This is a genomic window from Nonomuraea cypriaca (assembly GCF_015645445.1).
In the GTDB taxonomy this organism is placed as follows: domain Bacteria; phylum Actinomycetota; class Actinomycetes; order Streptosporangiales; family Streptosporangiaceae; genus Nonomuraea; species Nonomuraea cypriaca.
Genome location: NZ_JADOGI010000074.1, coordinates 1 through 44,500 on the forward strand (window position 1 = coordinate 1; position 44,500 = coordinate 44,500).

41 protein-coding genes and 1 pseudogene are annotated in these 44,500 nt (G+C 70.9%); 13 read left to right on the top strand and 29 right to left on the bottom strand.

Annotated features, from left to right (window positions below; genetic code table 11):
- Positions 1–172: 172 nt before the first annotated feature.
- The 4 genes from ITP53_RS23965 to ITP53_RS23980 form a co-directional block, all read right to left on the bottom strand.
- The gene (locus tag ITP53_RS23965; protein ID WP_236051132.1) at positions 173–925 is read right to left on the bottom strand and encodes an alpha/beta hydrolase; all 753 of its coding nucleotides are present in this window, start codon (positions 923–925) and stop codon (positions 173–175) included.
- Between the two features lie 10 nt (positions 926–935).
- A complete protein-coding gene (locus ITP53_RS23970) occupies positions 936–1,385 on the bottom strand; it encodes an AMP-binding protein (protein ID WP_195897685.1) in 450 nt (149 codons plus the stop codon).
- 76 nt (positions 1,386–1,461) lie between these two features.
- On the bottom strand, positions 1,462–3,894 hold the full coding sequence (locus tag ITP53_RS23975) for a LuxR C-terminal-related transcriptional regulator (protein ID WP_195897686.1): 2,433 nt from the start codon (positions 3,892–3,894) through the stop codon (positions 1,462–1,464).
- Positions 3,895–3,946: 52 nt separating this feature from the next.
- Complete coding sequence (locus ITP53_RS23980; RefSeq protein ID WP_195897687.1) at positions 3,947–4,690, bottom strand: AMP-binding protein; 744 nt, start codon at positions 4,688–4,690, stop codon at positions 3,947–3,949.
- A gap of 223 nt (positions 4,691–4,913) precedes the next feature.
- On the opposite strand from ITP53_RS23980, the gene typA reads away from it, so the two are divergent.
- Positions 4,914–6,764: a translational GTPase TypA gene (typA, locus tag ITP53_RS23985; RefSeq protein WP_195897688.1), complete on the top strand. Its 1,851-nt coding sequence runs from the start codon at positions 4,914–4,916 to the stop codon at positions 6,762–6,764.
- A 290-nt stretch (positions 6,765–7,054) separates the two neighbouring features.
- The gene (locus ITP53_RS23990; RefSeq protein ID WP_195897689.1) at positions 7,055–9,568 is read left to right on the top strand and encodes a hypothetical protein; all 2,514 of its coding nucleotides are present in this window, start codon (positions 7,055–7,057) and stop codon (positions 9,566–9,568) included.
- 52 nt (positions 9,569–9,620) lie between these two features.
- Here ITP53_RS23990 and ITP53_RS23995 read toward each other — a convergent pair whose 3' ends face one another.
- From ITP53_RS23995 to ITP53_RS24010, 4 genes are all read right to left on the bottom strand, one after another.
- Positions 9,621–10,271 (bottom strand): DUF2461 domain-containing protein, encoded by a 651-nt coding sequence (locus tag ITP53_RS23995; protein ID WP_195897690.1) that lies wholly within the window; start codon positions 10,269–10,271, stop codon positions 9,621–9,623.
- Between the two features lie 31 nt (positions 10,272–10,302).
- Positions 10,303–11,094 (bottom strand): polysaccharide deacetylase family protein, encoded by a 792-nt coding sequence (locus ITP53_RS24000; protein ID WP_195897691.1) that lies wholly within the window; start codon positions 11,092–11,094, stop codon positions 10,303–10,305.
- Positions 11,095–11,124: 30 nt separating this feature from the next.
- On the bottom strand, positions 11,125–11,427 hold the full coding sequence (locus ITP53_RS24005; RefSeq protein ID WP_195897692.1) for a hypothetical protein: 303 nt from the start codon (positions 11,425–11,427) through the stop codon (positions 11,125–11,127).
- Positions 11,428–11,565: 138 nt separating this feature from the next.
- A complete protein-coding gene (locus ITP53_RS24010; RefSeq protein WP_195897693.1) occupies positions 11,566–12,141 on the bottom strand; it encodes a helix-turn-helix domain-containing protein in 576 nt (191 codons plus the stop codon).
- A gap of 91 nt (positions 12,142–12,232) precedes the next feature.
- On the opposite strand from ITP53_RS24010, the gene ITP53_RS24015 reads away from it, so the two are divergent.
- Complete coding sequence (locus ITP53_RS24015) at positions 12,233–13,066, top strand: DMT family transporter (RefSeq protein WP_195897694.1); 834 nt, start codon at positions 12,233–12,235, stop codon at positions 13,064–13,066.
- 60 nt (positions 13,067–13,126) lie between these two features.
- Positions 13,127–14,089, top strand: coding sequence for an anti-sigma factor RsbA family regulatory protein (locus tag ITP53_RS24020; protein WP_195897695.1), 963 nt, complete (start codon positions 13,127–13,129; stop codon positions 14,087–14,089).
- On the opposite strand, the gene ITP53_RS24025 is transcribed toward ITP53_RS24020, so the two are convergent.
- A complete protein-coding gene (locus ITP53_RS24025) occupies positions 14,086–14,670 on the bottom strand; it encodes a sigma-70 family RNA polymerase sigma factor (protein WP_195897696.1) in 585 nt (194 codons plus the stop codon). The genes ITP53_RS24020 and ITP53_RS24025 overlap by 4 nt on opposite strands.
- Positions 14,671–14,995: 325 nt before the next feature.
- Between ITP53_RS24025 and ITP53_RS61210 the strand changes: the two are divergent.
- A pseudogene (locus ITP53_RS61210) lies at positions 14,996–15,105 on the top strand (PLP-dependent cysteine synthase family protein); the annotation flags it as partial.
- A gap of 81 nt (positions 15,106–15,186) precedes the next feature.
- Here the strand turns inward: ITP53_RS61210 and ITP53_RS24030 are convergent.
- Positions 15,187–16,155: an ABC transporter substrate-binding protein gene (locus ITP53_RS24030; RefSeq protein WP_195897697.1), complete on the bottom strand. Its 969-nt coding sequence runs from the start codon at positions 16,153–16,155 to the stop codon at positions 15,187–15,189.
- A gap of 103 nt (positions 16,156–16,258) precedes the next feature.
- On the opposite strand from ITP53_RS24030, the gene ITP53_RS24035 reads away from it, so the two are divergent.
- The 3 genes from ITP53_RS24035 to ITP53_RS24045 are packed head-to-tail and all read left to right on the top strand — an operon-like array spanning position 16,259 to position 19,133.
- Positions 16,259–17,293: a FecCD family ABC transporter permease gene (locus ITP53_RS24035; protein WP_195897698.1), complete on the top strand. Its 1,035-nt coding sequence runs from the start codon at positions 16,259–16,261 to the stop codon at positions 17,291–17,293.
- Complete coding sequence (locus tag ITP53_RS24040) at positions 17,290–18,333, top strand: FecCD family ABC transporter permease (RefSeq protein ID WP_328815562.1); 1,044 nt, start codon at positions 17,290–17,292, stop codon at positions 18,331–18,333. The genes ITP53_RS24035 and ITP53_RS24040 overlap by 4 nt, the downstream gene beginning before the upstream one ends.
- Positions 18,330–19,133: an ABC transporter ATP-binding protein gene (locus tag ITP53_RS24045; protein ID WP_195897699.1), complete on the top strand. Its 804-nt coding sequence runs from the start codon at positions 18,330–18,332 to the stop codon at positions 19,131–19,133. The genes ITP53_RS24040 and ITP53_RS24045 overlap by 4 nt, the downstream gene beginning before the upstream one ends.
- Here ITP53_RS24045 and ITP53_RS24050 read toward each other — a convergent pair.
- The 6 genes from ITP53_RS24050 to ITP53_RS24075 form a co-directional block, all read right to left on the bottom strand.
- On the bottom strand, positions 19,054–20,307 hold the full coding sequence (locus ITP53_RS24050; protein WP_195897700.1) for an MFS transporter: 1,254 nt from the start codon (positions 20,305–20,307) through the stop codon (positions 19,054–19,056). The genes ITP53_RS24045 and ITP53_RS24050 overlap by 80 nt on opposite strands.
- A gap of 3 nt (positions 20,308–20,310) precedes the next feature.
- Positions 20,311–21,987 carry a tetratricopeptide repeat protein gene (locus tag ITP53_RS60420; protein WP_195897701.1) on the bottom strand — a complete coding sequence of 559 codons (1,677 nt, stop codon included), beginning with the start codon at positions 21,985–21,987 and terminating at the stop codon, positions 20,311–20,313.
- A 258-nt stretch (positions 21,988–22,245) separates the two neighbouring features.
- Positions 22,246–23,445: a signal recognition particle-docking protein FtsY gene (gene ftsY, locus ITP53_RS24060; RefSeq protein ID WP_195897721.1), complete on the bottom strand. Its 1,200-nt coding sequence runs from the start codon at positions 23,443–23,445 to the stop codon at positions 22,246–22,248.
- A gap of 23 nt (positions 23,446–23,468) precedes the next feature.
- Complete coding sequence (locus ITP53_RS24065) at positions 23,469–27,389, bottom strand: AAA family ATPase (protein WP_195897702.1); 3,921 nt, start codon at positions 27,387–27,389, stop codon at positions 23,469–23,471.
- Between the two features lie 188 nt (positions 27,390–27,577).
- Positions 27,578–27,772: a hypothetical protein gene (locus tag ITP53_RS24070; protein ID WP_090938435.1), complete on the bottom strand. Its 195-nt coding sequence runs from the start codon at positions 27,770–27,772 to the stop codon at positions 27,578–27,580.
- A gap of 191 nt (positions 27,773–27,963) precedes the next feature.
- On the bottom strand, positions 27,964–28,242 hold the full coding sequence (locus ITP53_RS24075) for an acylphosphatase (RefSeq protein ID WP_195897703.1): 279 nt from the start codon (positions 28,240–28,242) through the stop codon (positions 27,964–27,966).
- A gap of 245 nt (positions 28,243–28,487) precedes the next feature.
- Here ITP53_RS24075 and ITP53_RS24080 point away from each other — a divergent pair, with 245 nt between their 5' ends.
- A complete protein-coding gene (locus ITP53_RS24080) occupies positions 28,488–28,730 on the top strand; it encodes a hypothetical protein (RefSeq protein ID WP_195897704.1) in 243 nt (80 codons plus the stop codon).
- An 80-nt stretch (positions 28,731–28,810) separates the two neighbouring features.
- Here ITP53_RS24080 and mutM read toward each other — a convergent pair whose 3' ends face one another.
- From mutM to recG, 7 genes are all read right to left on the bottom strand, one after another.
- The gene (gene mutM, locus ITP53_RS24085) at positions 28,811–29,656 is read right to left on the bottom strand and encodes a bifunctional DNA-formamidopyrimidine glycosylase/DNA-(apurinic or apyrimidinic site) lyase (protein ID WP_195897722.1); all 846 of its coding nucleotides are present in this window, start codon (positions 29,654–29,656) and stop codon (positions 28,811–28,813) included.
- 47 nt (positions 29,657–29,703) lie between these two features.
- On the bottom strand, positions 29,704–30,423 hold the full coding sequence (rnc, locus tag ITP53_RS24090) for a ribonuclease III (protein ID WP_407941295.1): 720 nt from the start codon (positions 30,421–30,423) through the stop codon (positions 29,704–29,706).
- Between the two features lie 208 nt (positions 30,424–30,631).
- Positions 30,632–30,811, bottom strand: coding sequence for a 50S ribosomal protein L32 (rpmF, locus tag ITP53_RS24095; protein WP_033409409.1), 180 nt, complete (start codon positions 30,809–30,811; stop codon positions 30,632–30,634).
- A gap of 1 nt (position 30,812) precedes the next feature.
- Entirely contained in the window at positions 30,813–31,364 is a 552-nt protein-coding gene (locus tag ITP53_RS24100) for a YceD family protein (RefSeq protein ID WP_207756356.1), read from the bottom strand.
- Between the two features lie 151 nt (positions 31,365–31,515).
- Positions 31,516–31,992, bottom strand: coding sequence for a pantetheine-phosphate adenylyltransferase (coaD, locus tag ITP53_RS24105; protein WP_195897707.1), 477 nt, complete (start codon positions 31,990–31,992; stop codon positions 31,516–31,518).
- A gap of 13 nt (positions 31,993–32,005) precedes the next feature.
- A complete protein-coding gene (gene rsmD / locus ITP53_RS24110) occupies positions 32,006–32,572 on the bottom strand; it encodes a 16S rRNA (guanine(966)-N(2))-methyltransferase RsmD (protein ID WP_195897708.1) in 567 nt (188 codons plus the stop codon).
- 514 nt (positions 32,573–33,086) lie between these two features.
- Positions 33,087–35,261, bottom strand: a complete 2,175-nt coding sequence (gene recG / locus ITP53_RS24115; protein ID WP_195897709.1) for an ATP-dependent DNA helicase RecG — start codon at positions 35,259–35,261, stop codon at positions 33,087–33,089.
- 365 nt (positions 35,262–35,626) lie between these two features.
- On the opposite strand from recG, the gene rpmB reads away from it, so the two are divergent.
- A complete protein-coding gene (gene rpmB / locus ITP53_RS24120) occupies positions 35,627–35,812 on the top strand; it encodes a 50S ribosomal protein L28 (protein ID WP_049556934.1) in 186 nt (61 codons plus the stop codon).
- Between the two features lie 173 nt (positions 35,813–35,985).
- Here the strand turns inward: rpmB and ITP53_RS24125 are convergent, their stop codons facing one another.
- Entirely contained in the window at positions 35,986–37,896 is a 1,911-nt protein-coding gene (locus ITP53_RS24125; protein ID WP_195897710.1) for a hypothetical protein, read from the bottom strand.
- Positions 37,897–38,021: 125 nt separating this feature from the next.
- Entirely contained in the window at positions 38,022–38,990 is a 969-nt protein-coding gene (locus tag ITP53_RS24130; RefSeq protein WP_195897711.1) for a thiamine-phosphate kinase, read from the bottom strand.
- Positions 38,991–39,037: 47 nt separating this feature from the next.
- Between ITP53_RS24130 and ITP53_RS24135 the strand changes: the two genes are divergently transcribed.
- Positions 39,038–39,271 carry an Lrp/AsnC family transcriptional regulator gene (locus ITP53_RS24135; protein ID WP_195897712.1) on the top strand — a complete coding sequence of 78 codons (234 nt, stop codon included), beginning with the start codon at positions 39,038–39,040 and terminating at the stop codon, positions 39,269–39,271.
- A gap of 13 nt (positions 39,272–39,284) precedes the next feature.
- Positions 39,285–39,704 carry a DUF3515 family protein gene (locus ITP53_RS24140; protein ID WP_195897713.1) on the top strand — a complete coding sequence of 140 codons (420 nt, stop codon included), beginning with the start codon at positions 39,285–39,287 and terminating at the stop codon, positions 39,702–39,704.
- 157 nt (positions 39,705–39,861) lie between these two features.
- Here the strand turns inward: ITP53_RS24140 and ITP53_RS24145 are convergent, their stop codons facing one another.
- The 3 genes from ITP53_RS24145 to ITP53_RS24155 all read right to left on the bottom strand — a co-directional run bounded on the left by ITP53_RS24145 (position 39,862) and on the right by ITP53_RS24155 (position 42,746).
- Positions 39,862–40,956, bottom strand: coding sequence for a D-alanine--D-alanine ligase family protein (locus ITP53_RS24145; protein WP_195897714.1), 1,095 nt, complete (start codon positions 40,954–40,956; stop codon positions 39,862–39,864).
- Positions 40,957–41,020: 64 nt separating this feature from the next.
- Positions 41,021–42,031 carry an NAD(P)H-dependent glycerol-3-phosphate dehydrogenase gene (locus tag ITP53_RS24150; RefSeq protein ID WP_195897715.1) on the bottom strand — a complete coding sequence of 337 codons (1,011 nt, stop codon included), beginning with the start codon at positions 42,029–42,031 and terminating at the stop codon, positions 41,021–41,023.
- A 4-nt stretch (positions 42,032–42,035) separates the two neighbouring features.
- On the bottom strand, positions 42,036–42,746 hold the full coding sequence (locus ITP53_RS24155) for a lysophospholipid acyltransferase family protein (RefSeq protein WP_195897716.1): 711 nt from the start codon (positions 42,744–42,746) through the stop codon (positions 42,036–42,038).
- 318 nt (positions 42,747–43,064) lie between these two features.
- Here ITP53_RS24155 and cofC point away from each other — a divergent pair, with 318 nt between their 5' ends.
- Positions 43,065–43,700, top strand: coding sequence for a 2-phospho-L-lactate guanylyltransferase (gene cofC / locus ITP53_RS24160; protein WP_195897717.1), 636 nt, complete (start codon positions 43,065–43,067; stop codon positions 43,698–43,700).
- Positions 43,701–43,852: 152 nt separating this feature from the next.
- Here cofC and ITP53_RS24165 read toward each other — a convergent pair.
- Positions 43,853–44,500, bottom strand: a 648-nt coding sequence (locus tag ITP53_RS24165; protein ID WP_195897718.1) for an MFS transporter, incomplete at its 5' end; no start/stop codon positions are given.

Below are 44,500 nucleotides of genomic sequence, written 5' to 3' on the forward strand. Positions count from 1 at the left end.
GGCCCCGCGCGTGCGCGGGGCCCCTTGGATGTGCACCCAGCGCGCCCCCGCGACGCTGGGCGACCACCTGGTTACTGCAGTATGTCCCACGGCCACCGCCTCGGCGGTTTCCTTCCCCAGGGACTTTCTCCCGGCGGTTTCCTGCCATCCGCCCTAGGTAGACGTCTATTACTCAGGAAAAGTTCGAGACGACCCATTTGCCAATTTTGCGCACCAGGTCAGGGCTCGCCGCCGCCTCCGCGTGACCGTATCCGGGCTCCACCCAGAGCTCCTTGGGCTCGCGGGCGCCGACGTACAACTGGTGGGCGTGCTCCAGCGGGAAGAACGCGTCGGCGTCGCCGTGCACGATCAGCAGCGGGACCGGCGAGATGAGCGCCGCCGCCTCGTGCGGCGGCATCGGGATCGGGTCCCACTGACCGCGGGTGATCCTGGTGCGCTTGGTCACCCTGGCGGCCCACCGCCCGAACGGCTGCTCGATCGCCCAGTGCACCTGGCGCATCGGCCTGGTGCCCCGGTAGTACCAGCGGGCCGGGGCGCTCACCGCCGCCACCGCGTCCACGCCACCCCGCAGACCCGCATGACGTACGGCCACCGCCGCCCCCATCGAGAAGCCCACGACCGCGACCTTGCGGTAACCGACCACGCGGGCGTGCCGGACGGCGGCCTCCACGTCCAGGATCTCCAGGTCCCCGACGGTCGACTCGCCGCCGGAGCGCCCGTGGCCGCGGAAGTCGAACGCGACCACGCCGCCGAAGCCGCTCAGCACGTGCACGATGCGGCGCGCGGCACGTTCGCGCCAGGAGCCGGTGAAGCCGTGCGCCACGACGATCCCCACATCGGTGTGCATGGAGGAGGTGTGGGCGGCGTCGATGCGTACCCCGTCCTCGGTCCTGAGCATGACGGGAAAGTTGGGCGCGAAGGGCATGAACATCAGCTTATGGTCGCGGGAAGCCCCGCTCTCCGCGACGGAAGAACGCCTCTTCCACGGGTTTCGTCTTTTGCGGGGTTCGCGGGGGCCTCGCCCCATGCGTGGCGTTCAGGTCCGCGACGGTCATCACGACCCGTACGCGTGACTCCTCCGCCGCCTCGTGCGCCCGCGGGGCGTCGGAGATCATCACGCGGGCGCCGCTGGCTCTGATCCGGTCCCTGAGCGCGCACGGGTCGAGGTCCGCAGGCACCGGGCAGATGACGCCGCCGGCCGCCATCACCGCGCCGGTGGCCACCAGCAGGTCAGGCCCGACGGGCAGGCAGATGAGCACGGTGTCGCCCGCGCGTACTCCTCTGCGCCGCAACTGGACGGTCGCGACGGCGGACCTCTCGTCCAGTTGCGCCTCGGTGACCTTCAGGCCGGTGCCCAAGTCCACGATGACGATGCGCTCATCCATGGGGCCCACGCTAGGGAGGGCCCCACATGCGTACATGGGGCGGAATATGCAGATCCCTATGCAGAAGCGGCAACCCTCAGGCGGGCCGGTTCGAGCGCTCGGCCGCCCACACGGCGATCTGCGCCCGCGACGTGTAGCCCAGCTTCTCCATGATGTTGGCGATGTGCCGCGCCACCGTCGCGGGGCTGATCACCAGCTCGCCGGCGATCGCCCGGTTGGACAACCCGCGGGTGAGCAGCCCGGCGATCTCCCGCTCGCGGGCGGTCAGCAGCGAGTGTCTGACGGGCTCGGCGGCGACGGGGGCCGCCGGCGGCAGCCGCTCGCCGTCCAGCACGTGGCGGGCGGCGTCGTCGGCGCTCATCGCCCGGCCACGCGACCACAGCGCGGCGGTGCGTCCGTCGCCCAGCTTGGTGCGGGCCCGGCCGAGCAGCTCCTCGATCCGGGTCGTGGCCGAATGCTGCCCGATCGACTCGCGCAACGTGGCCGCGGCCGCCGCCGCCAGCACCGCGCCCTCGAGGTCGCCTTCGCACTCGGCGAGCACCGACAGCCCCACCAGGGAGCGGGCCACCCCCTGGCGCTGCCCGGTCGCCCTGGCCAGCGCGAGGCTGGCGGCCAGCCGCTCCCTGGCGGTGCCGAACTCGCCCAGCATCGCCGCCGCCCGGCCGATCCTGGCCAGGCAGCGCGCCAGGTCGGAGTAGTTGCCCAGCTCCTCCAGCCATGGGACGGCCATTTCGTACTGGGCCTTGGCCGTCACCAGGTCGCCGCGCGCCTCGGCCACCGCGCCGAGCTGCGTCGCGGTCCTGGCCATGATCCAGCGGTGCCCGTGCTCGCGCGCCCGCGCCAGCGCCTCCTCGCCGTGCCGCTGCGCCTCCCGCAACCGGCCCCTGGTCAGGGCCACCGCCGACAACCCGGCCAGTCCGGCCGCCTGGTTCCAGGTGTCTCCGGTGCGGGTGGCGAGCGCCAGACCCTCCTCCGCGTGGTGCAGTGCCTCCTCGGCCCGGCCCATCCGCAGCAGCACCACGACGATGAGGCTGTGCATGACGCAACACGGGAACAGGTCGTCCGGCGCGAGCCCCGCCACGCTCTCCCTGGCCGTCTCCAGCGAACGGCCGAGCTCCTCCCTGGCCTCCAGCCCGTAGGCGAGGTATGCCTTGGCCAGCGCGATCATCTCCGGGGGCAGGTGGGACAGGTCCAGCAAGAACAGCCGCTCGGTCCAGGCCACGATCTCGGTCAGGTTTCCGCCGATCGGCAGCAGTCCCGTGCTGGTGGCGCAGATCCGCAGGCCGAGAGCCACGTTGCCGGACTCGGCGGCCCAGTCGAGCGCGACCCGCTGGTCGTCGAGCAGCCGCTTGCTCATGGTCAGCGCCTCGAGCCGGCGCGGCCACGGCACGCCGGGCTCGACCATCTCCGTGATGAAGTGCCGCTCCTGCAGCTCGCAGAGCACGCGCAGGTGCCGCTCCCGCAGCACCTCCCGCTCGCCTGCCTGGTCGAGCCGCTCGACCGCGTAGCGCTTGATGGTCTCCAGCAGCCAGTAACGTGTCCGGCTCTCGTCGCACAGCACGAGGGACTTGTCGACCAGGCCGCCCAGCAGGTCGACGATCTCCGTGCCGGCGATGGGCGGCTCGGCGCAGACCTGCTCGGCGAGGTCGAGGTAGAAGTCGCCGGCGAACACCGACAGCCGGCGCAGCAGCACCTGCTCCTTGGCCGACAGCAGGTCGTAGCTCCACTCGACGGCCGCGAGCAGCGTGCGCTGCCGGGCGGGCGCGGTGCGGCCGCCCGTGGTGAGCAGCGAGAAGCGGTCGTCCAAGCGGTCGGCGATCTGCCCGGGGCTGAGCAGGCTCGTGCGGGCCGCGGCCAGCTCCAGCGCCAGCGGCAGCCCGTCGAGCGCCCGGCACAGCCGGACGACGTCGGGCAGGCTGCCGGGGCCCAGCCTGGTGCCGGCGGCCACCGCCCGCTCCATGAAGAGTTGCACGGACTCGGCGTCGGCCACGTCCGCCTCCGCCTCCTCCGCCGTGCCTGGCAGGTCGAGCGGCGGCACCCGCCAGATCAGCTCACTGGGGATGCGCAGCGGCTCCCTGCTGGTGGCCAGGATGCTCAGCCGCGGGCAGGCCGCGACCAGCGCGGCGCTCACCTCCGCGCACGTGTCGACCAGGTGCTCGCAGTTGTCGAACAACAGCAGGCAGCGCTGATCGCGCAGCCTGGCCGTCACGGTGTCCGGCAGCGGGCGGCCGGACTCCTCGCGTACGCCGAGCACCCGGGCGATCTCCTGGACGACCAGCTCGGAACGGCCGAGCCTGGCCAGCTCCACCAGCCAGACCCCGTCGGGGTAGCCGGACACCAGCCCGGCGGCGACGCGCAGGGCCAGCCTGGTCTTGCCGATGCCGCCGACCCCGCACAGGGTGACCACGCGGGTCTCGCCGAACAACGCGCGCAGATCGTCGAGATCGCGCTCGCGACCCACGAAGCGGTTGGGCTCGGCCGGAAGGTTGTGCCGTGGGGGCTGTGGCATGTGTTCACCCTGCGTCGCGGAAGGATCACACTCTCCCACAGTGTCGCACTTTTCACAGACCAAGCGAGCTCACGACCGCCCTTTCGTCGACGACACGCAGGATCGGATCACCGAGCAGCCGTCTGGCCAGGTCATATGGTGCGACGACCATGGTCGCCCGGCGTTCGGCCGCCAGCACGCGGCAGCCGATCAGGCTCGGCTCGTGGGCGATCACGACGTGGGCGCCGGACATCATGGCCAGATCGACCACCCGCAGGCCCCTGAACGCCTCGCTGACCGCGCTGATCACGACGTCGTCCTTGCCGATCACCAGCCGCGCGGCCAGCTTGCGCAGGTCGCCGGCCAGCTCGATGTGGTCGAACAGGCGCTCGCCGTCGAGCGTGAGCGCGGGCCCGGCCAGCGGGCCGAACTCGATGCCGCGCTCGCTCATCAGCCCCGCGAACGGCATGGCCCCCCGCACCGGCTCGAAGGAGTAGACCTGTTCCACCTTCACCGCGGCGGCGTCGTAATGGCGCTGAGTGATCATCATGCGGGCGGCGCCGGAGTTGTTGAGCACCGCGACCCCGCCCGCCCAGGCCACCGAGTGGATCGCGACGGGCAGCGTCGCGCCGAGCGGGACGTCGACGAGCACGTGGTCGCCGAACCGCAGACCCTGGCGGCGCAGACCCGCCGCGGCCCGGGTGACCCGCCGCACGAACGCCGAGTACGACAGCACCTCTCCGGTCCTGACGTCGCTCACCGCCGGCTGGTCGCCCTGCGTAGGTGCCGCGGCCATCACCAGCTCTGTCCAGGTCATGCCGACAATCTAGGGACCCGGGCCATGATTGCCATGCGCACAATTGTGCAACCGGCTATGTAGGAGAGCGCCGAGGCAGGCGATCCCGCCCGGTAACGCCGGGGACGCCCGCGCGTACGCTCCCCGTCACCTCGGCCCGCACCTGCCATCTTGGGGGATCAACTAGACTTAAGAGGTCGCGACTTCGCGCGGCCGCCCCCACGACACAGAGCGAGACGTCATCATGCCTTTGAACAGCCGCGACGACCTGCGGAACATCGCGATCATCGCGCACGTCGACCATGGCAAGACCACGCTGGTCGACGCCATGCTCTGGCAGTCCGGGGCCTTCCGCGCCAACCAGGACGTCGACGACCGCGTGATGGACTCCAACGACCTCGAGCGCGAGAAGGGCATCACCATTCTCGCGAAGAACACCGCGGTCAGGCACGGCGGCATGACCATCAACATCATCGACACCCCGGGCCACGCCGACTTCGGCGGCGAGGTCGAGCGCGGGCTGTCCATGGTCGACGGCGTCGTGCTGCTGGTCGACGCCTCGGAGGGGCCGCTGCCGCAGACCCGCTTCGTGCTGCGCAAGGCGCTGGGCGCCAAGATGCCGGTCATCCTGTGCATCAACAAGGTCGACCGCCCGGACTCCCGCATCAAGGAGGTCGTCGACGAGGTCTACGAGCTGTTCATGGACCTCGACGCCACCGAGGAGCAGATCGACTTCCCGATCGTCTACGCCTCCGCCAAGGCCGGCCGGGCCTCCATGGCGGCCCCCGAGGACGGCGGCATGCCCGACGCGCAGGACCTGGAGCCGCTGTTCGACATCATCAAGTCGACCATCCCGGCGCCGATCTACGACCCCAACGCGCCGCTGCAGGCCCACGTCACCAACCTCGACGCCTCCTCCTACCTCGGCCGCATCGCGCTGTGCCGGATCCACCAGGGTGTCATGCGCAAGGGCCAGCAGGTCGCCTGGTGCCGCACCGACGGCACGATCCAGCGCGTCAAGATCACCGAGCTGCTCATGACCGAGGCCCTGGAGCGCAAGGCGGCCGAGGAGGCGGGCCCCGGCGACATCATCGCCATCGCGGGCATCCCCGAGATCATGATCGGTGAGACGCTGGCCGACCCCGAGGACCCGCGCCCGCTGCCGCTGATCACCGTGGACGAGCCGGCCATCTCCATGACCATCGGCACCAACACCTCGCCTCTGGTCGGCAAGGTCAAGGGCTCCAAGGTCACCGCCCGCATGGTCAAGGACCGGCTCGAGAAGGAGCTGGTCGGCAACGTGTCGCTGCGCGTGCTGCCCACCGAGCGGCCCGACGCGTGGGAGGTGCAGGGCCGTGGCGAGCTGGCGCTGGCCATCCTGGTCGAGCAGATGCGCCGCGAGGGCTACGAGCTGACCGTCGGCAAGCCGCAGGTGGTCACCAAGACCATCGACGGCAAGGTGCACGAGCCGGTCGAGCGCCTCACGATCGACTGCCCGGAGGAATACCTCGGCGCCATCACCCAGCTCCTGGCGGTGCGCAAGGGCCGCATGGAGCACATGACCAACCACGGCACCGGCTGGATCCGGATGGAGTTCGCGGTCCCGGCGCGTGGCCTGATCGGCTTCCGTACGGAGTTCCTCACCGAGACCCGCGGCACCGGCCTGGTCCACCACGTGTTCGACTCCTACGAGCCGTGGTTCGGCGAGCTGCGCACCCGCAACAACGGCTCCCTGGTGGCCGACAGGTCCGGCCCCGTGACCGCGTTCGCCATGCTCAACCTGCAGGAGCGCGGCACGCTGTTCGTCTCGCCGACGACCGAGGTCTACGAGGGCATGATCGTCGGCGAGAACTCGCGGTCCGACGACATGGACGTGAACATCACCAAGGAGAAGAAGCTCACCAACATGCGCTCCTCCACCAGCGAGGAGACGGAGAAGGTCATCCCGCCGCGGACGCTGTCGCTGGAGCAGGCGCTGGAGTTCATCCGCGAGGACGAGTGCGTGGAGATCACTCCGGAGTCGGTACGCATCCGCAAGGTCGTGCTCGACGCCGCCATCCGCGGCCGCGCCGCCGCCCGCGCCAAGCGCGCCTGAACCCCTCCGCGGGGGCCAGCCCCCGCGACCCCCCCAAACCCAAACCCCAAACCCAGGGAAGAGACGCCCCGCAGGGAAGCGGGCTTCACTGGCATTTGCCAGCAAAATATGGTTTACGGGTAAGTATGGGCAGCAAGTAATCGTCTTCGGCCACCTAGGACAAATTCTCTGCAGGGTGTCGCGCCGTTAAGAAACTTTGTCAAGGCAGGCAGCTGTAATCACACCGTGACCCCACGAGATAGAACATTCGGGCAACCGCGTGAATCATCCACATTGTGGGAAAGCTCCGGATGGCAATCGCGTTCGGGCTGGCGCTGGTGTCGTTGGGGGCGATCGTTTGGTGCACCGTCGCGGCCAGACCTGTAGCGGGGCCCGCGCGGCCTGAGAGCAGCGCGGCCCCCAACCCGTGGGTGGCGGCCGCCGCCCGCGCCGACCCCCTCGCCGCGTGGGCCCGCAGGGCCACCACCGAGGTGCTGGTCACCAGCGCCGGCTCCGGCGACCTCGAACCCGTGCCTGAAGGGCGGATCGACCCCCGTCAGCGCCAGGTCAAGGTGACGGTCGTACACCGGCTCCGGATGGACACCGACGACACCCTCGTCGAGTCGCTGCGCCGGGGCAGCGGGTTCCCCGGCACCCTCCGGCAGGTCACGGACGCCGTGTTCGGGGCGGTCAGGGTGGGCGGCCCCGGCCTCGCGCCCACGACGCGCCTGGCGCCCGTGCTCACGTCGGACTCCTCGACGACCACGGCCAAGTTCACGGTGACGTTGCTGCGGCAGCTCGAGATGGAGTCGCTGCTGACGCTCGACTTCGCCAGGCCCAACGCGTTCCCGCTGATCGTCACCTCGCGGTCGATCGCGGTGCGGCCAGGCGAGTGGACGGTGCTGCGGATCGAGGGGATCACGCCGGACCGGGAGGAGGAGGACCGGCTGGAGTTCGGCGTCGGGGCGTACCCGGTGAGCATGGCGCTGGCGCCGGACTCGTTCGGGTTCCCCGACGTGGTGGTGGCCGACGACTTCTCGTGGGCCACCGCGCTCGGCGTGCTCACGGCGGTGGGGCTGGTCGTGTTCCTGCTGCGCTCACTCGGCCAGGGGTGGTGGCAGCGGCTGCCCAACAGGGAGCTCGTCGTCGGGCTGGCGCTGGCCGCGCCGGCGCTGCTGATCCCGCTGTTCGCGAAGGACTGGTCGCCGGTCGCGTACGTGATCCTCTTCGTCGCCGTGCCGTTGCTCGCGCTGCGGCACGCGGGGCGGATGCTGCCCACCAGCCCGCCGTGGGACACCCGTGACCTGCTGGTCGTGACCGGGCTCGGGGTGCTGGTCGGGCTCGGCATGCTGAGCTGGTCGTGGCTGCACGGGCAACTCCCCGGCCAGGCCCTGGTGGCAGGCGGAGTGGTGGCCGCCGTCGCGGCGGCCGGGTCCGCGGTCGCGTTCAGCGTGGACCTCGGGGTCAGGCCCGTGATCGTACGGCTCGCCGCGCTGTCCGCCGAGGCCGCTGTCGGGCTGCTGGCGCTGGCGCTGTGGCTGCGGGCGCTGCTGGACGGGGTGTACCCGCCGGACAGCATCCGCCTGGTCCTCGCGCTCGGCTGGGCCATGATCCCGGTCGCCGCCGTGGCCGTGGCGACCAAGCAGTGGCGGCGCGGCGCGGTCGCGGTAGCCGTACTCGCGAGCCTGCTGGTGCAGGGGTGGCCGACGGAGTGGCTGGACGCCGGGTCGTGGAGCCTGGACGTGCCGCAGCCGGACGTGCCCACGATCGGCAGCCTGGTCCTGGACCCGATCGTCCGCGGGGTGCTCGGCCTGCTCCTGCTCGGATTCGTGATGCTGGTGCTGCGGCTCCGGCGGCTCGGCGGCGGGCCGGCGGCGATCGACAACCCGGTGGCCGAGTCCACGATGATCGCCGTGCTGATGGTCCTCTACATCACGCCGGGCGGCAGCACGACGCTGGCCGACATCGACGTACCGCTGCCGCTGCTGGCCATCACGTCCCTCGTGGCCTGGGCGACCGCCCGCTGGCTGCTCACCGGCCCCCGCCTGGTGCTGACGGAGCCCGCCACGCAGGAGGAGCACCGGTTGCTGATCAGGGCCGCCCTGCACACTCGCCTGCTGCACGTCTCCGAACAGGAGCTCTACCGCATCGGGCGCGGCAGGCTCGGCGCGGGCGAGCTGTCGATGGCCGACTTCGACCGGCATCGGCACGCCCTGGAGACCGCGCTGCGCGAGCACGGGCGGCATCCGGAGACCGCGTTCGCCACGGCCGCGGGGTGCCCGCCGTGGCTCAACGGCGTCCACGCCTTCACCGTCAGCCTGCTGCTGAGCCTGCCGTTCGCCATCGTGTACGGCCTCCCGGAAGGCGTCGACCTGACCAGCTTCGTCTTCGACAGCCGCTACCTGGTCACGCTCCCCGCCTTCGGGTTCCTGTTCGGCTACTTCTATCCCCGTATCCGCGGCACCCAGCCGATGACCAAGGCCCTGCACCTGACGGCCGCGGCTCTGCTGACCGAGTTGTCCGGCTACCTCTCCACGCTCGTCGAGCCGGACATCGGGGCCGTGGACAAGGCACAGGTGGTGGGGATCGTGGTGGGCCAGGTGATGATGGTCTGCATCGGGCTCGGGTTGTTCTGGGAGTGGCGGATCATGCACCTGGCGGGCGAGCCGTGGGCGCGGGTACGCAACCTCCGCAGCATCCGCAGCCTGGCCGCCCCGACGCTCGCCCTCGTCCTGGCGGCGGGCACGACGGCGGCGACCTCGGCGGCCGGCCAGACGGTCGACCGCATACTCAAGGGCGACCAGGTGACCAGCGCCCCGAGGTGAGCCACCTCGGGGCCAACCGCCCCCGCGCGGTGAGCCGGTTCGGGGGTGAGTGTCAGCGGCGGGGGAGTTCGCTGCCACGCACGTGCGTACGGAGCCACTCGACCAGGGGGCCGTAGTCGCGCCACGCCCGCTCCACGCGCCCCCTGATCTCCGGCGTGTGCACCCAGGGCTCGGGCTCGAAGTGCAGGCCCGCGTGGAGCGACCGGTGCCGCAGCAGCTCGATCCGCGGGTGGTCCTCGTCGAACCCCCGTGGCCTGGTCTTGAGCCGCGCCCCCAGCAGCGAGTGGCCCTCGGCCGTCAGCGTGTCCGTGATGACCGTCAGCGGCTTGCCCGTGAGGTCCTCGTCCACGGCGGCCCGGTAGCGCGCGACCTGGTCGGACGCCTGCGTGTAGCAGCCCCCGGCGACGAACACCCCGGTCGCGCTGACCTCGACGTACAGCCCGATCCCCGGCGTCACGTCCACGAAGGCGCCCTGGTGCGTCTTGTACGGCGACTTGTCCTTGGCGAACCGGACGTCACGGTAGGGCCGGAACAGCTGCGCCTCACCGAACTCGGCGCCCAGCTCGTCGGTGAGCGCCAGCATCGGCGCCCGCACGGCGTCCTCGTAGAGCTGCTTGTGCCGGGTGAAGTACGTCTTGGAGTTGTCCGCCTCAAGGCCCTCGTAGAAGAGGAACGCCTCGTCGGGGAAGCCGGTGAAACCCATGTCGCAAGGGTGCCACGCCCCGGGCGCCCCTTCACCTTCGGGCGTACCTCCGTCCGGGCGCGGGCGCGTCGCCGTACAGCTCCGAGACCGTCACGAACGTGAAGCCCTTCTTCGCGAGCCTGTCCAGCAGGCGGGGCACGGCGGCCACGGTGGTGCGGTGGATGTCGTGCAGGAGGACGATGGAGCCGGGTCTGGCCCGGCCGGCGCGCCTGGCCACGATGGCGGGCGCGCGGTCGCGCCAGTCGAAGGTGTCGAGGCTCCAGAGGATCTGCGCGAGGCCCTCGCGGCGCGTCTCGGCGGCGACCCTCTTGTCCGTGGCCCCGTACGGCGGCCGCATCACCCGCATCCGCACCCCGGTGAGCCTCTCGACGAGGTTCTCCGTGTGCTCGATCTCACTCTTGAGCCGTTCGTACGGCAGATCGGTCAACAGCGGGTGGCTCCATGAGTGGTTGCCGAGCTCGTGACCGTCGCCCACGATGCGGCGAACCATGTGCCCGCCGGGATCGGCCGCCACCCGCTCGCCGAGGACGAAGAAGGTGGCCCTGACGTCACGCTCGCGCAGCAGGTCGAGCAGCCGGCCCGTGTGCTCGCCGGGGCCGTCGTCGAAGGTCAGGGCGACGCACTTGATGTGCCCGCAGTCGTACGAGCGGCTCCGCGGCCAGCCGGGCTGCATGGACTCGAGCCATGTGGCCAGAGCGCCTGGATCGGCGACGGACAGCCCGAACGGCATGACCGGCTTCCTGGTGTGCTGGCGGCTCGGCGCCGGGTCGGCGACACAGCTCACCAGGGCGAACAGGGCCAGCGGCAGGGCCCACACGCGCATGTTCTCCCCCGAAACACCGCATGCGGGGGCCTACGGGTAGTCCTGGGCCGGTCTCCCCCGCAGTTCCCTGGCCAGGTCGTCCCACCAGAGTGGGATATCGGCCTGCAATTCCTTGTAACGCCGCGCCACGCGCATGGCACATCCGACCGGATCCGTACCCAGATGCCGACGTTTCACCGGTCCTTCCTGCCAACGGTAAAAACCATCTCTATACCGCACTACCAGGCCGATCCACACGGAGATGGTCGCGTCGCCGACCTCGTACGCGCTGGTGACGCCCAGACCATGGAGCTCCGCCTGGAGCTTCTCCGTCGCCGCTCGGGCCTCACTCACACGCCACCCCCTGCCGACGTTCGGTCGTACAGAGAGGATGTACCCAACTACGGGCATCAGCCGTCCAAGCCATGGAGTAATCATGAAACTCCACGGGGTGATCCGACAGCCTTTCGCTGTTATTGGTCAGGAACCTCGTTAGTGGTCGGGAGCCTCACGCGGCTCCGCGACCACCATCACGAGCCTGAGCTGCTCCTCGCCCAGGTTCGCGTAGCGATGCGGCCGGTCGGCGGTGAAGAGCACCGCGTCGTCCTTGCCGATCACATGGCTCTTGCCGTAGACCGTGAGCGTCAGCTCGCCGTCCAGCACGGTCAGCATCTCGCGGGTGCCCGGCGGGTGCGCGTCGCCGTCGTGGTGCTCCCCCGGCGCGAGCCGCCAGTCCCACAGCTCCAGGATCATCGGCGTGTCCGCCCCGACGAGCAGCCGCGCCTGCACGTCCCCCTGCTGGAACGTGACCACGTCCGCCTTGTCCACGATGCGCACCGTGGGGACGTCGCCGACCTCGACCAGCCGGGCCACGGTGACGCCGAGGGCGGAGGCGATCCTGGTCAGGGTGGACACGCTCGGATTGGTCCGGCCCTGCTCGACCTGGACCAGCATCCCCCGGCTCACGCCCGACCTGGCGGCCAGCGCGTCCAGCGTCAGACCGCGGTGCGAGCGCTGCGCGCGGACGTTGCTCGCGATGGCCTGCGTGATCAGCTCCGCGTCTTCCATGGAGTGCATTGTAGTGAAATGAATTTGCACTGGAGTGCACTCAATGAGCTGTACTGTTGGTACAACACATTGAACTCCAAGGGAGATGACCATGACCGCGGTGATCCTGGCGACCGTCTGTGCGGTGGTCTACGGCACGGCCGACTTCTTCGGCGGCCTGGCCAGCCGGCGCAGCCAGGTGCTCTCGGTCGTGGCGCTCTCGCAGATCGCCGGTCTGGTGCTGATCCTGGCCCTGCTCCCGGTGCTGCCCGGCATGTTCGGCGGCCTCGCCCTGTCGTGGGGGATGCTCGCGGGCCTGGCGGGCGCGGCCGGGCTGGCGCTGTTCTACCGGGCGCTGGCCACGGGCGTCATGTCGGTGGTCGCGCCCACGACGGCGGTCACCTCGGCGGCGCTGCCGGTGCTGTACGGGCTGGCGACGGGCGAGCGGCCGGGGTTCTGGGCGCTCGCCGGCGTGGTGCTGGCGCTCGGCGCGGTGCTGCTGGTCAGCCAGGACAGGTCCGCGGACCGTACCGGCTCCGTCGGCTCGGCGCTGATCGCGCTGGCCGCGGGCGCCGGGTTCGGCGGGTTCTTCATCCTGCTCGCCATGGCGCCGGCGGATAGCGGGCTGTGGCCGCTGGTCGGCGCGCGCATGTCCTCGATCACCACGGTGGCCCTGCTGGCCCTGCTGACCCGGCGCGCGCTGCGGCCCGGCGCGGGCTCGCTGCACATCATCCTGGCCGCGGGCGCGCTCGACATGGCGGCGAACGTGCTCTACCTGCTGGCCGAGCGGCAGGGGCTGATCAGCCTGGTGGCCGTGCTGGTCTCGCTCTACCCCGCCAGCACCCTGCTGCTGGCCAGAAAGGTGCTGGGGGAGCGGCTGCGGGGCATCCAGGTGGCGGGTGTGGCGTGCGCGCTCGGGGCGGTGGCACTCATAGCCGTCGCGTAGCCTGCGCGGTGGCACTCATAGCCGTTGCGTTGCCCGGCCGGAGCTTGTTACGTTGCGCCCGTGCGCCCTGCCCGGGCACGTTCCGATGGAGAGTCGCTCCGGCACATCGCGGTGCCGTACGACTCCGATGAGTCCTTCCTGAGCCTTGCCGTGCCGCGCGTGCGGGCCGCGCTCGACGAGGACCGGCGGGTGCTGGTGATCACCTGCGCGACCAAGCTCGGCCTCCTGAACGAGGCCCTGGGCGGCGACGCGGAGCACATCGACAGCCGGGTCTCCACCACGTGGTTCGGCCACCCGTACCGCACGCTGGCCGCCTACCACGACTACGCGCGCGGGCAGCGCACCCTCGTGATCGGCGAGCCCGTCTGGGAGGGCAGGAGCGAGCGCGAGGTCAGGGAGCTCATCCGCTCCGAGTCCGTGCTCAACGCCGCGCTCGGCGCGACGTCGTCGATCATGTTATGCCTGTACGACCTCCGCGAGGTCCCCGAGACCGTGCTCGACTTCGGCCCGGTGAACCACCCGCTGCTGCTCGGGGCGGACGGCGAGGTGACGAGCCCGCGCTTCGTCCCGCCCCACGAGCTGGTGCTGAACGGCGACCGCACCCCGCTCCCCGAGCCGGCCCCCGGCGCGCGCACGATCAGCTTCACCGCCCGCGAGCTGCGGCGGCTGCGCCGGCGCGTCAGCGACTACGCCAGAGCGGCCGGCATGGACCACGAGCTGGTCACGTCTCTCGTCCTCAGCGTCTCCGAGATCGCCGCGAACAGCATCGAGCACGGCGCCGGACACGGCACGATCACGATGTGGGTGAACAGCGGGGAGCTCGTCTGCGAGGTCGCCGACCCAGGCGGCGCGCTCGACGACCCCTTACCAGGCTACATACCACCCGAGCCCGAATCCCCTCGGGGATACGGGCTCTGGATCAGCAGGCAGCTCTGCGACCTCGTGCAGCTGCGCTCGGAAGGCGGCGTGTTACGCGTCCGCCTTCATCTCGCTATGGGGATCGACGGGGGACGTCAAGCCTAGGCCGCGCGCGGGGCGGGGAGCCGGACGGCGCCTTCTTCGACCGCGTAGCCCTCCAGCATGCCCCGCAGCTGGCGGCGGCCACGGTGCAGCCGGGACATCACGGTGCCGATGGGCGTGCCCATGCGCTCGGCGATCTCCTTGTACGCGAACCCCTCCACGTCGGCCAGGTAGACGGCCACGCGGAAGTCCTCGGGAAGGGACCGCAGAGCGTTCATCACGACGTTGTCGGGCAGCCGGTCGAGCGCCTCGGTCTCGGCCGAACGGAGCCCGGTCGAGGTGTGCGACTCGGCCGCGTGCAGCTGCCAGTCCTCGACGTCCTCTGCGGCGGACAGCTTGGGCGAGCGCTGCTTCTTGCGGTAGTCGTTGATGAAGTTGTTGGTGAGGATCCGGTGCAGCCACGCCTTGAGGTTCGTTCCCTCACGGAACTGGTGGTACGACGTGTACGCCTTCGCCACGGTCTCCTGCACCAGGTCCTCTGCGTCGGCGGCGTTACGGGTCAGGCGCATGGCGGAAGCGAACAGCTGCGACGTCACGGGCACGACATCGCGCTCGAACCAGTTCTCACGCTGCTCATCGGTCATAGTGATCAAATCATTCCCCCTTGCGCTATCCCCCGTTTCGGCACAAGCCGCCTGAACGGCGGTTCCATCATCGCAAGCCCCAGGTAAGGGACGCGTTAGAGTCTCCGCCTTGATCAGAAGGGGTTTCCGTCCATCTGCTCGCGGCGTGCATGATCACGTCCGCGGCCGGACAAGTCTCATTACCATAACACTACCCACCCAATTTCGCGCAAATAGTGGTCAGAGTCACACTGGATAGCGTACGGGGCTGAGCTTCACTGAGCCGTCGGTACCTGGGGCACACCACTGCCCGGCGGAGGCCGTCTAACAGGCCGAGTCCGCCGTCAACCGGGGTCGCGACACACATCCGCACGTCTTTCCGCTGCCCTGCCACTGGGGAGTAAACCTCTACATGAAAGACGAGCCGGCGCCCCGACTGGTTCACTGAAACACCGATAGGGGCTCCCCTATTCCCGGCCGGCATGGCCGCGGTCGGCCCTTGGCGGGGTCCGCGCTCAGCTCTTGAGGGGTCCGCGCTCAGCTCTTCGCGGGGTCGACGTCGAAGAATCCGGCCACGTCGTCCAGGATGGCGTGCGCTCCCTGGATGCCCACCGCGCTCATCCAGGTCAGGTCGCCGACGTCGTGCTTCTCGCCCTTGAGCCGGCCCCAGAGCGGGTTGCCGACGAACTTCTCCTTGGGCCCGTCCGTCGCCGGGTCCGGGTAGGACGCGACGAAGATGTGGTCGGCGTCCAGGTCGGCGATGCGTTCCTGACTGACGTCCACCGCGATGGCGTCCTGGACGGTGGGCTGGCCCTCGGGACGGGGGAAGCCGATGTCCTTCATCACCAGGCCCGAGTAGGAGTTCTCCACGTACAGGCGCGTCGTGGGCTCGCCGGCGAAGCGGACGATCGAGATCGTCGGCAGCTCGCCCTCCTTCTCCTTGATCGCGGCGCCGATCTCGCCGGCCCGATCCTCGAACGACTTGATCGTCGTGTCCGCGAGCTCCTCCTTGCCCAGGGCCTGGCCCATGAGGCGGAGGTTCTCCTTCCAGATGGCGCCCGTCGTCTCGCTGAACACGGTCGGGGCGATCTTCGTGAGCTCGTTGTACAGGGCCTCGTGCCTGACCTTCGCCGAGACGATCAGGTCGGGCTTGAGCGCGATGATCTTCTCCAGGCTCGGCTGCTCCAGCGTGCCGACCGGGGTCGCCTCCTTGCCGTACCGCTCCGCGACCGCGCCGAGGTAGCCGGGCAGCTCCGTCTCGATCGACCGGTACGTCGTGTACCCCACCACCGGGGTCTCCAGGGTGAGCACGGCGTCCACGAAGCTCTGGTCGAGCGCCACCACCCGCTTCGGCTGGGCGGGGATCACGGTCTCGCCCATCGCGTGCTCGACGGTCCTGAAAGGGGCACCGCCAGAGGGAGCGATGGTGGTGGCGGGTTCCGCGGAACCGCAGGCGGCGAGCCCCATCACCAGGACAGCTCCGGCCAGCGCACGTAACGGCCTCATAAGGAATCCCTTTCCCGTAAAAGTAAGGCAAACCTAAATTAGGTTAGCCCTGCCTAAGCTGGCATACTGCACCAGGATCGGGCAAACGCTGAGGAGGAACGGGTTGAGCGCCACCGCTGTCGCGCCGCGCCTCCAAGGCATCCGTGACCGCCGGCTCACCGTTCTCATCGGCCTCCTGGCCGCCGTCGGGATCGCGGTACTCGTGAGCGTCACCATCGGCTCCAAGTCCGTGCCGCTCGCCGACGCCTGGCACGCGCTCACCGCCCCCACCGGCACCGAGAACGACCTCGTCATCCGCTCACTCCGCGTCCCCAGGACGATCCTGGGCATCCTGGCCGGTGTGGCGCTCGGCGTCTCCGGCGCGCTCATGCAGGGGCACACCCGCAACCCGCTCGCCGACCCCGGACTGCTCGGGGTCACGCAGGGGGCGGCGTTCGCGATGGTGTCCTCGATCATCCTGCTCGAAGCCTCCAGCCTGCTCGCCTACATCTGGTTCGGCCTGGCGGGGGCGCTCCTCGCCAGCGTCGCGGTGTTCGCGCTGGGCATGGCGGGCGGCAGGGGCGGGCCGACGCCGGTCACGCTGGCGCTGGCCGGCACCGCTGTGAGCGCCATGCTGGCCGCGCTGACCTCTGCCGTCGTGCTGCTGGACGAGCAGGCGATGGACGTGTTCAGGTTCTGGCAGGCGGGCTCGATCGCCGCCAGGGGCGGGGACGTGGTGTGGCAGGTGCTGCCGTTCATCGTCGTGGGTCTCGTCCTGGCGATGATCAACGCGCCCGGCCTCAACGCGCTCTCCCTCGGCGAGGACGTGGCCAGGAGCCTCGGCCAGAACATCGCCCTGACCAGGGCCGTCGGCGTGGCCGCCGTCACTCTGCTGTCGGGCGCCGCCGTCGCGGCCTGCGGGTCGCTGGCGTTCATCGGGCTGATCGTGCCGCATCTGGCCCGTCCGCTGTCGGGGACCGACCACCGGTGGTTGCTGCCGTACTCAGGGTTGATCGGCGCGGCGCTGCTGCTGGTGGCCGACGTGGTCGGCCGGGTGGTGGCGCCGCCGGGTGAGCTGGAGGTGGGCGTGGTGCTGGCGCTGATGGGCGCCCCGTTCTTCGTCGCCCTGGTCCGCCGCAGGAAGCCGGTACGCCTGTGAGCACGCTCCCCCTGCGCGTCGGCGGCATGTCCTGGCAGGTACGCCTGCGCGGCCTCACCGTCACCCTGACGGCCCTTCTGATCCTCGCCGTGCTCATGGCCATGAGCATGCGCATCGGCGACCTCCAGATGACGCTGGGCGAGGTCGTCGAGGGCACGTTCGACGTCAACAGCGCCGCCCACTTCATCGTCATGGAGTTGCGCCTGCCCCGCGCGCTGACCGGGGCCCTGGTCGGCGCCGCGCTCGCGCTGTCCGGCGCCATCATCCAGTCCATCGCCCGCAACCCGCTGGCCAGTCCCGAGATCCTCGGCGTCACGACCGGCGCCTCCGTCACGGTGGTGGCCGGCGTCGTGGCCAGCGGCAGCGTGACCGGCGGCGTCAGCGGCCTGCTGTCCACCCTCGGCATCCCCGCGCTCGCCCTGCTCGGCGGCCTGATCGGCGCGGCCGTCGTGTACGGCCTGGCCTGGCGGCGCGGCCTGGACGGCTACCGCCTGGTGCTGGTCGGCATCGGCGTGGCCGCCGTGTTCACGAACGTCAAGTTCTGGCTCCTGACCGTCGGCGACGTCAACGACACCAGCCGCGCCATGGTCTGGATCAGCGGCTCGCTCAACGCCCGCGGCTGGGAGCACGTGACGCCCACCGCCCTGGCCTTGGTCGTACTCGTGCCGCTCACCCTGCTCGGCACCCGCTCGCTCGACGCCCTGAGGTTCGGCGACGACACGGTCACCGCCCTCGGCGTACGCATGAACCTGGCCCGCGCCCTGATGATCCTCGCCGCCGTGCTGCTGGCCGCCGTGGCCACCGCCTCGGCGGGCCCGATCGCGTTCGTGGCGCTCGCCGCGCCGCAGATCGCGCTCAGGCTGGCCCGCTCCGCCCAGCCGCCCCTGCTGTGCTCTGCGGTCATCGGCGCCGTGCTCACCACGGGCTCCGACCTGATCGCCAGGACCGTGTTCTCCCCCATCGAACTGCCCGTCGGCATCGTGACCGCCGTGCTGGGCGCCCCGTACCTGATCCACCTGATCTGGAGGGCAAGAAAATGAGACTCCAGGCCGCTCAAGTGAAGCTCGGGTACGGCGACCGCCTCATCGTCGACGGCCTCGACCTCGGCGTCGAGGCGGGCACCGTGACCACGATCATCGGCCCGAACGGCTGCGGCAAGTCCACCCTGCTGCGCGCCCTCGGCCGGCTGCTCAAGCCGCAGGGCGGCGAGGTGCTGCTGGACGGCAAGCGGATCGACAGGATCCCCACCCGCGAGGTGGCCAAGATCCTCGGCGTGCTCCCCCAGGCGCCCACCGCTCCCGAGGGGCTGACCGTGGCCGACCTGGTGGCGCGGGGCAGGCATCCGCACCAGACGTGGTACCGGCAGTGGTCCTCCGACGACGCGGGCGCGGTGGCGGCCGCGCTGGACATGACGGGACTGGCCGACCTGGCAGAACGTCCGCTGGACGAGCTGTCGGGCGGGCAGCGGCAGCGGGCGTGGATCTCCATGGCGCTGGCGCAGGGCACGGATCTGCTGCTGCTCGACGAGCCGACGACGTTCCTGGACCTGGCGCACCAGGTGGAGGTGCTGGAGCTCGTACGGCATCTGCACCAGGAGGCGGGCCGTACGGTCGTCATGGTCCTGCACGACCTGAACCTGGCCGCCCGCTACGCCGACCGGCTGGTGGCCATGCGCGCCGGGCAGGTCGTCGCCTCGGGCACGCCGCACGAGGTGCTGACCGAGGAGCTCCTGCGCGAGGTGTTCGAGCTGGACGCCAAGGTCATCGAGGATCCGGTGGCGGGGACTCCCCTGGTGGTGCCGATCCGCCCGATTTCGCATCCTGGAGGGCCGCGAGCCTGACCTGCCGCAGCGGCGACCACAGCAGGACCGCGGCGATGACGAGCCAGGTCACCCCGGCGAAGCCCATCAGCGCGTACGCGTTGCGCGTCACCGACTCGAACACCCCCGTGGCCAGCGAGGCGAGCGGGATGGACATGAACGCGATCATCCTGGCCGTGCCGAGCACGCGCCCGAGCAGGTGGTCGGGGACGAGCAGTTGACGGACGGTCGCCGAGGCCACGATCGACACTCCCGCGGCGGCGAACTGCGCCATCCAGGCCAGCCCGATCAGCACCGGACCGCGCGCCGCGATCATCGCCAGCATCGACAGGCCGCCGGCCGCGATCGCCCCGCAGATCGTCGGCCCGGCCGGATACCTGCGGATCAGCCTGCCGCCGAGCAGCGCCCCGAGCACCGCGCCCAGCCCCTGGAAGGCGTACACCACGCCGATCGCGCCCGGTGTGAACCCGTGGTACGAGCTGAGGTAGTAGACCAGTCCCGCCAGCAGCAGCCAGACGCCGAAGTTGCAGGCCAGGGCGCTGAGCGCGGTCGTGAGCACGACCTTGTCGCCGCGGAAGAGGAAGCGCAGCCCCTCGCGCATGTCCGCGAGCACGGACCGCCCCCTGGCCGCCACGGCCGGCGTCGTCCTGATGAGCCAGATCAGCAGCGCCGAGCCCAGGAACGTGGCGGCGTCGACGTAGATCGCGACCTGGTAACCGAGGCCCACGACGAGCGCGCCGCCGACCACCGGGCCGATCATGTTCACCGCGTGCTCGCCCATGTGGATCCGCGCGTTCGCCTGCGGCAGCCGGTCCACGGGGACCAGCGACGGCAGGATCGAGCGGAACGCGGGCTGGTAGAGCGGATCCACGCAGGCCAGCAGGAACGCCACCAGGTAGATCGGGCCCGGCCCCGCCACGCCGGCCGTGACGATGACTGCGAGCAGGGTCGTGATCCCCGCGGCGACGAGGTCGCCGAGCACGAGCACGCGCCGCCGGTCCAGCCGGTCGGCCAGCACCCCGCCGAACATCCCCAGCGCCAGGTAAGGCAGGTACTCCATGACGTAGACCAAGCCCGTGCCGAGCGCCGACCCGGTCAGGTCGTACACCAGCAGCGGGAGCGCCAGACGGTAGATCCAGGTGCCGAGCGAGGAGGCGAGGAACGCTGCCAACAGGAGCCAGTACCGCCTGCCCATGGGTCACACCTCGGTGAGCGCCCGCCCGATGTCGTCGTCGCCCGGGGCCAGCTCGGCGGCTCTCAGCAGGTCGTGCCTGGCCTTCTCCGGCCGTCCCGCGGCCTGGTAGACCACGGACCTGTTGAACAGCAGCTCGGCCGTCTCCCCCAGTTTCAGCGCGCGCGTCAGGTCGGCCAAAGCCGCGTCGTGGTCGCCGCGCTCGAAGGCCAGCTCGGCCCGGCTCGCCCAGGCCGCCACCAGGTCGGGGTCGCGCTCCAGCGCCGCGTCGAAGGCCCGCCGCGCCTGCGGGTGCCTGCCCTCGGCCAGCTCCACCTGTCCGAGCACGCACAGCAGGTGGGGCTCGCGCGGCGTCAGGCCCAGCCCGCGCTCGACGTCCCGCCTGGCCTGCGCGTAGTCCCCGGCGGCCACCTCGAGACCGCTGCGGTTGACGTACGCGGGGGCGAACTCGGGGTCCAGCTCCAGCGTGTGGTCCAGGTCGGCGCGGGCGCCGTCGAGATCGCCGGCGGCGAACCTGAGCTCGGCCCGGTTGTAGTACGCCTCGGGGAACGGCGGGCTGAGCCGCATGACCGTCTCGTAGTCGGCCAGGGCCTCCTCCGGCCTGCCCAGTTTGTCCAGCAGGTTGCCCCGCTCCAGGTAGTAGTCGGGGTAGCCGGGGTCGGCCTCGATCGCCCGCGTGTAGTCGGCCAGCGCCTCCTCCCCGCGACCTGCCATGGCCAGCAGGAGCGCCCGGTTGGCGTGCAGCACCAGCCGGTGGATCGGGTGCTCGTCCGGCAAGTGCGTCTCGGCCAGGTCGATGGCCTGCTGGACCAGCTCCATCGCGGCGTCGTAGCGGCCTCTGCGCACCTGGACCAGGGCCTTGCCGTTGAGGTCGAACCCGAGGTGGAAGGCCCGCTGCCGGGGGTCGGGCAGCAGCGACGTGATCGTGACCGCCTCGTTGATCCAGGCCAGGGCCTGCTCGGGGTCGCGCTTGGCCGGGTCGTGGTGGCGTACGAGGGTCATGGCGGTGGCGTAGGCGATGGTGGCGCGGTGCTTGGGGTCGGTGCTCTCGCGCCTGGCCCGGTCGTAGAGGTCGCGGGCCTCGTCCTCGCGTTCGATGGCCTCCAGGGCGGCGGCGACCCGCTGCACGAGCAGCTCCCAGCCCCTCGGATCGTCGTCGTACGCCATGCCGCGCAGCGTCTCCAGGCCGGACTCGGCCATCGCGTGGTGGAAACCCTCGTCGCGCCAGCGGTCGAAGTCGGCGGGCAGCGGACCCACCGCGGGAGCCGACGGGCCCTCGTAGATCGTGAGGAGGGCCGGGTCGATCCTGCGCCGCAGCACGGTGACGAGCTCCGTGTCGGTGTGGTCGGCCGCGCCGAAATTGGTCACGGTCAGCCGCAACGGCCCCGCCCTGTGCAGGTGGTCGCGGACGAACTCGGCCAGCCCGTTGGCGATCCTGAGGCTGCGGCGGACGGCGGGAACGAGGACCCGCTGCCCCCTGGGCAGGTCGTCGACCAGCGAGCGCCTGCGGGCGGGAACGACCGTGCGCAGGTACGGGGCCGCCGCGCGGATCTCGATGTCGTGCTCGGCGACCAGGCCTGGCCAGCGCTCCAGCGCCGTGGGGACGAGACGGCCGAGCAGCGCGGCGCCGAACGTGTAGGGGCCGCCGATCCGGCGATCGGCGTCGAGCGCGATCGTGTCCACGCGACCTCTCTCCCGCCGGCCTGGGCCGACGTCCCTTGCTGAGACGCCGGCCACGGGTGGTTCAGCCGTTGTGCCTGGGCGCGGCCGCGGCCGCGGGCTTCACGGTTCCTGGCCGGTGAACGACGATCTTCTTCATGTGCGCCCCCTTGACCGAGCGATCATTGATGACCGGTATATGGCAGCACACGGTAAACGCGCCAATCAATACTTATCTGGTAAGGGCTATTTCGACGGTAATTACAGCCCGGCCGGAATCGGTCAGTCGCCCAGGATCGCGTCCACGAACACCTCGGGGTCGAACGGCGCCAGGTCGTCCGGCCCCTCGCCCAGCCCCACGAGCTTGACCGGCACGCCCAGCTCCCGCTGCACCGAGATCACGATGCCGCCCTTGGCGGTGCCGTCGAGCTTGGTCAGCGCGATGCCCGTGATGTTGACGACCTCGGCGAACACCTGGGCCTGGCGCATGCCGTTCTGGCCCGTCGTGGCGTCGAGGACGAGCAGCACCTCGTCGACCGTGGCCTTCTTCTCGATGACCCGCTTGACCTTGCCCAGCTCGTCCATGAGCCCGGTCTTGGTGTGCAGGCGGCCCGCGGTGTCGACGATGACGACGTCGGCCTTCTCCTCGATGCCCTTGGCGGTGGCGTCGAACGCCACGGAGGCCGGGTCGCCGCCCTCCGGACCGCGCACCGTGTCGGCGCCGACCCGCTCGCCCCAGGTCTGGAGCTGGTCTGCGGCGGCCGCGCGGAAGGTGTCCGCCGCGCCGAGCACGACCTTCTTGCCGTCGCCGACGAGCGAGCGGGCGAGCTTGCCCGTGGTGGTGGTCTTGCCGGTGCCGTTGACGCCCACGATGAGGACCACCGCGGGCCGCTCACCGTGCTTCTGGACGCGGAGCGTACGGTCGAGGTCGGGGTTGACCTGGGCGAGCAACTGCTCGCGCAGCAGGCCGCGGACCTCCTGCGACGTGCGGCTGCCGAGGACCTTGACCTTCGTGCGCAGCTCCTCCACCATGATGCGGGTCGGCGAGACGCCCACGTCGGCGGTGATCAGGCTCTCCTCGATCTCGTCCCACACCTCGTCGTCGAGCCGGTCGCGGGACAGCAGGTCAAGCAGCCCGCGCCCGAGCGAGCTCTGCGAGCGGGCCAGCCTCGAGCGCAGCCGCACCATCCGGCCCGCCGACGGCGGCGGCACCTCGATCTCGGGCACGACGACGGCCGGCTCGGCCGGCTTGACCGGCGGCGGCAGCGTGGTGGTCGCGCCCTCCCCCTCCTCCGCCGCGGGCCGCCGCTCCTCCTCGGGGAGAATGGGCGCCTCGGGCGGCTTGACCGGCGGGGGCGCCTTGCGCCGCGGCCTGAAGAGCAGGAAGAGGCCGCCGGCCGCCAGCAGGGCGACGACGGCCACGATCACGATGACGGCGAGGTAACCTTCCACAACATGCCAGTTTTCCAGATCGTCCGGCATGGTCACGCACACGACCACGCCGATCAGGCGGACTCGCGCTCCCTGAGCCGCTGGCTGACCACCTGTGTCACACCGTCGCCGCGCATCGACACGCCGTAGAGCGCGTCCGCGATCTCCATCGTGCGCTTGTTGTGGGTGATGACGATCAGCTGCGAGCTCTGCCGCAGCTCCTCGAACAACCGCAGCAGCCGCTGCGTGTTGGTGTCGTCGAGCGCGGCCTCGACCTCGTCCATCACGTAGAACGGCGACGGCCGCGCCTTGAAGATCGAGATCAGGAAGGCCACGGCGGTCAGCGACCGCTCGCCGCCCGACAGCAGCGACAGCCGCTTGACCTTCTTGCCCGGCGGCCTGGCCTCGACCTCGATGCCGGTGGTCAGCATGTCGGCCGGCTCGGTGAGCACCAGCCGGCCCTCACCGCCAGGGAAGACCCTGGTGAAGATCTGCTCGAACTCGCGGGCCACGTCCTCGTACGCCGAGGCGAACATCTGCTCGACCCGGTCGTCGACCTCCTTGACCACGGTCATCAGGTCGCGCCTGGTCTTCTTGAGGTCCTCGAGCTGGGAGTTGAGGAACGCGTGCCGTTCCTCAAGCGCCGCGAACTCCTCCAGGGCCAGCGGGTTGACCTTGCCGAGCTGGTTCATCTGCCGCTCGGCCGCCCTGGCCCGCTTCTCCTGCTCCTCGCGTACGTACGGCACGGGCGGGTCGCCGGGGACCGGGGCCTCGGGGCCGTACTCGGAGGTCAGGGCCTCCACCTCGACCCCGAACTCCTCCAGCGCCCGCTGCTCCAGCTGTTCCAGCCGCAGCCGCTGCTCGGTGCGGGCCACCTCACTCCCGTGTACGCGGTTGACCAGCTTGTCGAGCTCCTGACCGAGCTCACGCACGCGTACCCGGACCTGCTTGAGCTCGGCGTCCACGGCGACCCTCGTGAGGTCGGCCTCGTCGCGCTCCCTGGAGGCGAGCTGGACCGAGGCCTCCAGCGCCTTGAGCACCCCCTTGGCACCCTTGCTGACGGCCTCGGCCACACCGGCCTGCCGCCTGCGCGTGGCGCGCTGAGCGGCCGCCTGAGCGCGTTCCTGACGCTCGCGCTGCGCCGCCCTCACGAGGCTGTCCGCGCGGCCCTCGATGCCCTTGACGCGCTCCTCGGCGGTGCGGACCTGCAGGCGGATGTCCATCTCGCGCTGCCTGGCGACCTCACAGGCGCCGGCCAGGTCGTCGCGGAGGTCGGTGGTGGGCTCGGTCTCCAGCTCCTGGGCGTATTCGGCCTCGGCCAGGCGGACCTCGAGCTCGGCGAGCTCCTCCAGCCCCTCGGCGCGGGCCTCCTCCGCCTTGGTGACGCCGGCGGCCAGCCGCTCGGCCTCGTCATGGGCGGCGCCGGCGGCCGCTTCGAGCTGGGCCAGGCGTCTCGCGGCGGCGGCGCCGCGCTGGTCGGCCTCCCGCTGGCGGGCCCTGACCTGGTCGAGCGTGCCCTGGGCGGCGCTCACCCCGGCCTGGGCGGTGGTGACGGCGGTCTGGGCCTCGCTGACGTGGGCCTGGGCGGCTTCGAGCGCCGCCTGTGCGGCCTGCTCCCGATCGATCGCCTCGTCCATGGCCGTGGCGGTCTCCCCGACCTTGGCCTGCGCCTCCTCCAGGTCCGCGACGGCCTCGTCGAGCGCCGCCCTGACCTGGAGCACGGAGGTGCCGCCCGCAGAGCCGCCGCCGGCCAGGTGCGCACCCACCAGGTCGCCGTCCGTGGTGACGGCCCTCAGGCCAGGATGCCGCTCGACGAGTTCGCGCGCGGCGTCGAGATCGTCCACGACCACGACGTCCTTCAGCACGTGGTCGAGCGCGGGCCGCAGATGCTCGGGCACGGTGACCAGCTCAGCCACCCACCGACCACCACCGGGAGCCACCGCACGAGCACCACCGGGAGCCACCGCACGAGCACCACTAGGAGCCACCGTGCGAGCGGCACCACCACCGGAACCAGAAGCCGCCGGGCGAGCACCTCCGCCACCGGAAGGTGCCGGGTGAACGCCTCCGTCACCGGCAGCCGCCGGGTGAGCGCCGTCGCTGACGGAAGATGCCGGACAAGCCCCACCGTCACCGGCAGCCGACGCGTGAGCGCCACCGTCACCGGGAGCCGACGGGTGAGCGTCCGCGGGGCCCTCGTCGCCGGCCGCGAGCGCGACCAGGAGCGTCGCCTGGCCCAGGCTCCGGGCGCGCAGCAGGTCGAGTGCCTCGACGGCGGTGTCCAGGGTCTTGACCGTGATCGCCTCAGCGACCGGGCCGAGGACGGCCGCGACCGCCGGCTCGGCGCCCGGCGCGACCTGCATCGTGGCCGCCAGCGGTCCGAGCACCCCGGCCAGGTCGGCGTCGAGCAGCGCCGCCCCGCCGTCGCCCTTGGCCAGCCCCAGCTCCAGGGCGTCGCGACGAGCGGCCAGCGCCGCCACCGAGCGCTGCGCCTCCTGGTCGGCGGCCCGAGCCGTCCCGACCTCCGAGGTGGCGGCCCGCAGGGCGGCGCGCGGCGCGTCGAGGCCCGACTTGGCCTCCTCCGCCGCCGCCCGCGCCTCGTCGGCGACCGCCTTCGCCTCCTCGACCACGGCCTGCGCCGTGGCCAGCTCCTCGGCGAGCGCCGGATCGACCGCGGGCTCCTCGAGCCGCTGCGTCTCCAGATCTTCCCTGGCCTGCCGCTCACGCTCGGTGGCGCCGGCCACGGCCTGCCGCAGCCGCCCGATCTCCTCCTCCGCCGCGCGGGACCTGCTGCGTACGGAGTCCACCTGGCCGCGCAGCTTGGCCAGGCCCTCGCGGCGGTCGGCGGCGGCCCTGGCGGCCATCGCGAGCCGCCGCTCCTCAGCGCTCAGCTCGGCCTCGGACTCCGCCCTGCGCTGGACGGCGTCCTCCAGCAGCTCGTGCGCCTGTTCGAGCTCGGCCTTGAGAATCAGCTCGCGTTCGCGCACCTCGGCCGCCTCGCGTTCGAGGTCCTCGGGGTCGCGGCCGCGGCGCTCGATGGCCGCGGCGTCGACCGCGTGCCGGTGGCGCTCGGCGGCCAGTTGCGCCAGACCGGTGACCCGCTCACGCAGGGACGACAGCCGGAAGTACGTCTCCTGCGCGGCGGCCAGCCGCGGCTGGGCCTCGGCCTCGGCAGTCTCCAGCGCCGCCTCCCGCTGCTGGCCCTCGGCGAGCTCCCTCTCCACCTGGTTGCGCCTGGCCGTGATCGCGGCCTCGTCGGCGGCCTCACGCTCCAGCGTCGTGCGGAGGATGCACACGTCGTCGGCCAGCAGCCGGAGCCGGGCGTCGCGCAGGTCGGCCTGGATGACGGCGGCCTTGCGGGCGATCTCCGCCTGCCGGCCCAGCGGCTTGAGCTGGCGGCGCAGCTCGGTGGCGAGGTCCTGGACCCGGGTCAGGTTGGCCTGCATGGCGTCGAGCTTGCGCAGCGCCTTCTCTTTGCGCTTGCGGTGCTTCAGCACGCCTGCGGCCTCTTCGATGAAGGCCCGCCGGTCCTCGGGACCCGCGTGCAGGACGGCGTCGAGCTGGCCCTGGCCGACGATCACGTGCATCTCGCGGCCGATGCCGGAGTCGGACAGCAATTCCTGGATGTCGAGCAGCCGGCAGGTGTCGCCGTTGATCGCGTACTCGCTCTGGCCCGACCTGAACATCAGCCGGCTGATCGTGACCTCGGTGTAGTCGATCGGCAGCGCGCCGTCGGAGTTGTCGATGGTCAGCGTCACCTCGGCGCGGCCGAGCGGCGGCCTGGAGGAGGTGCCGGCGAAGATGACGTCCTCCATCTTGCCGCCGCGCAGTGACTTGGCGCTGTGCTCGCCCATGACCCAGGCCAGGGCGTCGACGACGTTTGATTTGCCGGAGCCGTTGGGGCCGACGACGCAGGTGATGCCCGGCTCGAAACGCAGGGCGGTCGCGGAGGCGAAGGACTTGAAGCCGCGCAGGGTGAGGGTCTTCAAATACAACCGCGACCCCCTTCTCCCTGAGCTGCTCGCCGGATGCGGCTTCGGAAAAGACTACTGGTCCTCACTGCCCCACGTGGGGACGTACAGTCGGGGACCGCGTCTACCAGGGGATTCAGGCGATGGGGTGCGGCGAAAATAACAAGGGACGCCTCTCCGAGACGTCCCTGGGTCTTGCGCTCCGATCACTCTCAGGTGAGTGCCGGCTCGCGCTCTTGCATGCGACTTAGCGCCTCGTCGCGGGTTTGCGCCGCAAGAGCGTCATTCGTGGCCTGAAGTCGGATGAGTTCTGCCTCCAGATCCCGGATACGCTGCTGCAGGCGGCGCATCTCCGAAACCATTCGAGGGTCAGGACCTCCGACGTGGCCGAGTAGAGCCTTCGCCATGGTAAAGGGTCCTCCACGCTGAGTGACCAGACTGGTTCGCGCACTTCTTATTCCGCGGGAGGGGTGCGCGTGGTACCTAACAAGAGTCGCACCGGCAGTGTGGGCGGTCAAGTCGAACCAACCACTGCGCCCTACTGGTGGGCACTCCCAACATACAACTATACCCTATTTGGGCTGTTTAAGGGAAGGCACTACCGTTCCACAAAACCTCCCAAACTACCTCGTGGTTCACTCCAGCGTTCCACTACTCCATCCACCCTGCCCGGCGTGTCGCAACCTCTGAGCTGGGCCAGCAGCTTGACGCACGCCTCGCGGGACCCCTCGGCCACGACCTCCACCCGGCCGTCCTCCATGTTGCGCGCCCAGCCGGCGAGACCGAGCTCCAACGCGCGCGCACGGGTCCACCAGCGGAAGCCGACACCCTGGACGCGCCCCCGTACCCAGGCCGTTAGCCGAGCGTTTTCCGACATTTTTCCTCCATTACTCTCCGCATGCGATCAAGCCACCAAATCCGGCACGTCCGGGCTCGCCGTGCTCTCGGTCGTGGTCGGCACCTTCACCATTGTGGCCAGCGAAGCCTGACCTCGATCGCCGCGACCCTCGGCGTGTCCGACGGCACCGCCGGGCCGATGATGTCGTTCCCCCGGCCTGGTAGCGGCGATCTGCCTGGGGCCGCGGCTGGTCCCCGAGCGGTCCGGGGGCGACCTCGATCATCTTGTCCGGGTCTCGGTGGCGTCGGTGCTGGGCCGCCGGCATCGTGGGCGACTTCGCCGCGGGCGCGCGGGCCGCGCGGAGCCCCAGGGCGGTCCTGGTCACCCTGACCGTGCTCATGGCCCTGGCCCTGGTGGCGCTGCCGCTCCCTGCGATGCTGGTGTGGGTCCTCGGCTACGGCGGCGTCGGAGTGACCCTGCAGTTGTGGATCATGCCGTCGGGCGGCGGCGAGCAGGACACGGCGTGAGCGCGTTCAACATCTCCCTCTCGCTCGGCTCGCCGGCCGGGTCGGGGACGGGGTGTCGATCTCCGCGGTGCTCGCCGTCCTCACCGCGGCTGTCGCTGACATCTGGGGCAGGAGTAGGACGACCGGTTCATGAACGCCTCGCGCCTGATCGGCGTGCCGCAGCGGGAGCAGGGCAGGTCACGGCGCCCGTACGCCTCCAGGGAGCGGTCGAAGTAGCCGCTGTCCCCGTTGACGTCGACGTAGAGGCTGTCGAACGAGGTGCCGCCCTGCTCCAGCGCGGCGCTCATGACCGTGCGCACGCCCTCCAGCAGTTCGGCGATCTTGGGGCGGGTGAGGGTGTGCGTGGGGCGAGCCCAGTGCAGCCGGGCGATCCACAGCGCCTCGTCGGCGTAGATGTTGCCGACGCCGCTGATCAGCGACTGGTCGAGCAGCGCCCGCTTGATCTCGGTGCGCCTGGCCCTCAGCCTGCGGGCGAACTCCGCGTCGTCGAACGCCGCCTCGAACGGGTCGGGGGCGATGTGCGAGATCGGCTCGGGCACGCCCTCGGCCAGCGCGGTGAGCATGACGTGTCCGAACGTACGCTGGTCGACGAAGCGCAGGTCGGGCCCGCCGTCCTCGAATCGGACACGGACGCGGAGATGCTTCTCCAGCGGGGAGTCCGGCTTGACGACCAGGAGCTGGCCGCTCATCCCTAGATGGGCCAGGAGCGCCTCACCGGCGCCCGACAGCGGCAGCCACAGGTATTTGCCGCGGCGCTCGGTGGACAACACCGTGCGGCCCTTCAGCCGCGCGGTGAACTCGTCGGCCCCCGGCAGGTGCCGCCTGATGGCGCGCGGGTGCAGCACCTCCGCGGCGGCGATCTCGCGGCCCGCGACCCACTGCGCGAGGCCGCGCCTGACGACCTCGACTTCCGGCAACTCGGGCAACCCAATCCTCACCCTCTGGACAGTGAGAGCTCACCCTGGAGCGTTCGTCAGCCCGCAGGCTGGCTCTCACGTTGCTCGCGGCGGGCCCTGATCCTGGTCCACGCCGCCTCGGCCGCCTGCTGCTCGGCCTCCTTCTTGCTGCGCCCGGTGCCCAAGCCGTAGGACTCGCCACCGACCCGCACCATGGCCGTGAACGACTTGGCGTGGTCGGGGCCGCTCTCCTCGACGTGGTATTCCGGCACGCCGAGCGACTCGGAGGCGGTGAGCTCCTGCAGCGAGGTCTTCCAGTCGAGCCCCGCGCCCAGCGAGGCGGAGCGCACGATCAGCGGGTCGAACAGCAGATGCACGACCCGGAACGCCTCGTCCAGGCCCTTGTCCACGTAGACCGCGCCGATCAGGGCCTCCAGGGTGTCGGCCAGGATCGAGGACTTGTCGCGCCCGCCGGTGCCCTCCTCGCCCCTGCCGAGCCGCAGGAACCGGCCCAGGCCGAGCTCCCGCGCCACGTCGGCCAGCGCGCGCATGTTGACCACCGCGGCCCGCAACTTGGCCAGCTGGCCCTCGGGCAGGTCGGGGTGGTTGCGGTAGAGGGTGTCGGTGACCACCAGGCCCAGCACCGAGTCGCCAAGGAACTCCAGGCGCTCGTTGGTGGGCAGGCCGCCGTTCTCGTACGCGTAGGAGCGGTGCGTCAGCGCCCGCTCGAGGATGTCGGAGTCGAGGCCGACCGCCAGGACCCGCTCCAGCTCGTCTTTGGCGACCTCCACGGCCACCGGCTTAGGACCTGCGCCCACGTGTTTTCCTCCTCGGACACCTTCACATGGCGCGTCGGCTGCGAATGATGCCCGAAAACGTGGTGGGCGTCGGGGTAACGCGTAGCCCCGGCGTCCACCACGGCCGCGGGCGAACCGCGCGCCGCACGCATCTGAGACGATAACGCCGACCGAGCACAATGGCACCCGGTCGGCATCACGTCAAGGATCAGGCGGACGGCTCGATGACCTGACGACGGTTGTAGGTGCCGCAGGTGGGGCACGCGATGTGCGGCTGCTTGGGCGAACGGCACTGCGGGCAGCTCACCAGGGCGACAGCAGTCGTCTTCCACTGGGAGCGACGGGCGCGGGTGTTGCTCCGCGACATCTTTCGCTTCGGGACGGCCACGTCACTTCTCCTGATCGTTATCGTTCTCGGTAATCAGACCTTGCAACGACGCCCAGCGGGCGTCGATCTTCTCGTGCCGGTGATCCGCGCCGGCCTCGGCCAGCTTGATCCCGCACTCCGTGCAGAGCCCCGGGCAGTCCTCTCGGCAGACCGGGCTCAGCGGCAGCGCGAGCACCACCGCGTCACGGAACGTCGGCTCGAGATCGAGCAGCTCCCCGTCGAGCAGTGAGTCCTCGTCCGAGGCGTCCTCATCGGAGTAGAAGAACAGCTCCTGCAGGTCGACCTCGATGTCCGAGGTGACGGGGTCGAGGCACCGCGCGCACTCCCCGGCGAGCGGGGCCTGCGCCGTGCCGGAGACGAGCACGCCTTCCATCACTGCTTCGAGCCGGAGGTCCAGCTCGACATCGGCGTCTTTGGGGACACCGATCATGTCGACGCCGAGATTCGCCGGTGCCGGGAGAGTCAGGGTCGTCTGCCGCATCGTGCCCGGCCGCTTTCCCAGGTCGTGGGTGGAGATCACCCAAGGGGAGCGGGGGTCGAGGTGCTGAGTCATCCTGCTCTCGCTAGGCATGGCGAAAATTCACCGTCGTACAAGGCCGAAACAGAAGCCTACCAGCCCCTGTGGGGGGCTGCGCCCCCCGCATGCCCCCCCGACAGGCATTGTGCTTCGCTCGTCTTCTGCGCCGAAGCCGGCGCTTCGACGGTCATCCCCTGAGGCGCTCGATGAGCAGCTTGTGGACGAGCTCGGGGACGAGGCCGGACACGTCTCCGCCGTAGCGGGCGATCTCCTTCACTCGGGAGGAGGACAGGAACGAGTATTCGGGGTTCGTGGGCATGAAGAGCGTCTCCACTCCCGACAGGCGGTAGTTGAGCTGCGCCATCTGCAACTCGTAGTCGAAGTCGCTGACCACCCTGATGCCCTTGACGATGGCGGGGATGTCGTTCTTCTGGCAGAAGTCGACCAGCAGACCGTGGAACTTCCGCACCTTGACGTTGGGGAACTCCCTGGTCACGGTCTGCAGGATCTCGATCCGTTCGTCGACCGTGAACAGGCTGCTTTTCTCTACGTTGATGAGGACTGCCACGGTCACCTCGTCGTACAGGCGCGCGGACCGGCCGATGATGTCGAGGTGACCATTGGTGATGGGGTCGAACGACCCCGGGCAGACTACGCGGCGCAAGACGCCTCCCATGTCACGGGTTCCGGGCGGCGCGACCGTACCAAACGGACGCTTCGCCATAACGACGGACCCTCTCGTCAACGAACCCTTCCGGCCATATCAGGGCTTTTCCCCTGCTTTCCCGTTCGAACGCCACCAAAGCCTCGTCAGCCAACCATCCGTTGTCGCGCAGCAACTCCAGAGTGCGCTGGACCTCGGCGTCCGGCACGGCGTAGGGCGGGTCGGCGAAGACGATGTCGTACGGCGCATCGGGCGTCTTTCCGAGCACCCGCTCCACCTTGTCGGCCACGACCCGCGCCCCTTCGAGGCCGAGCGCCCGCACGTTCGCCTTGATCGTCCGGACGGCCCTGGGATCCGACTCGACCAGCACGGCCTCGGCCGCGCCCCTCGACAGCGCCTCCAGCCCGATCGCCCCCGAGCCGGCGTACAGGTCCAGCACCCGGGCGTCGTGGAGGCCGTACAGGGAGTCGAGGGTCAAGAAGATGCCTTCTCGGGCTCTGTCGCTGGTCGGTCTCGTTCCGCGCCCCGGCGGCACGGCCAACTGCCGCCCACCCGCCGTGCCTGCGATGATCCGGGTCATGTGACCCATTGTTCCGCATGTCCATGCAGGTCAAGAGTGGACAAGTGTCTGCCTCAAGTACGCAAGGGTGATTCACATCCGGCGGACCGGGCCGCATGATGAGTTCTGCGGCCTTCAAGGTGACCCACGTGAAGGCCGACCGGCGTGATCGTGAGCCCTTCCGCACGCCGGTTCCCTCGGCACCTGACCCGAGGGTGGGCCCAGCCGGGGACGGCATTCGGGGGGAGGCCGTCCCCGCGGCTGGGTTCTTTTTCTTTCTCGTACGGCTTGTACGGCGGGGTCTTTTTATTTTCTTCCTGTACGGCGGAGCCGGCTCGGCGCCAACCTCCACACACGGCGGGTCGCCTCCAGGGAGACGGCCTCTGACCCGCACGTGGCTGGGCGCCGTAACGGCGAAACCTGCACCCGCTCCGTGGTTCCCATCCGGGCCACCGCACCCATCCCAACCCGCCGCACCACCACCCATGACGCCCTGGGACCCCCTACGCGTGGCTCAGAGGGCTCTGGCGGGGGTTTAGGTCTTTTCTAGGTATTCGGCTCGTTCATCGGCCAGGAGGCGCGTTATCTCGGCGCGTAGGCCTTCGTGGGCTGTGAGGTCCGGGTCTGTGGAGAGGAGGGTGGCGGCCTCTTCCCTGGCCGTGGCGATCACGTCCTCGTCGCGTAGGAGCTGGAGGAGCTTCAGCGATGAGCGTTTGCCGGACTGGGCCGCGCCGAGGACGTCGCCTTCGCGGCGTTGCTCCAGGTCGACGCGGGAGAGCTCGAATCCGTCCAGCGTGGTGGCCACCGCGTCAAGGCGGGCTCTGGCCGGGGTGCCCTCGGGGAAGTCCGAGACAAGGAGGCACAGGCCGGGCAGGCCGCCGCGGCCCACGCGGCCACGGAGCTGGTGGAGCTGGGAGACGCCGAAGCGGTCGGCGTCCATGATGATCATTACGGAGGCGTTGGGCACGTCGACCCCGACCTCGATGACCGTGGTGGCGACCAGGACGTCGAGCTCGCCCCGCGTGAAGGAGCGCATGATCGTGTCCTTCTCCTCCGGCGGCAGCTTGCCGTGCAGCGTACCGACGCGGAGATCGTGGAAGGGGCCGTCGGTGAGGAGCTCGGCCACGTCGAGCACCGCGAGCGGCGGGCGGCGCTCCTCGTCCGCCGTGGCCGCCAGGTCGCCCTCGTCGCCCTCCAGGTCGCCGATGCGCGGGCACACGATGTAGGCCTGCCGCCCCAGCGCCACCTCCTCCCGCACCCGCTCCCAGGTCCGCTGGAGGTAGTGGGGCTTCTCGGCGGCCGGGACCACGTGGGTGGTGATGGGCGCGCGGCCCGACGGGAGCTGGGACAACGTCGAGATCTCCAGATCGCCGAAAACCGTCATGGCGACCGTGCGCGGGATCGGGGTGGCCGTCATGACGAGGACGTGCGGGCGAGCGTCGCCCGCCTTCTCGCGCAACGCGTCGCGCTGCTCCACCCCGAACCGGTGTTGCTCGTCCACCACGACCAGCCCCAGGTCGGCGAACTGGACGTGCTCCTGCAGCAGCGCGTGCGTGCCGACCACGATCCCCGCCGTGCCCGACGCGGCGTCAAGCAGCGCGGCGCGGCGGCCGGCCGCCCCCATGGAGCCGGTCAGCAGCGTGACCGCCGTGCCCCCGAACATCCCGCCCTGCGCCAGCTCCCCGAGCATGCTCGTGATCGAGCGGTGGTGCTGCTGGGCGAGCACCTCCGTGGGCGCCAGCAGCGCCGCCTGACCGCCCGCGTCGACCACCTGGAGCATCGCGCGCAGGGCCACCACCGTCTTGCCCGCGCCGACCTCGCCCTGCAGCAGCCGGTGCATCGGATGCTCGCGCTCAAGGTCGGCGGCGATCTCCTCGCCGACCTGTGCCTGCCCCTCCGTCAGCGCGAACGGCAGCCGCCCGTCGAAGTCGGCCAGCATCCCGTCACCGAGCCTGGGCCTGGCCTTGGCGGGCCAGGCGGTCGCCGCCCGCCGGCGCTGGAGCAGCACGGCCTGCAGCACGAACGCCTCGTCGAACTTCAGCCGCTTGCGCGCCCGCGCCATCTCCGCGAAGTCCTTGGGCCGGTGGATGGACACCAGCGCCTCCCCGAGGTCCTGCAGGCCGTGGCGGGCCCGCAGGGCGGCCGGGAGCGGGTCGTCGAGCGGGCCGAGCGTGTCGAGCACGACGCCGATCGCCCGCCTGATCGCCCACGGCGTCAGGTCCTTGCCCGCCGGATAGATCGGCACCGGCGCCGCCGCGAACTCCTCCGCGCTCGCCTCACCCTCCTCGAACAGCTCGAACTCCGGATGCGCGAGCTGCCAGCGCGGATGGGCACGGGCCCCGAACAGCCCCACCTTGCCGGCGAACATCCCCCGCCGCCCCGGCTTCAGCCGCGACTCGGCCACGTGGGAGCCCTTGCCGAAGAACGACAGGTAGATCTTGTTGCGGTCGCCGTCGACGACCTCGACCTCCAGCCAGGTGCCGCCGCGGTTGCGCATGGGTTTGCGCATGAGCCTGGTCACCTCGCCGACCACGGTGACGTGCTCGTCGACCGCGAGCGCGTCCAGCGAGGTCAGCTCGCCGCGCTCGGCGTAGCGTCGCGGATAGTGGCGCAGCAGGTCGCCGACCGTCTCCAGGCCGAGCACGCTGTGCAGCAGCTTGGCGGTCTTCGGGTCGAGCGCCTTCTTCAGAGGCTCGTCGAAACGACTCACGGCATTAAGTTCTACCGCGTGTGGCCGACAGGAATCGTGTCCGCGACACGGCGGGCCTCGTTCCACGCCGATCAGCAGGGGGCAGCCGCCCTGCTGACCCGCGTACACGACGAGGTCCACGTCCGGTCTCGCCCGTCTCAGATGGTCCTCGACGTCGGCGGGGATGTGCGCTCTTCCGACCTCCCGAGTGCGCTAACGTTGACCAGGAGAATATCTCCGTGCCGGGCCCGGTCCAGTGGCCCGGTTCGCGCCTGGTGGCGTGGATCGGATATTCTTGTGTGGCTGGCCGGTTGTCCCGGCATGCCCTTCGCCCGGAAAGCATCAGCGGACAGGGCTACATCGACTGTTTTTAAAGGAGCGATACCGTGGCTTCCGTCTGCGATGTCTGCCGCAAGGGGCCGACCTTCGGCAACAACGTGTCCCACTCGCACCGCCGTACGCGCCGTCGTTGGAACCCCAACATCCAGACGGTTCGCGCGGTCATCGGCGGCACGCCGAAGAAGCTGAACGTGTGCACCTCGTGCATCAAGGCGGGCAAGGTCACCCGCTAGTTCCCCGTCTTTTCCGCTTTTCCGCGACAGCCCGCCGCTCCTCGGAGTGGCGGGCTGTCGCCTTTCCACGACTCTTTTCGCCTCTTTTCTCCGGGGCATCAGCACGCGAAAAGCCGTCGCCGCCTCCTGGGGCGGAGGCGGCGACGGTGAGGGGCTCATCCCCGTCCGGCCGTTCAGATGACGGCGCACTCCCCGCTGATGAGGCCGCAGTTCCCCGGCTCCGAGCCCCTGCCCGTGGCCGTGAACGAGACGTCCACCGAGTCGCCCGCCGGCAGCGACTCCGGGAGATCCAGGATCAGCAGGTCGCCGTCCTGCGACCAGTCGGCGCCGGTCACGTTCATGACCCGGCCCGACACGGGCAGGGAGATCGTCGGGCGCTTCAGCGGCGCCTGGGCGGCGTTGGAGAGCTTCAGTTGGGCCGAGTAGTTGGTCAGCCGCTGCCTGACCGTCTGCTCCACCTTCACCGAGTCGCCGATGCCGGGCGCGGAGTCCAGCGTCTCGTTGCTGGCGGTGGGTACCGGGGTCGAGTCGACGGTCGGGGCGACGGCGGTGTCGGAGTCGTCCAGGGTCGAGACCTCTTCCGGCGGGGTCTCCGACGCGCTCTCCTCGACGGGTGGTTCCTCCACCGGTTCCTCGTCGGCCGCCTTCGGCACCTTCACCTTGGTCTTGGTGGGGGTCGGCCTGGGAGCCGCGGTACGCCGCGGCAGGGGAGCGCTGTACGTGGCCGTCGGCGTCGGGGCCTCGGAAGACGTGCTCTCCTCCGCGGACGGCTCCTCCTCGACGGGTTCCGACTCCTCCTCGACGGGCGGCTCGGCGACGTCGGAACTCGGCGGGGCGGACGGGGCCTGCACGGCAGCGCACGTGGCGCCCGCGCACTTGGGGTCGCTCCCGCTCATGAAGTTGACGCCCGCAACGGTGCCGCCGAGCACGACGGCCACGGCGGCCACCGACAGCAGCGCCACCCGGCCTCTGCCCCCACCTCCGGACGGCGCGGCCAGCAGGTCCTCGTCGCGTCCCGCCTTGCGGCGGCCACGGCGGCCCCTGGGCTCGTCCGCGTCGTCGATGCCGGAGTCCTGCGACCAGCCGGCGCCGAGGAACCCGGTCTCCGCCTCGGCCCACGCCGGCGTCAGCGCGGCCGTCGGCTCGCCGGCCACCTTGACGTCCCCGGGCTCCGGCGGCCCCCCGTAGACGGGGCGGGGGCCCGAGGGCGCGTCGAACCTGGCCGTACGGTCGTCCGGCCCGTCGAACGGACCGGTCCCATCCGGCGCCTGGCCGAACGGACCCGTCCCGTCCGAGGGATGGTCGAAGGGACCTGCCCCGTCCGAGGGGTGATCGAACGGTCCGGTGCCGCCCGCGGGGCGGTTCACGACACCCGCGCCGTCCCAGGGCTCCTCAAAGCCGCCAGGACCGCCGTAGGGGCCCGGATGGCCACCTGGGCGGTCGAAGGGGCCTGCGCCGCCGCCTGGGCCGTCGTAAGGGCCGGGACGGTCGAAGGGTCCCGGGACACCTGGGGTGCCTTGGCCGTCGTACGGCGCCGGACGGTCGAAGGGGCCGTCGTGGGGCCCGGGAGGGCCGCCGAAGACGCCCGGATGCCCGGCGTCCTGCCCATCGAAGGCGGGCCGGTCGGGTGCGTTGAAGCCGGACCGGCCGGGCGCGGTGAAGAAACCCGTGCGCTCGGCGGGGCCGTCGGCGCCTGGACCGTCGAGGGGGCCGGCGGCGGGCCGGTCGGCGGACTGGTCCCAGTCCGGTGGGCGGGCGAAGGCGCCCGTCGTCTCGAAGGGACCGGCCTCGTCCGCGTACGGCGGCGGGAAGGAGCCCGCGGGGTCGTTCGCGGGTGGGAAGCCGCCGGCGGGATCGTTGGGCAGCGCGAAAGCCCCGGTGGTCTCGAACGGCTCCGGCTCGGGCCCGCGCGGTGGCGGCCCGTGCTCGCGCCGTGGCATGGGAGCCCACTGGCCCGTCACCTCGGGCTGGTCCGGCAGCGAGGGCCAGCCGGGTGGCTCAGCCTGCTCGTCGGGACCCCAGAATGCGCTGCTGCTCCCCCGTTCGTCCCCGTCGTCGGATCCACCTGTGCCGTGGCGGCCCATGGGTGCCCTTTCTGCCGGTTACAGTGGCCGCCAATCTTCATAACACCTTTACTAAGCCGCTGTCACAGCAATCCCGCTAGTCATACCCCAAATCATGAAAATTTCACGTAAATCGGGACAAGTCATCACCGAAAGTGATCCCAGCCGCGCCGACTGATCTCGCGGCCCCGCACCAGCACGCCCTCGCCGGCCACCACCCGGCCGACGACCTGCCACGACGGCGGCAGACGTACCTCTGGAGGGAACACCGCGGCGAGCGCGTGATCCTCGCCGCCGGTGAGCACCCACTCCAGGGGATCGGCCCCGAGCTCCTTGGCCGCCACCGCCACCGGCTCCCCCACGGCGAACGAGCGGGGGTCGAGCTCGACGCGTACGCCGCTGGCCGCGGCGACGTGGCCGAGATCCTGCAGGAGCCCGTCGCTGACGTCCAGCATCGCGCTCGCGCCCAGCTCGGCCGCCTCGGGCCCCATCGCGTACGGGGGGCAGGGCCGCCGATGCGCGGCCACGACCTCCTGGAGCACGGCGGAGTCCACCGGCGCACCCGCCTCCAGCAGCGCCCATCCGGCGGCGGCGTACCCGAGCCGGCCGGCCACCGCCACCACGTGCCCCGGCCTGGCCCCAGAACGCAGCACGGGAGGCCGGCCGCCCAGATCGCCCAGCGCCGTCACGCCGATGACCACCAGGTCGCACCGGGTGATGTCGCCGCCGGCCACGCCGGCCCCGACCACGGCGCACTCGTCGCGGAACCCGTCGGTCAGCGCGTCGAGCCAGGTCAGCGGGAGGTCCGCGGGCATGCCCAGCCCGACCACGATGGACGTCGGCACGGCGCCCATGGCCGCCACGTCGGCCAGGTTCTGCGCGGCGGCCTTGCGGCCCACGTCGTAGCCGCCGGACCAGTCGCGGCGGAAGTGCCTGCCTTCGAGCAGCAGATCCGTCGACACGACCACGCGCCCGTCCGGCGCGCTGATCATCGCGGCATCGTCACCCGGCCCGAGCATCACCGCCGCCACCTGGGGCAGACGTTCGGTAATACGATTTATCACACCGAATTCGCCGAGATCTCCGACTGTGATGACACACCTCCTGACGCACACAGGGTACGGTGGCCCTTCGGCGTGATCCAATCGCCCGGGAGGACGTAATGGTGCAGGCCTACATCCTTATTCAGACCGAGGTCGGCAAGGCCGCAGCCGTGGCGCGCGAGATCTCCGGGATTCCCGGCGTCACTCTGGCGGAAGACGTGACAGGTCCCTACGACGTGATCGTCCGGACGGAGGCCAACAACGTGGACGAACTGGGCAAGCTCGTGGTCGCGCAGATTCAGGCGGTGGACGGCATCACGCGTACTCTTACGTGTCCGATCGTCCATATCTGAAGGTAGTCGTCGCATGCGTGCCGCCGCCATTCTGCTCGTTCTCCTGGCTCTCGCCGGCTGCGGCGGCACCGTGCAGGTCGATCCGCCCACGCCGCAGGGGCCGGCGGTGGCGGCCTGCGACAAGCTGGCCACACTGTTGCCCCAGAACCTCGACGGCGCCGAGCGCGGCACGTCCACGCCTGAGTCGCCATATGTCGCCGTCTGGGGCGAGGGGGTCATCGCCCTGCGCTGCGGCGTGCCGCGGCCGGCCAGGATGGCGCCCACCGACCGGCTGCAGGAGATCGACGGGGTGGGCTGGTTCGCCGATCCCGACAAGCCCGCGTTGTTCACCGCCGTGACCGACGCGGCCTACGTGGAGGTCACGGTCGGCGGCGAGCACGTCGCCGGCGAGGTGCTCGCGGACCTGTCCAAGCCGATCGCCCAGATCAGCTGAGGATGACCTGCCGGACCTGCGTGCGGCCGTCCGGCGAACCTGCCGAAGCCGATCGAGCGGTCCGGCCGGCGACCGGTCCGGCGAAGCCGCCGGAGCCGATCGAGCGGCCCGGCAGACGACCGGTCCGGCGCAACCGCCGGAGCCGGTCGGCCGACGGTCAACGCAGGCCCGGCGAGCGGGACAGCGCGAGCTGGATGAGCCGGTCGACCAGCGCCGGGTAGGACAGCCCCGAGGCGGCCCAGAGCTGCGGCGCCACCGACAGCGACGTGAACCCCGGCATGGTGTTGATCTCGTTGAAGACCAGCCTGCCGTCGGGCGTGTAGAAGAAGTCGACCCGCGAGAGCCCCTCGCACTCGAGCGCCTCGAACGCGCGAACGGCCATCCCGCGCAGCTCCTCGGCCGTCTCCTGGGGGATGTCTGCGGGCACGGTCAGCGACATCTGGTCGGGGTAGTACTTCGCCTCGAAGTCGAAGAACTCCTGCCCGCCCTCCACCCGCACCTCGCCGGGCATCGACGCGGCGGCCGGCTCGTCGCCCAGCGACTCCAGCACCGCGCACTCGATCTCGCGGCCCGGGATCGCGGCCTCGATGAGCACCTTGGGGTCGTGCTGCCTGGCGAACTCCACGGCCGCCTCCAGCTGCGACCGGTCCGCCGCCTTGGAGATGCCCTGCGAGGAGCCCGCCCTGGCCGGCTTGACGAACACCGGGTAGCCGAGGTCCTCCGCCTCCTTGACCACGAGGTCGCGGTTGAGCCGCCAGTCGCGGTCGCGTACGACGACGTAGCGGCCCGTCGGCAGCCCCGCGGCCGCCATGACGGTCTTCATGTGGGCCTTGTCCATGCCGACGGCGCTGGCCAGCACACCCGAGCCGACGTAACGCACGCCGGCCATCTCCAGCAGGCCCTGGATCGTGCCGTCCTCGGCGAACGGCCCGTGCATCACGGGGAACACCACGTCGACCGAGCCGAGCTCCACGGGGATGCTGCCGGGGTCGTACGCCACCAGCGAACTGCCGCCGGACGGCAGCGCCAGGGCCGCACCCGAGGTGTCGACGACCGGCAGCTCGCCCGACTCGATGGCGTACCGCTGGTCGGAAGCGGCCAGCACCCATCTGCCGTCCTGGGCGATCCCGATCGGGATCACCTCGTACTTGCTCCTGTCGATCGCATCCAGCACACTGCCCGCGCCCATGAGGGACACGGCGTGTTCTGAATTGCGACCTCCGAAAACGACGGCGACGCGTGGCTTGCTCATGGTGTCCGAATCTACCGGGGTGTCCGTGTCACAGCGAGTCGAGCACGCCGTAATCAGGTCTTTCTCAGACGCCGTAGCGTTCCGGCTTCGGCGAGCGCGACATGAGGAGCGTGCCCGCCTCCGACGGAGACATGCCGTCGTGCACCACTCCGACGACGACCTCGGTGATCGGCATCTCCACGTCGTGCTTCCCTGCCAGCTCCAGAACGGACTCGCACGACTTGACGCCTTCCGCGGTCTGCTTGGTGGCGGCGACGACCTCGGCCAGAGTCATGCCGCGGCCGAGGTTCTCGCCGAACGTGCGGTTGCGTGACAGCGGTGACGTACAGGTGGCGACCAGGTCTCCCATGCCCGCCAGCCCCGCGAACGTGTGCGGGTCGGCCCCCAGCGCGGCACCCAGGCGGGAGATCTCCGCCAGGCCCCTGGTGATGAGCATGGCGCTGACGTTGTCGCCCATGCCCATGCCCGCGGAGACGCCGACGGCCAGCGCGATCACGTTTTTCACGGCGCCGCCGAGCTCGACGCCGACCACGTCGGGGTTGGTGTAGGGGCGAAACCACGGCGGCAGGTGGCAGGCGGCCTGGAGGCGCTCGGCGACCGACTCGTCGGTGCAGGCGACGACCGTGGCGGCGGGCTGGCGGTGGGCGATCTCCTTGGCCAGATTGGGCCCGGAGACCACCGCGACACGCTCCTCCGGCACCTCGGCGACCTCGCGGATCACCTCGCTCATCCGCTTGGTCGTGCCCAGCTCGATGCCCTTCATGAGGCTGACCAGGACGGCCTTGTGCGGGATGTGCTCGCGCCAGGCGATCAGGTTGGGCCGCAGCATCTGCGACGGCACGGCCAGCACCACGAAATCCGCCCCGTCGAGGGCCCGCGCCGGGTCGGTCGTGGCCCGCAGCGCGGGCGGCAGGGGCACGCCGGGCAGGTAGTCGGGGTTGACGTGGTCGCGGTCGATCGCCTCGACCAGCCCGCGTCTGCGCCCCCACAACGTGACCTCGTTGCCCGCCTCTGCCAGAAGCATGGCGAACGTGGTCCCCCACGAGCCCGTGCCGAAAACGGCCACCTTGGTCATGCCATCACCGCCCACCTGGATCGTAGGGGATCTCGGGGGCCTTCTCGCCACGCAGCTCGGCGAGCTGCTCGGTGATCGCCGCCATGATGTCGGCCGTCGCCTCGCGCAGCACGTCGCCCTGCGGCGGCTTGCCCGCGTACTTCGACAGGTCCACCGGCGGCCCCACCGACACGTGGAACGTCTTGCGGGGGAACAACCTGGGCTTCTTCGCTCCGTACGGCAGCAGCTCCTGCGCTCCCCAGTGGGCCACCGGGATGACCTGCGCGCCGCTCTCCAGCGCCAGCCGGGCCGCGCCCGTCTTGCCCACCATGGGCCACAGGCCAGGATCGCGGGTGCAGGTGCCCTCGGGGTAGAACAGGATCGCGGCGCCGTCGCGCAGCCGCTGGGCCGACGCGCTCAGCGACCTGCCCGCCTCCCTGCTGCCGCGGTCGACCGGGATGGCCAGCAGCGCGGTGACGGCCCGGCCTAGGAACGGGATTCTGAACAGGGCAGACTTGGCGAGAATCACCGGCCAGCGGCCGTGGTTGAACAGGAAGTGCGAGAGCAGGACCGGATCCGTCCAGGAGAGATGGTTGGCCGCGATGATCACCCCGCCCGTGCGCGGGATGCGCTCCCCCCGGCGCCAGTCCTTCTTGACGAGGAGCCAGGACAGCGGCTTCACGATGACTACTGCCAGCGTTTCCCAGAAACGCGATGGTCGCGTGGGGCGGCTCATGGTCTCCTCCAACACTCACGGTACGCGCGCCAAGTCTCCCGGCCGGCCGCTCGGGATGTCGAGGCGACGGGGCGCTTCGGAGCACTGCGATCGCGGTCGTGGTGCAGGGGCCGCTCACCGATCCGCCGGCGCCCTGTCCGCCATCCCGGCGAACGTCTACGATCTCCCCCGGCTCCTTCCCCGCCCCACGGCGGCGGGCCGCCGCTTCGCTCACATCGTATTCCACCGTCAGACAACACTCGCGCAAACATTCGATACCGCGGAGGTGTCGCGCGTGTTCCCGTGCGCGGCCGCGGTTTTCAGGCTCAAGGAGACTGGATGAGCATCGGCTGGTCACTGGTCATTCCGGTGAAGACGCTGGTAGCGGCCAAGAGCCGGCTGGCCGCAGCGACAGGACGGCACCGCACGGCGTTCGCCGTCGCCGTGGCCGGCGACACCGTGGCGGCGGCGCTCGCCTGCCCGCCGGTCGCCCGCGTGATCGTGGTGACCTCTGATCCCGCCGCCGCCGGGCCGCTCGCCGCCCTGGGCGCCGACGTGGTGCACGACCCGGACCGCGGACTGAACACGGCATTGCGTACGGGGGCCGCGGAGGCCGTACGCGTCGCGCCCGGTGACGCGGTGGGTGCGCTCCAGGCGGACCTCCCCGCCCTGCGGCCCGCCGAGCTGGCGGTGGCGCTGGAGGCGGCCGGCGAGTTCGACCAGGCGTTCGTGCCGGACGCGCTGGACATCGGGACCACCTTCTACGGGGTACGCGCCGGGATGCCGTTCAAGCCGAGGTTCGGTGGCGAGTCACGGGCCAAGCACCTGGCCGGCGGCGCCAAGGAGCTGTGCCTGCCCGGTATCGAGTCGGTACGCCGCGACGTCGACACACCCGACGACCTCCGCGCGGCCATCGAACTGGGCCTGGGACGGCACACGGCGGCAGTGGTCGCCGAACTGTGGCCGCCCTCCTGAGACCGCGTCCCAGACACCGCGGTCCCTGAAACGCGTCCTTGAGACGCGCGTCCCTGAGACGGCGTGCCTGGGACCGCGTGCCTGGGACCGCGTGCCTGGGACCGCGTGCCTGGGACCGCGTGCGGCTGGAGACCGTCGCGGGCAGGGCGGGTTCATGATGGCTGCTCAGCGGTCGTCGCGGGCGTCTTCATGATGGCCGGCGCGGTGACCACCGCCAGGTACGACAGGCCCAGTCCGGCGATGCCGGCCGCGAAGACCGCGTAGCCGCCGAGCCACTCACCCAGGGCGCCGCCGGCCAGCCCGCCCAGCGGCATCGCGCCCCACATGAGGAACCGCATGCTGGCGTTGACCCGGCCGAGCAGGCGTTCGGGGGTGATCCGCTGACGGTAGCTGAGCTGGGCGATGTTGAAGACCACGGCGGCGGCGCCGGCCAGGGCCGAGAAGACGGGGAAGGCCAGCAGCCGCCAGCCGGGTCCCGTGGCCATGATGGGCAGTTGGAGCGCCATGGTGAGGGTGGCGGAGACGTACAGGGTCGGGCCGACTCCGTGACGGGCGGACAGCCGGGCCGCGAGCGCCGCCCCGGCCAGGGCGCCGACGGCGGATGACGACAGCAGCAGCCCGTACATGGTGGCCTCGACGCCCAGGTCCGCCACCAGGTAGAGGGGGTACCCGACCGCACAGGCACCGAGCGCCACCCTAGTGAGCGCGCCGCCGATCGCGACCCGGCGCAACACCCGGTCCCGCACGACGAACGCGACCCCCTCCGCCACCTCCGCCCGCAACCCCCCACTCCGCCTCCC

Coding starts and splice junctions, on each gene's coding strand:
- ITP53_RS24150 (WP_195897715.1), bottom strand. CDS start 42,031: ATGACCAAGGTGGCCGTTTTCGGCACGGGCTCGTGGGGGACCACGTTC.
- ITP53_RS24045 (WP_195897699.1), top strand. CDS start 18,330: ATGAGACTCCAGGCCGCTCAAGTGAAGCTCGGGTACGGCGACCGCCTC.
- ITP53_RS24075 (WP_195897703.1), bottom strand. CDS start 28,242: ATGTCGGAAAACGCTCGGCTAACGGCCTGGGTACGGGGGCGCGTCCAG.
- ITP53_RS23990 (WP_195897689.1), top strand. CDS start 7,055: ATGGCAATCGCGTTCGGGCTGGCGCTGGTGTCGTTGGGGGCGATCGTT.
- ITP53_RS23980 (WP_195897687.1), bottom strand. CDS start 4,690: ATGACCTGGACAGAGCTGGTGATGGCCGCGGCACCTACGCAGGGCGAC.
- ITP53_RS24000 (WP_195897691.1), bottom strand. CDS start 11,094: ATGCGCGTGTGGGCCCTGCCGCTGGCCCTGTTCGCCCTGGTGAGCTGT.
- ITP53_RS24010 (WP_195897693.1), bottom strand. CDS start 12,141: ATGGAAGACGCGGAGCTGATCACGCAGGCCATCGCGAGCAACGTCCGC.
- ITP53_RS24135 (WP_195897712.1), top strand. CDS start 39,038: ATGGTGCAGGCCTACATCCTTATTCAGACCGAGGTCGGCAAGGCCGCA.
- cofC (WP_195897717.1), top strand. CDS start 43,065: ATGAGCATCGGCTGGTCACTGGTCATTCCGGTGAAGACGCTGGTAGCG.
- ftsY (WP_195897721.1), bottom strand. CDS start 23,445: ATGCCGGACGATCTGGAAAACTGGCATGTTGTGGAAGGTTACCTCGCC.
- ITP53_RS24140 (WP_195897713.1), top strand. CDS start 39,285: ATGCGTGCCGCCGCCATTCTGCTCGTTCTCCTGGCTCTCGCCGGCTGC.
- ITP53_RS24100 (WP_207756356.1), bottom strand. CDS start 31,364: ATGACTCAGCACCTCGACCCCCGCTCCCCTTGGGTGATCTCCACCCAC.
- ITP53_RS23970 (WP_195897685.1), bottom strand. CDS start 1,385: ATGGATGAGCGCATCGTCATCGTGGACTTGGGCACCGGCCTGAAGGTC.
- ITP53_RS23965 (WP_236051132.1), bottom strand. CDS start 925: ATGCCCTTCGCGCCCAACTTTCCCGTCATGCTCAGGACCGAGGACGGG.
- ITP53_RS24015 (WP_195897694.1), top strand. CDS start 12,233: ATGACCGCGGTGATCCTGGCGACCGTCTGTGCGGTGGTCTACGGCACG.
- rsmD (WP_195897708.1), bottom strand. CDS start 32,572: ATGACCCGGATCATCGCAGGCACGGCGGGTGGGCGGCAGTTGGCCGTG.
- ITP53_RS23995 (WP_195897690.1), bottom strand. CDS start 10,271: ATGGGTTTCACCGGCTTCCCCGACGAGGCGTTCCTCTTCTACGAGGGC.
- ITP53_RS24125 (WP_195897710.1), bottom strand. CDS start 37,896: ATGGGCCGCCACGGCACAGGTGGATCCGACGACGGGGACGAACGGGGG.
- ITP53_RS24050 (WP_195897700.1), bottom strand. CDS start 20,307: ATGGGCAGGCGGTACTGGCTCCTGTTGGCAGCGTTCCTCGCCTCCTCG.
- ITP53_RS24025 (WP_195897696.1), bottom strand. CDS start 14,670: ATGACCGATGAGCAGCGTGAGAACTGGTTCGAGCGCGATGTCGTGCCC.
- ITP53_RS24070 (WP_090938435.1), bottom strand. CDS start 27,772: ATGGCGAAGGCTCTACTCGGCCACGTCGGAGGTCCTGACCCTCGAATG.
- typA (WP_195897688.1), top strand. CDS start 4,914: ATGCCTTTGAACAGCCGCGACGACCTGCGGAACATCGCGATCATCGCG.
- ITP53_RS24155 (WP_195897716.1), bottom strand. CDS start 42,746: ATGAGCCGCCCCACGCGACCATCGCGTTTCTGGGAAACGCTGGCAGTA.
- ITP53_RS24030 (WP_195897697.1), bottom strand. CDS start 16,155: ATGAGGCCGTTACGTGCGCTGGCCGGAGCTGTCCTGGTGATGGGGCTC.
- ITP53_RS24145 (WP_195897714.1), bottom strand. CDS start 40,956: ATGAGCAAGCCACGCGTCGCCGTCGTTTTCGGAGGTCGCAATTCAGAA.
- ITP53_RS23975 (WP_195897686.1), bottom strand. CDS start 3,894: ATGCCACAGCCCCCACGGCACAACCTTCCGGCCGAGCCCAACCGCTTC.